The 57158-nt window shown below is 41.0% G+C and carries 58 protein-coding genes and 4 pseudogenes (2 of these 62 only partly in view); 25 read left to right on the forward strand and 37 right to left on the reverse strand.

Annotation, left to right across the window (positions count from 1 at the left end; all coding sequences use genetic code 11):
• From tlpB to ACSLGF_RS04820, 7 genes and pseudogenes are all read right to left on the reverse strand, one after another.
• Window positions 1-1489, reverse strand: partial view of a methyl-accepting chemotaxis protein TlpB gene (gene tlpB, locus ACSLGF_RS04790; protein WP_456003009.1) — the 5' portion only. The gene continues 500 nt to the left of window position 1, outside the view; only the first 1489 of its 1989 coding nucleotides appear in the window; its start codon is at window positions 1487-1489; its stop codon lies beyond the left edge, outside the window.
• Window positions 1490-1654: 165 nt separating this feature from the next.
• Window positions 1655-2602 carry a methyl-accepting chemotaxis protein gene (locus ACSLGF_RS04795; protein WP_456003263.1) on the reverse strand — a complete coding sequence of 316 codons (948 nt, stop codon included), beginning with the start codon at window positions 2600-2602 and terminating at the stop codon, window positions 1655-1657.
• Window positions 2594-3631, reverse strand: a pseudogene (locus tag ACSLGF_RS04800) (HAMP domain-containing protein); the annotation flags it as partial. The gene ACSLGF_RS04795 and the pseudogene ACSLGF_RS04800, both read right to left, overlap by 9 nt.
• A 169-nt stretch (window positions 3632-3800) precedes the next feature.
• The gene (locus ACSLGF_RS04805; RefSeq protein WP_456003265.1) at window positions 3801-4751 is read right to left on the reverse strand and encodes a methyl-accepting chemotaxis protein; all 951 of its coding nucleotides are present in this window, start codon (window positions 4749-4751) and stop codon (window positions 3801-3803) included.
• Window positions 4746-5792, reverse strand: a pseudogene (locus tag ACSLGF_RS04810) (HAMP domain-containing protein); the annotation flags it as partial. The gene ACSLGF_RS04805 and the pseudogene ACSLGF_RS04810, both read right to left, overlap by 6 nt.
• Before the next feature lie 125 nt (window positions 5793-5917).
• Window positions 5918-6868: a methyl-accepting chemotaxis protein gene (locus ACSLGF_RS04815; RefSeq protein ID WP_456003267.1), complete on the reverse strand. Its 951-nt coding sequence runs from the start codon at window positions 6866-6868 to the stop codon at window positions 5918-5920.
• Window positions 6860-7909: pseudogene (locus ACSLGF_RS04820) on the reverse strand (cache domain-containing protein); the annotation flags it as partial. The gene ACSLGF_RS04815 and the pseudogene ACSLGF_RS04820, both read right to left, overlap by 9 nt.
• A 156-nt stretch (window positions 7910-8065) precedes the next feature.
• Here ACSLGF_RS04820 and ACSLGF_RS04825 point away from each other — a divergent pair.
• Window positions 8066-8806 (forward strand): protein-glutamine gamma-glutamyltransferase, encoded by a 741-nt coding sequence (locus tag ACSLGF_RS04825; RefSeq protein WP_456003010.1) that lies wholly within the window; start codon window positions 8066-8068, stop codon window positions 8804-8806.
• Between the two features lie 39 nt (window positions 8807-8845).
• Here ACSLGF_RS04825 and ACSLGF_RS04830 read toward each other — a convergent pair.
• From ACSLGF_RS04830 to ACSLGF_RS04855, 6 genes and pseudogenes are all read right to left on the reverse strand, one after another.
• Window positions 8846-9069, reverse strand: a pseudogene (locus ACSLGF_RS04830) (hypothetical protein).
• The gene (locus tag ACSLGF_RS04835; RefSeq protein WP_456003011.1) at window positions 9070-10101 is read right to left on the reverse strand and encodes a nitronate monooxygenase; all 1032 of its coding nucleotides are present in this window, start codon (window positions 10099-10101) and stop codon (window positions 9070-9072) included. It lies immediately after the preceding pseudogene.
• A gap of 14 nt (window positions 10102-10115) precedes the next feature.
• A complete protein-coding gene (locus tag ACSLGF_RS04840; protein ID WP_456003013.1) occupies window positions 10116-10517 on the reverse strand; it encodes a secondary thiamine-phosphate synthase enzyme YjbQ in 402 nt (133 codons plus the stop codon).
• Window positions 10518-10650: 133 nt separating this feature from the next.
• Complete coding sequence (locus ACSLGF_RS04845; RefSeq protein WP_456003015.1) at window positions 10651-11943, reverse strand: hemolysin family protein; 1293 nt, start codon at window positions 11941-11943, stop codon at window positions 10651-10653.
• Window positions 11944-11991: 48 nt separating this feature from the next.
• Window positions 11992-12666: a zinc metallopeptidase gene (locus ACSLGF_RS04850; protein ID WP_456003269.1), complete on the reverse strand. Its 675-nt coding sequence runs from the start codon at window positions 12664-12666 to the stop codon at window positions 11992-11994.
• 81 nt (window positions 12667-12747) lie between these two features.
• The gene (locus tag ACSLGF_RS04855; RefSeq protein WP_099727120.1) at window positions 12748-12972 is read right to left on the reverse strand and encodes a hypothetical protein; all 225 of its coding nucleotides are present in this window, start codon (window positions 12970-12972) and stop codon (window positions 12748-12750) included.
• Window positions 12973-13097: 125 nt separating this feature from the next.
• Here ACSLGF_RS04855 and ACSLGF_RS04860 point away from each other — a divergent pair, with 125 nt between their 5' ends.
• Window positions 13098-14084: a potassium channel family protein gene (locus ACSLGF_RS04860; protein WP_456003017.1), complete on the forward strand. Its 987-nt coding sequence runs from the start codon at window positions 13098-13100 to the stop codon at window positions 14082-14084.
• Here the strand turns inward: ACSLGF_RS04860 and ACSLGF_RS04865 are convergent.
• The 5 genes from ACSLGF_RS04865 to ACSLGF_RS04885 all read right to left on the reverse strand — a co-directional run bounded on the left by ACSLGF_RS04865 (window position 14081) and on the right by ACSLGF_RS04885 (window position 18985).
• A complete protein-coding gene (locus ACSLGF_RS04865) occupies window positions 14081-14482 on the reverse strand; it encodes a YugN-like family protein (RefSeq protein WP_456003019.1) in 402 nt (133 codons plus the stop codon). The two genes, ACSLGF_RS04860 and ACSLGF_RS04865, sit on opposite strands and share 4 nt — an antisense overlap.
• A gap of 29 nt (window positions 14483-14511) precedes the next feature.
• A complete protein-coding gene (locus ACSLGF_RS04870) occupies window positions 14512-14730 on the reverse strand; it encodes a spore germination protein (RefSeq protein WP_456003021.1) in 219 nt (72 codons plus the stop codon).
• A 116-nt stretch (window positions 14731-14846) separates the two neighbouring features.
• Window positions 14847-16202, reverse strand: a complete 1356-nt coding sequence (locus tag ACSLGF_RS04875) for a glucose-6-phosphate isomerase (RefSeq protein ID WP_456003023.1) — start codon at window positions 16200-16202, stop codon at window positions 14847-14849.
• Between the two features lie 126 nt (window positions 16203-16328).
• Window positions 16329-17501: an iron-containing alcohol dehydrogenase gene (locus tag ACSLGF_RS04880; protein ID WP_456003025.1), complete on the reverse strand. Its 1173-nt coding sequence runs from the start codon at window positions 17499-17501 to the stop codon at window positions 16329-16331.
• A 320-nt stretch (window positions 17502-17821) separates the two neighbouring features.
• Complete coding sequence (locus ACSLGF_RS04885) at window positions 17822-18985, reverse strand: iron-containing alcohol dehydrogenase (RefSeq protein WP_456003027.1); 1164 nt, start codon at window positions 18983-18985, stop codon at window positions 17822-17824.
• Between the two features lie 144 nt (window positions 18986-19129).
• Between ACSLGF_RS04885 and ACSLGF_RS04890 the strand changes: the two genes are divergently transcribed.
• Entirely contained in the window at window positions 19130-19363 is a 234-nt protein-coding gene (locus ACSLGF_RS04890) for a DUF378 domain-containing protein (RefSeq protein ID WP_456003029.1), read from the forward strand.
• Between the two features lie 65 nt (window positions 19364-19428).
• Here ACSLGF_RS04890 and yugI read toward each other — a convergent pair whose 3' ends face one another.
• The 3 genes from yugI to ACSLGF_RS04905 all read right to left on the reverse strand — a co-directional run bounded on the left by yugI (window position 19429) and on the right by ACSLGF_RS04905 (window position 21713).
• Entirely contained in the window at window positions 19429-19821 is a 393-nt protein-coding gene (gene yugI / locus ACSLGF_RS04895) for a S1 domain-containing post-transcriptional regulator GSP13 (RefSeq protein WP_003213420.1), read from the reverse strand.
• A 197-nt stretch (window positions 19822-20018) separates the two neighbouring features.
• On the reverse strand, window positions 20019-21212 hold the full coding sequence (locus tag ACSLGF_RS04900) for an aminotransferase (protein ID WP_456003031.1): 1194 nt from the start codon (window positions 21210-21212) through the stop codon (window positions 20019-20021).
• Complete coding sequence (locus tag ACSLGF_RS04905; protein WP_456003033.1) at window positions 21213-21713, reverse strand: Lrp/AsnC family transcriptional regulator; 501 nt, start codon at window positions 21711-21713, stop codon at window positions 21213-21215. It abuts the gene before it with no gap.
• Between the two features lie 177 nt (window positions 21714-21890).
• Between ACSLGF_RS04905 and ACSLGF_RS04910 the strand changes: the two genes are divergently transcribed.
• Window positions 21891-22715, forward strand: a complete 825-nt coding sequence (locus tag ACSLGF_RS04910) for an alpha/beta fold hydrolase (protein WP_456003035.1) — start codon at window positions 21891-21893, stop codon at window positions 22713-22715.
• On the opposite strand, the gene ACSLGF_RS04915 is transcribed toward ACSLGF_RS04910, so the two are convergent.
• Window positions 22712-22972 (reverse strand): DUF1871 family protein, encoded by a 261-nt coding sequence (locus tag ACSLGF_RS04915; protein ID WP_456003037.1) that lies wholly within the window; start codon window positions 22970-22972, stop codon window positions 22712-22714. The two genes, ACSLGF_RS04910 and ACSLGF_RS04915, sit on opposite strands and share 4 nt — an antisense overlap.
• A gap of 83 nt (window positions 22973-23055) precedes the next feature.
• Here ACSLGF_RS04915 and ACSLGF_RS04920 point away from each other — a divergent pair, with 83 nt between their 5' ends.
• Complete coding sequence (locus ACSLGF_RS04920) at window positions 23056-24231, forward strand: MalY/PatB family protein (RefSeq protein WP_456003038.1); 1176 nt, start codon at window positions 23056-23058, stop codon at window positions 24229-24231.
• A gap of 132 nt (window positions 24232-24363) precedes the next feature.
• Window positions 24364-25656, forward strand: a complete 1293-nt coding sequence (locus tag ACSLGF_RS04925; protein ID WP_456003040.1) for an ATP-binding protein — start codon at window positions 24364-24366, stop codon at window positions 25654-25656.
• On the opposite strand, the gene ACSLGF_RS04930 is transcribed toward ACSLGF_RS04925, so the two are convergent.
• Entirely contained in the window at window positions 25657-25836 is a 180-nt protein-coding gene (locus tag ACSLGF_RS04930) for a hypothetical protein (RefSeq protein ID WP_034317217.1), read from the reverse strand.
• A gap of 91 nt (window positions 25837-25927) precedes the next feature.
• Between ACSLGF_RS04930 and ACSLGF_RS04935 the strand changes: the two genes are divergently transcribed.
• A complete protein-coding gene (locus ACSLGF_RS04935) occupies window positions 25928-26320 on the forward strand; it encodes a kinase-associated lipoprotein B (RefSeq protein WP_456003042.1) in 393 nt (130 codons plus the stop codon).
• On the opposite strand, the gene kapD is transcribed toward ACSLGF_RS04935, so the two are convergent.
• A complete protein-coding gene (gene kapD / locus ACSLGF_RS04940; RefSeq protein ID WP_456003044.1) occupies window positions 26317-26934 on the reverse strand; it encodes a 3'-5' exonuclease KapD in 618 nt (205 codons plus the stop codon). The genes ACSLGF_RS04935 and kapD overlap by 4 nt on opposite strands.
• A gap of 218 nt (window positions 26935-27152) precedes the next feature.
• Between kapD and ACSLGF_RS04945 the strand changes: the two genes are divergently transcribed.
• From ACSLGF_RS04945 to ACSLGF_RS04955, 3 genes are all read left to right on the forward strand, one after another.
• Window positions 27153-28331: an MFS transporter gene (locus ACSLGF_RS04945; RefSeq protein WP_456003271.1), complete on the forward strand. Its 1179-nt coding sequence runs from the start codon at window positions 27153-27155 to the stop codon at window positions 28329-28331.
• A 108-nt stretch (window positions 28332-28439) separates the two neighbouring features.
• The gene (locus ACSLGF_RS04950) at window positions 28440-30341 is read left to right on the forward strand and encodes a transglycosylase domain-containing protein (RefSeq protein ID WP_456003046.1); all 1902 of its coding nucleotides are present in this window, start codon (window positions 28440-28442) and stop codon (window positions 30339-30341) included.
• A gap of 18 nt (window positions 30342-30359) precedes the next feature.
• Entirely contained in the window at window positions 30360-30770 is a 411-nt protein-coding gene (locus tag ACSLGF_RS04955; protein WP_456003048.1) for a thiol-disulfide oxidoreductase DCC family protein, read from the forward strand.
• Between the two features lie 239 nt (window positions 30771-31009).
• On the opposite strand, the gene ACSLGF_RS04960 is transcribed toward ACSLGF_RS04955, so the two are convergent.
• The gene (locus ACSLGF_RS04960) at window positions 31010-31567 is read right to left on the reverse strand and encodes a YufK family protein (protein ID WP_099727102.1); all 558 of its coding nucleotides are present in this window, start codon (window positions 31565-31567) and stop codon (window positions 31010-31012) included.
• A gap of 185 nt (window positions 31568-31752) precedes the next feature.
• Here ACSLGF_RS04960 and malK point away from each other — a divergent pair, with 185 nt between their 5' ends.
• From malK to ACSLGF_RS04995, 7 genes are all read left to right on the forward strand, one after another.
• Window positions 31753-33351, forward strand: coding sequence for a malate sensor histidine kinase MalK (malK, locus tag ACSLGF_RS04965; protein WP_456003050.1), 1599 nt, complete (start codon window positions 31753-31755; stop codon window positions 33349-33351).
• Complete coding sequence (locus ACSLGF_RS04970) at window positions 33344-34051, forward strand: response regulator (RefSeq protein ID WP_456003052.1); 708 nt, start codon at window positions 33344-33346, stop codon at window positions 34049-34051. The genes malK and ACSLGF_RS04970 overlap by 8 nt, the downstream gene beginning before the upstream one ends.
• A gap of 393 nt (window positions 34052-34444) precedes the next feature.
• On the forward strand, window positions 34445-35527 hold the full coding sequence (locus ACSLGF_RS04975; RefSeq protein ID WP_456003054.1) for a BMP family lipoprotein: 1083 nt from the start codon (window positions 34445-34447) through the stop codon (window positions 35525-35527).
• A gap of 159 nt (window positions 35528-35686) precedes the next feature.
• Window positions 35687-37222, forward strand: coding sequence for an ABC transporter ATP-binding protein (locus ACSLGF_RS04980; RefSeq protein ID WP_456003056.1), 1536 nt, complete (start codon window positions 35687-35689; stop codon window positions 37220-37222).
• Entirely contained in the window at window positions 37215-38261 is a 1047-nt protein-coding gene (locus ACSLGF_RS04985) for an ABC transporter permease (RefSeq protein WP_456003058.1), read from the forward strand. The genes ACSLGF_RS04980 and ACSLGF_RS04985 overlap by 8 nt, the downstream gene beginning before the upstream one ends.
• Complete coding sequence (locus ACSLGF_RS04990; protein WP_456003060.1) at window positions 38262-39221, forward strand: ABC transporter permease; 960 nt, start codon at window positions 38262-38264, stop codon at window positions 39219-39221.
• A gap of 175 nt (window positions 39222-39396) precedes the next feature.
• Entirely contained in the window at window positions 39397-40734 is a 1338-nt protein-coding gene (locus ACSLGF_RS04995) for a 2-hydroxycarboxylate transporter family protein (RefSeq protein WP_456003062.1), read from the forward strand.
• Window positions 40735-40806: 72 nt separating this feature from the next.
• On the opposite strand, the gene ACSLGF_RS05000 is transcribed toward ACSLGF_RS04995, so the two are convergent.
• Complete coding sequence (locus ACSLGF_RS05000; RefSeq protein WP_456003064.1) at window positions 40807-41016, reverse strand: hypothetical protein; 210 nt, start codon at window positions 41014-41016, stop codon at window positions 40807-40809.
• A gap of 221 nt (window positions 41017-41237) precedes the next feature.
• On the opposite strand from ACSLGF_RS05000, the gene ACSLGF_RS05005 reads away from it, so the two are divergent.
• From ACSLGF_RS05005 to mnhG, 7 genes are read left to right on the forward strand one after another with little or no spacing between them, the layout of a single operon-like run.
• Complete coding sequence (locus ACSLGF_RS05005; protein WP_456003066.1) at window positions 41238-43643, forward strand: Na+/H+ antiporter subunit A; 2406 nt, start codon at window positions 41238-41240, stop codon at window positions 43641-43643.
• Window positions 43640-44071 (forward strand): Na(+)/H(+) antiporter subunit B, encoded by a 432-nt coding sequence (locus tag ACSLGF_RS05010; RefSeq protein ID WP_099727092.1) that lies wholly within the window; start codon window positions 43640-43642, stop codon window positions 44069-44071. The genes ACSLGF_RS05005 and ACSLGF_RS05010 overlap by 4 nt, the downstream gene beginning before the upstream one ends.
• Entirely contained in the window at window positions 44071-44412 is a 342-nt protein-coding gene (locus ACSLGF_RS05015; protein ID WP_099727091.1) for a Na(+)/H(+) antiporter subunit C, read from the forward strand. Before ACSLGF_RS05010 ends, ACSLGF_RS05015 begins: the two co-directional genes overlap by 1 nt.
• The gene (locus ACSLGF_RS05020; RefSeq protein ID WP_456003068.1) at window positions 44405-45883 is read left to right on the forward strand and encodes a Na+/H+ antiporter subunit D; all 1479 of its coding nucleotides are present in this window, start codon (window positions 44405-44407) and stop codon (window positions 45881-45883) included. The genes ACSLGF_RS05015 and ACSLGF_RS05020 overlap by 8 nt, the downstream gene beginning before the upstream one ends.
• A gap of 6 nt (window positions 45884-45889) precedes the next feature.
• Complete coding sequence (locus ACSLGF_RS05025) at window positions 45890-46369, forward strand: Na+/H+ antiporter subunit E (protein WP_456003070.1); 480 nt, start codon at window positions 45890-45892, stop codon at window positions 46367-46369.
• Window positions 46366-46650: a Na(+)/H(+) antiporter subunit F1 gene (locus tag ACSLGF_RS05030; RefSeq protein ID WP_099727088.1), complete on the forward strand. Its 285-nt coding sequence runs from the start codon at window positions 46366-46368 to the stop codon at window positions 46648-46650. Before ACSLGF_RS05025 ends, ACSLGF_RS05030 begins: the two co-directional genes overlap by 4 nt.
• Window positions 46634-47008, forward strand: a complete 375-nt coding sequence (gene mnhG / locus ACSLGF_RS05035) for a monovalent cation/H(+) antiporter subunit G (protein WP_099727087.1) — start codon at window positions 46634-46636, stop codon at window positions 47006-47008. Before ACSLGF_RS05030 ends, mnhG begins: the two co-directional genes overlap by 17 nt.
• Window positions 47009-47252: 244 nt before the next feature.
• On the opposite strand, the gene ACSLGF_RS05040 is transcribed toward mnhG, so the two are convergent.
• From ACSLGF_RS05040 to degQ, 6 genes are all read right to left on the reverse strand, one after another.
• Window positions 47253-47642 carry a hotdog fold thioesterase gene (locus tag ACSLGF_RS05040; protein WP_230030808.1) on the reverse strand — a complete coding sequence of 130 codons (390 nt, stop codon included), beginning with the start codon at window positions 47640-47642 and terminating at the stop codon, window positions 47253-47255.
• Window positions 47643-47665: 23 nt separating this feature from the next.
• Window positions 47666-48307: a response regulator transcription factor gene (locus ACSLGF_RS05045; protein ID WP_095409464.1), complete on the reverse strand. Its 642-nt coding sequence runs from the start codon at window positions 48305-48307 to the stop codon at window positions 47666-47668.
• Between the two features lie 80 nt (window positions 48308-48387).
• Window positions 48388-50694, reverse strand: coding sequence for an ATP-binding protein (locus ACSLGF_RS05050; RefSeq protein WP_456003072.1), 2307 nt, complete (start codon window positions 50692-50694; stop codon window positions 48388-48390).
• Window positions 50695-50707: 13 nt separating this feature from the next.
• Window positions 50708-50881 (reverse strand): competence pheromone ComX, encoded by a 174-nt coding sequence (comX, locus tag ACSLGF_RS05055; RefSeq protein WP_456003074.1) that lies wholly within the window; start codon window positions 50879-50881, stop codon window positions 50708-50710.
• Window positions 50859-51782 carry a polyprenyl synthetase family protein gene (locus tag ACSLGF_RS05060; protein ID WP_456003076.1) on the reverse strand — a complete coding sequence of 308 codons (924 nt, stop codon included), beginning with the start codon at window positions 51780-51782 and terminating at the stop codon, window positions 50859-50861. The genes comX and ACSLGF_RS05060 overlap by 23 nt, the downstream gene beginning before the upstream one ends.
• Before the next feature lie 151 nt (window positions 51783-51933).
• Window positions 51934-52074: a degradation enzyme regulation protein DegQ gene (gene degQ, locus ACSLGF_RS05065; RefSeq protein WP_003213123.1), complete on the reverse strand. Its 141-nt coding sequence runs from the start codon at window positions 52072-52074 to the stop codon at window positions 51934-51936.
• Window positions 52075-52621: 547 nt separating this feature from the next.
• On the opposite strand from degQ, the gene ACSLGF_RS05070 reads away from it, so the two are divergent.
• On the forward strand, window positions 52622-52933 hold the full coding sequence (locus tag ACSLGF_RS05070) for an inner spore coat protein (RefSeq protein WP_456003078.1): 312 nt from the start codon (window positions 52622-52624) through the stop codon (window positions 52931-52933).
• Window positions 52934-53061: 128 nt separating this feature from the next.
• On the opposite strand, the gene ACSLGF_RS05075 is transcribed toward ACSLGF_RS05070, so the two are convergent.
• The 5 genes from ACSLGF_RS05075 to ACSLGF_RS05095 form a co-directional block, all read right to left on the reverse strand.
• Entirely contained in the window at window positions 53062-54288 is a 1227-nt protein-coding gene (locus tag ACSLGF_RS05075) for an EAL and HDOD domain-containing protein (protein WP_456003273.1), read from the reverse strand.
• 139 nt (window positions 54289-54427) lie between these two features.
• On the reverse strand, window positions 54428-55897 hold the full coding sequence (locus tag ACSLGF_RS05080) for a nicotinate phosphoribosyltransferase (protein ID WP_456003080.1): 1470 nt from the start codon (window positions 55895-55897) through the stop codon (window positions 54428-54430).
• A 17-nt stretch (window positions 55898-55914) separates the two neighbouring features.
• On the reverse strand, window positions 55915-56466 hold the full coding sequence (locus ACSLGF_RS05085; RefSeq protein ID WP_034317140.1) for a cysteine hydrolase family protein: 552 nt from the start codon (window positions 56464-56466) through the stop codon (window positions 55915-55917).
• A gap of 60 nt (window positions 56467-56526) precedes the next feature.
• Window positions 56527-56934, reverse strand: coding sequence for a YueI family protein (locus ACSLGF_RS05090; protein WP_456003082.1), 408 nt, complete (start codon window positions 56932-56934; stop codon window positions 56527-56529).
• Between the two features lie 27 nt (window positions 56935-56961).
• Window positions 56962-57158 carry the 3' portion of a YueH family protein gene (locus ACSLGF_RS05095; RefSeq protein ID WP_456003084.1) on the reverse strand. 52 nt of this gene lie beyond the right edge of the window, so the window shows 197 of its 249 coding nt (coding positions 53-249); its start codon lies off the right edge, out of view; its stop codon occupies window positions 56962-56964.

A 57158-nucleotide genomic window follows, 5' to 3' on the forward strand; every position in this document is an offset into this window, starting at 1 on the left:
CATTCAGTGCGAGTAAATTCGTTTGATCTGCAATACCGTTAATCACACCTAGAATGTTTGTGATATCTTTTGATTTATGCTCTAGTCCGTTGATCACTCCTTCAGCCTCTTTCACTGAATGGTCGATTGTTTTCATTTGACCAACTGTTTGCTTCACAAGCTGTCCACCTGTTTCCGCTACTGTTTTTGATTGAACAGATGACGCTGTGATGACATCAGAGGTTTGTGCGACTTCGTTCAGTCCTTCATTCATTTGTTTCAAATGCGCCGCACTTTGTTCAACCATTTCGCTTTGATTTTCGTTGCCGTTTGAGAATGTTTCAATAGATGATGTAATATGTTCTGTTGCCTTTGTTGTTTGACCTGCGCTTGCCGTCAGTTCTTCAGATGATGAAGCCACGTTTTCAACAGATGTTTGTACGGCTTGAATGACATCTCTTAGTGACTCACTCATTTCATTAAAGCTTGTGCCAAGCTGTCCAATTTCATCTTGTGACCTGACGTCAATTTTTTCTGTCAAATCTCCCTCGCTGATCTTCTTTGAAGATGAGACAAGCATGGAAAGTGGTTTTGTAATTGAACGGATGATAAAGAAGATGAGAATACCGCCAATGATGAGGGCGCCGGCTAAAATAATGGTGGCCATGTTAAAGACTGGCTGCGCAGCTTCTTTTACTTCACTTACAAACATTGTACCGACAATCTTCCAGCCAGTTGCCTTGTTTGTGGTGAACTCCATCTGCTTTTCTTTTCCTTCAAACATATAACTCATAGACCCTTTATCTTGTGAATAGAGTTTTTCTAACCACTCACCAGATAATTTTGACCCAGCTTTTTCCGTTGGATGGGCAACAAAGGTACGATCAGGGCTTCCGATAAAGGCATAGCCTTGTTTACCAATGTTAATACTATTTGACTCTTTTACTAGATTCGCAATGTCTAAGTTCATCGCGATGACACCTGATCCGTCCTCTAGTTTTTTAGAGATGGTCACAACAAGAGTACCTGTGGATGCGGTTGGATACGGAGCTGAAACAGACAGCTCACCGTTTTTGGCCCAGCCATCTTTATACCAATCTCGCTCAGTTGCGACATAGTCAGCAGGCATTTTTTTATGAGGATATCTTGAAAACACTTTGCCATCACTTGAAGCGACAAAAATGCCTTCTGTGTCATCATTCATACTCATAAACTGCTCAAAGCGTCCTTGAATATCAGTTGTTCCTTTTTGCTTGAGCTTTTTCTCCGTGATCCATTTGCTAAAGAAATCGGCTGCGTCTGTCTTCACTTTCACAACCTTCGTAATATTTTTATCTAGCTGCTCTACGTTTTCCTTTGCACTTTGCATGATTTGATCATTTAAGGAGGTGCTCGCAGTATGATATGAACAGTATGCCAATACAATGATTGGGCATAAGAGAATAAATAAGAAAGAGAATACGAGCTTTTTTGAAATAGATGGCTTTCGGAAATACTGTATGAATTTCATAAAAAAGAAAACTCCTTTTAGTAAGATAGTATATATATCGGAAGTACTACTAGGTTGTTTACTTTTTTAACTTATTAAAGTCTAAATAAGTCCAAAATACCCAATTTATATGCAGTGAAAGGAAAAACACCTGACGCCAAAACGTCAGGTGTTTCACTACATCTCTTACATTTTAAATTGTTTAATGAGCTCTCTTAATTCTTCTGCCATCTGTGATAAAGTGGCAGAGGATGAGCTGATTTCTTCCATTGATGCCAGCTGTTCTTCTGCAGAAGCCGCAATATCTTGGAAGCCTGCAGAGCTTTCTCGTGAAAGCTCTTTGATCTGATTGACCGCATGTGAAATATCGTTCGAGCCATGTGAAAGCTCTTTGGCTGATCCGTTCATTTGTTTCATTTGTTCTGTCAATTCAGATGTTTTATGGTTGATTTTCTCAAAACTCACTTTTGTTTCATCTGTCATGTTTAATCCAGACTGAACTTCACCCGCTACTTGTTTAAACATTTTCTGTGATTTTTCAATTTCCTCTACAATCTCGTTCGTCAGGCTTTCAATTTCTTTTGAAGAGCTTCCTGATTGCTCTGCCAGCTTGCGAACTTCTTCTGCGACAACAGAGAAGCCTCTGCCTGCCTCACCTGCTCGTGCGGCTTCTATCGCTGCATTTAAGGCAAGAAGGTTCGTTTGGTCTGCGATGCCGTTGATGACACCTAGAATGTTTGTAATGTCCTTTGATTTCTGCTCTAAACCTGCAATGACAAGCTCTGCTTCTTTCACTGCCTGCTCAATCGTCTGCATTTGACCTGCTGTTTTTTGAACGAGTTCTCCACCAGCCTGAGCGGTTTTGCTAGATTCGATCGACGATTCCCTCATATGAGAGGTGGTGTCGACCATGTGCGATAAGCTGCGATCCATTTCGTTGAGCTGGACTGAGCTTTTTTCAATCATATCATTTTGATGTTCAGTGCTGTTTGAGAACTGTTCAATAGATGATGTAATATGCTCGGTCGCTTGGGCTGTCTGTCCCGCACTTGCCGTTAATTCTTCAGATGAGGCCGCCACATTTTCAATTGAATTCTGGACGGCTTGGATGACTTGTTTCAGCTTTGCGGACATATCATTAAAGCTCTGCGCAAGCTTGCCGATTTCATCGTGAGTACGTACCTCAATATGCTGGGTAAGGTCTCCCTGACTGATTTTCTCAGCCGATTCAGAGAGCTCTATCAGTGGTTTTCGAATGGATTTAATAATAAAATAAATCGCCATTCCGCCTACGACAATTGCAGCTGCAAGTATGATCATTGTTAAGTCGAGCACTGGCTGTGCGGCTTCCTTTACTTCGTTGACATACATCGTCCCGGCAATCTTCCAGCCTGTCGCTTCATTTGTATCAAAAAACATTTGCTTCGGCTGTCCGTTGTATTCATATTCAAAGCTTCCTTCCTTTTTGCTAAACATCTGCGTGATAAAGTCACCGGTCAATTTCGTCCCGGTCTTTTCCATTTTATGGGCAACATAACGCTTATCTGACGTGGCGACAAAGGCATAGCCTTCTTGGCCAATTTTGATGCTGTTTGTATCTTTTACGACAGTGTTCAATCGCATATTGACCCCAATCACACCAGAACCATCTGCTAATTGTTCTGATATTGTAATGAGCAGGTCATCAGATGACTTATCTATAAAAGGATCTGAAATGATGGGTTTCTCATCTCCCATCGATTGTTGAAACCATGGTTCATTTTTGATGCTCTTTGCACTGCCTTTATGTATCTTGGAATATTCTGTTAGTTTACCATTTTGATCTGCAACAAATACTTCCACCACATCTTCATCAGTTTCCGATAGTTGCTCTAATTTCACCTTGAGTAAATCTTTGTTTTTAGAGGCCAATTCATTCTTTTTCACCGATTTGGATAAGTATGACACAATGTCAATTTTAGGCTGTACATCTTTATTAATGAGTTCGTTTAATTGCTTAACACTATTTGCAGCACTAGACATAATCTCATCATTGAGAGACTTGGATGCCACCTCATAAGAAAATGCTGCCAATACGAGAATTGGCACTAGGAGAATCGCTAAGAATGCAGTAATTAATTTCTTCGACATCGTCAAGTGCTTAAAAAAGTTGATTTTTTTCATTACCCTACTCCTTTTGATTTATAATTTGTGATCTTCCTCCTCTATTCTTAGGTAATACGAATTGATTTTCAAGGTCTAATGTTCCAAAAAACATCATAATAAGCATAATCACCTATTTCTTTTGATTTATTTAATTAAGCCTCCTAGCTGGAGGCTCTTTTCATCATGTCTATTCGACTTTAAATTTGCTAATCAAATTACGCAATTCTTCTGCCATAGAAGAGAGTGTGGCAGAGGACGAGCTGATTTCTTCCATTGACGCCAGTTGCTCTTCTGCTGAGGCGGCAATGTCTTGAATATTTGCGGAGCTTTCACGTGATACGTCTGCGATCTCACGGACAGCCTCTGAAACATGTGCAGAGCCTTTTGAAAGCTGGACAACTGTTTGATTCATCGTTTGGAGCTGATCTGAAATTTCTTTTGTCATTTCGAAAATATTGTGGAAGCTTCCTCTCGTTTGTTCAGTGAAGCTTAAGCCTGATTGAACTTCTCGATTCACCGCAGTGAATACTTCCTGTGATACATCGATGTCTTGAACGATTTCTTTGATCAAATTCTCTATTTCTTTCGCTGAATTGGCAGATTGAACAGCAAGTTTCCTTACTTCCTCTGCTACAACGGAGAAGCCTCGACCGGATTCCCCAGCTCTTGCTGCCTCGATCGCTGCATTTAGTGCAAGTAAATTCGTTTGATCGGCGATTCCATTGATGACACCGAGAATTTGTGTAATGTCTTTTGATTTACTTTCCAGAGCGCTAATGACATTCTCTGCTTTTTTCACTGACTGATCAATGACATTCATTTGAGAAGCGGTTTTTTCAACAAGCTGTCCGCCTTCCCCTGCGATATCTGTTGATTTGATCGATGAAGCGGTAATCGATTCAGCAGATTCATTCATGTGCTGAAGGCCTCGGTTCATTTCCTCTAACTCGTCTGAGCTCAATTCCACTTTATCATTTTGGCTTTCATTTCCGCTGGAGAATTGTTCAATGGCTAATGTGATGTGCTCTGTTGCTTTACTTGTTTGTCCTGCGCTGGCGGTCAGTTCTTCTGATGAAGAAGCGACATTTTCAACTGAGGTTTGAACGGCACCAATGAGAGATCTTAATGAGTCAATCATCGTATTAAAGCCTTTACCAACTTGTCCAATTTCGTCATCTGATTGGATCTGAAGCTTATCACGCAAATCACCATTGCTGACTTTTTTCGAGAAGCGGGCAAGGTTGGATAATCTCTTTGATATAGAGCGGACGATAAAGAAGATGAGGGTTCCTGCTACGATAAGTGTCACACTGAACACGATAATGGCTGTATGGAAAACTGGCTTTGCCGCATCTTCCACTTCTGATACGAGCATCGTTCCACCGATTTTCCAGCCAGTTAATTCATTGGTCACATACGCAACCTTTTTATCTGTTCCTTTGAGTGTGTAGCTGCCGCTTCCTTCTTTGTTTTTAAAAATAATATTCGCTAGATTTTCGTTGACTTGACTTCCTGGCTTTTGGGTTGGATCTGCTAGGACGGTTTTATCCTTTTCCATGATGAAGGCATAGCCTTTTTGTCCAATTTTGATTTCTTTTAATTTTTGAAGCAGGCTGTCAATTTCCATATCAAGCCCGATGACCCCTGAACCATCTTTCATTTTTTGAGCAATGGTGATGACCATTTTACCTGTGGATGCTGCTACGTATGGTTTTGTGATGACTTGTTTGCCACTTTCTGCATTGAGTGCCTCTTGATACCATGGTCGCTCTCTTGGATCGTAGCCATCAGGCATCTTTTGAACTGGGTATTGCATGAACAATCCCTTTTCAGAGCCTGCATAGATAGCAGAAACATCTTTTTCATTAATTTTTCCATATTGCTGCAATTCTTTAATGGTCGCCTTTCTATTTTTTTCTTGAAGATTAGAAGCTTTGAGCGAGTCTGTAAACAGTGTCACAGCATCTGCTTTGTTTCCAATATTCTCATTGATTAAGGTATCAAATGCATTGACCTGACTCATGGCACTGCCCATAATCTGTTTGTCTAGCTCTGTCTTTGATGTGAAAAACGCACTAATTGTCAGTGCGACGGTTGGTAGGATAAGGACTACCAAAAAGGCAATGATTAATTTTTTTGAAATGGATGGTTTTTTGAACCATTGGATCATTTTTCCCATTTTATCTTTCCCCCTTTACTTCTCTAAAATTATTATCGGATAAAAGGTATATTTTTAGAGACTGGAAATGACGTTTAAAAATAAAAAAAATACCCAGACAATTCTGGATATTTTTTCATCGTTTTTTAATTGATTTTAAATTGACTTGTTAACTCTTTTAGTTCCTCTGCCATATTTGCAAGTGTCACAGAAGAGGACGTAATTTCTTCCATAGATGCCAGCTGCTGTTCAGCAGAAGCAGCAATGTCTTGAATGTTCGCTCCGCTTTCCCTTGAGACTTGACGAATCTCCTGCATGGCTTGTGACACAAGCTTTGAACCGCTCGATAGGTCAATCGCCGTATCGTTTAATTGGGTAAGTTTTTTCGACATTCCTTCAGCCGCCTCATAAATGTTCTGGAAGCTTTCTTTTGCCTCTTCTGTCATGCCGAGTCCTGCATTTACTTCTCGATTGACTGTTTTGAACATATCTTGAGATTTAGCAATTTCTAACACAATTTCTTGGATCAGCTTTTCAATTTCTTTCGCTGAATCTGCGGATTGGACAGCTAGTTTTCTCACTTCCTCTGCAACGACGGAGAAGCCGCGCCCCGATTCACCTGCTCTTGCTGCTTCGATTGCTGCATTAAGCGCAAGTAAATTCGTTTGATCCGCAATGCCGTTAATCACATTTAAAATACTCGTAATATCTTTAGATTTGTATTCTAATTCTTTCATGACTTGTTCTGCTTCTTCTACAGATGTATCGATATGTTTCATTTGGTTGGCTGTGCTTTCAACAATGCGGCCGCCTTGACCAGCAGCCTCTGTCGATTGAAGTGAGACAGCAGCCACTTCTGATGAGGTATGTGACATGCCTTGTAATCCTTCATTCATCGCCACAAGCTGATTCGTACTAGATTCGAATTTCTCGTTTTGCGCTTCATTTCCATTTGAAAATTGTTCAATCGACATCGTGATATGCTCTGTTGCTTGACTCGTTTGGCTGGCACTTGCGGTCAGCTCCTCTGAAGCAGAAGCCACATTGTCGACAGATTGTTGTACAGATCGGATGACTTCGCGAAGGGATTCACTCATCTTGCTAAAGCTTCTTGTCAGATCCCCTATTTCATCCTTCGATTTGGTTTCAAGGGTTTCGGTTAAATCGCCTTCACTCACTTTGTTTGAGAAATCAACCAGCTTTCTAAGCCCAATTGTGATGGAGCGAACGATGAAGAAGATTGCGATGCCGCCAAGGATAAATGAAGAAATTAAAAGAATAATGGCAGAATTCCAAACTGGCAGTGCTGCTTCTTCTGTTTCTGATACAAACATCGTTCCAGCAATTTTCCAACCTGTTAAATCATTCGTGACAAAAACGAGACGCTTTTGCTCTCCTTTATTCTCATAAGTTGCATTTCCTTCTTTGCCGCTGTAAAGGATAGATGAAATATTTCCTGTGACCTTAGAGCCTGATTTTTCTTCTGGATGAGCCACAATTTGTTTATTTCTATTTGCAATAATTGGATAGCCTTCTCGTCCAATTTTAATTTTCTTTATTTTATCAACAATGTCCTGAACATCGATATCGATCCCGATGGCTCCCGACCCGTCCTTCAGGCGCTGGGCGACCGTGACAACCATGCCATTTGTTGTAGCAGAGATGTATGGATTGGTGACAACAGGTTCACCTTTTTCATCCTGCATTGCTTGTTGATACCAATCGCGTGTTGTTGGATCATAGTCTTTTGGCATGTCTACTTTAGGATACTGAACGAAATCACGCTTTTTACTTGCTGCATAAAAACCAACTACGTCATCTTCATTGATTTTGCTGTATATCTCAAAATGCTCATAAAGTTCATGCTGGTTTTTCTTCTTAAAGTCGTCTGCAGTGGACGTTTCGGTAAAGAGTTTCACCGCATATTCTTTGTTCAAAAGCTTTTGCTCGATCATGTCATTCAGCTCATTGACTCTTGCATTCGCTCCGTACATGATTTCATGATCTAATTCTTGTTTGGCAATCTGATATGAAATCGCACTTAGTGTAATGATTGGTAAGACGAGAACAAGTGTGAATGAAATAATCAGTCTCTTTGAAATCGATGGTTTTTTCAACCATTTTATTGCACTTTTCATGTTTTTCCTCCTTTTAAACGTTATGTTTTATATCGGACATTTTCATATTATTTTCATGTTTTTCAAATAAAAAGGAAGCATTTTTGTTTATTTTCACAAATTGATTCCTTGCCCAAGCATCGCGCATACGCTAATACAAAAGGGGGCGCTTTTCATATGATTATCCTTTCAGGACAGCCAGTGACAAATGAGCAGCTGGCATCATTCCAGCTAGAGGGACAAAAGCGAATCATTTTGATGCAGTTACAAGCATCAAATGATACGTTCCGCTATAGGCAAGCATCTGATTTGTTATTTGAGGTGACCTTAAGATCGAACATTATGAATGCCGCAAGAGATTTGAATAAAAGTGGTGCCTCATTTGCCATCTTTCAAAGGTCTCGTGCAAATGACGCATTTTGGCGTGTATCAGAGGCAGGGGCACTAGAACTGCGCTATCAAGTTGAACCATCTAGAGGGATCAAAGACATTTTTGAAAATGGCTCAAAATATGCATTTGAATGTGCAACGGCGATTGTCATTGTGTTTTATATGGGGGTCCTGCAAACGGTAGGAGACGAGAAGTTCAATCGAAGGCTTCGAAGTTTAACGCTGTATGACTGGCATTATGATACATTGTCGATTTATACAGAGCGCGGAAATGATTTTATTTACGGAGATTGTTTATATTTCGAGAATCCAGAGTTTAGCTATCAGCAGTCACAATGGCGCGGGGAAAATGTCATTTACTTAGGAGAAGATCAATATTACGGGCATGGGCTTGGGATTTTAACAGCAGCAGAAATGATCGACAAATTAAATAACAGAAGGCGGCCAGGTGCTGTTCAATCCGCTTATTTATTGCCGCAGACCACCCGGATGGATGTCATTTATCTCAGGCAAATGTTCGGCAGCTAAAAAAGGCCTCTTGTCTATTGGTTATGACAAGGGGCCTTTTTATGCCTTGCGTTTGCGATAATCTTGGAGCGTGCCAAGCATCGTGTTCGCAAGGATCTCCATTTCTTCTAGATCGTTTCTTGTGACCGGAGGGTCGTGGCGGCTCCATTTCAGTAATGACGAATGGGGGTAAGGACGGCAGGAGAGTGCGGAAAATCATCAAATACAAATTCGATTTGTCCTTTTTTCCGGTACGAATGTCTGTCACACCCCCCCTCATGAATTTATGTCTGCGTGAGTTCGTGTATGATGTCTTCAACGGTTAAAATGGAATGAATGCGGCCAACGCCCTGTCCTGCCCAAAGAGCCATTTGCTCAGGGTTTCCCGCAGCGGCTGCCGCTTTCCGCATAGGCGTTGTCCATCCATGCTGTACTGGATAGGGAAGAACCTTATCTTCATGCGGCCTTTCTTCCTCCATCCACTGATTCACAATGCCTCTTGCTCTTTTCCCAGAAAAAAGCCTTGTGACCTTTGTTTCACTGCCTTCTGCCTGTAAAATGGCCTTTTTGTACACTTCCGCTGCAGCGCTTTCCTGACTGGCTAAAAATCGTGTACCGATTTGAACGGCATCCGCTCCAAGCTCCAGGGCTGCTTTCACACCTGCTCGATCCGTGATGCCCCCTGCGGCGATCAAAGGCACATGACATATCTGTTTAACGTCAGAAATCAGACTGATCAATCCCTGCAAGGCATCTCCTTTTGAAGGTAAAAAGGTGCCGCGGTGTCCCCCTGCTTCACTTCCTTGCAGGACAATGGCATCCATTCCTTTTTCCTCTAAAAGCAGTGCTTCCTCTTTTGTTGTGGCCGTTCCGATTAAAAAGATCCCCTTTTGTTTTAAGCGATGAATCGTTTGTTCATCTGGACAGGCGAATGTAAATGAAAGGATTGGCACATCTTCTTCTTGAAGAATGTTGATTTTCTGTTCAAAATCATCCCATAATTCCTCTTCGCTAGGCATCATATGCGTTTTTGGTAATACAGGCAACCGCTTTTTCCAAAATGCCACATCCTCTTTTTTTACATCTGGAATTGGCTCTGGCACAAAGACATTGACCTGAAATGGACTGGATGTGAGCTGTTTGACCTGTCTGATCTGCTGTCTCATGTTTTCAGGCTGCACATAACCACTTGCTAAGCTGCCAAGCCCCCCATACTGCGAAACAGCTGCTGCAAGCTGCGGCGTCACGGCACCTCCTGCCATTGGCGCTTGGATGATCCCATGTTTGATTTGAAGTAACGCTGTGAATTCCCCCATCTATTTCCCCCATCTCACTTGTTTGATGACACCTGAACATAAAAATGCCGATGCCTTGGCCCGTCAAACTCACAGAAATATATTCCCTGCCATGTTCCAAGCACAAGATCACCGTGATTGATGAGAACATGCTGAGATGCGCCCATATAACTAGCTTTCATGTGTGCTGCTGTATTTCCTTCCATGTGCCGATCCTTTGGATGTTCCCACGGAAAGACTTCGTCAAGCCGGCGCAGCATATCTCGTTTGACATCTGGGTCCGCATTTTCATTAATAGTGATCCCTGCTGTCGTATGTGGACAATAGACAATGACGGTTCCGTTTTGGATGCCTGTTTCCCGGACATATTGATGGACTTCGTGCGTGACGTCTATCATGTCATCGCGTCTGTCTGTTTGTAAATCGATTTTTTTCATATGAGCTGCTCCTTTTTATCATTTCTATACAACCATACCCTTTTTATGTGAAACAAATCACTGACAATAGGCAGACAATCCCCTCACCTAAAGTTTACCAACCAAAAAAACCTCGTCAAGAGCTCCGAGGTTTTTAGAAAAAGTGGATCTTTTTTATTTCAATGGTACGAATATGATGGTCTTCTGCCTCTAAGATTTTAAATTCACAGCCTTCTGCTTCAATCGTATCTCCAATCTCAATATCGAATTTATGCGTCATCATCCAGCCAGCAATCGTATCGACATCATCATTCTCAATGGCTAAATCCAATAAATCGTTTACTTCATCAATCAAGGCTTTCCCATCCATCACATAGTGGAAGTCCCCTTTTTTGACAATATGCGGAGTCTCATCCTGGTCATATTCGTCCCGAATCTCTCCCACAATTTCCTCTAATATGTCTTCTACTGTGACGAGTCCCGCTGTTCCGCCGTATTCGTCTACAAGCATCGACATATGGATCCGTTTCTTTTGCATCAAAATAAGCAATTCTTGAACAGGGGTACTTTCAATCACCCGAATCACCGGACGCATTAAGTCTTCAATGGAAACCTCTTGATTCAGGAAGCTTGCTTTAAATACATCTTTGCTGTTGATGACACCAATCACGTGATCTTTGTCTTCTTTGATGACAGGATAGCGTGTGTACCTTTCATTCAGCATATAATGCGTGATATCCTCAAGCGTCTGCTCAATGTCGATGGCTGAGATTTCTGTGCGAGGAATCATGATCTCTCTCGCCACTCGGTTATCAAATTCAAATATTTTATTCACATATTTGTATTCAGATTGATTGATCTCGCCCTTCTCGTAGCTTTCAGATAAAATGAGACGCAATTCTTCCTCACTAATCGCCACTTCATGTTCTTTGACAGAATGAAAACCAAATAATTTCACAATGCCTCGCGCAGCCCCATTTAATGCTTTAATAAACGGGTACATGACTTTATAGAAAAAAATCAGTGGTTTTGCTGTCACAAGACTGACGGCCTCTGCCTTTTGAATGGCAATCGTTTTAGGCGCCAGTTCTCCAACGACGACATGTAAAAACGTAATGATCACAAATGCGATGATAAACGATAAGATGTCTGTCAATGCGGAATGAAGCTCTAATTTTTCAAAAAGCGGATGCAGGAAATGCTCCACCGTCGGCTCTCCTAACCACCCTAAGCCTAATGCTGTGATGGTAATCCCAAGCTGACAAGCGGATAAATATTCGTCGAGATTTGAAATGAGCTTTTGAACATGGATGGCTCTCTTATCACCGCTTTCGATCAGCTGATTGATTTTGGAGCCTCTAATTTTCACAATCGCAAATTCAGTGACAACAAAAAATGCTGTCGCAGCAATGAGTAATATGACTAAAAATACGTTTAAAATGTACAAAAAAACCCTTACCTGACATTGGTAAGGGCTCACCTCCTCTGGCGTCAATTAATCATTACGGCCATTTAGGAAGATCATTACAAAACGAAGCAATTCAAACAGGGAGACAAGAGCCGCTGCTACGTACGTTAGAGCTGCAGCATTTAATACCTTGTTCACGCCTCTTTCTTCACTGCTTCTAATGATTCCTTCTGAAACAATGATATCTTTTGCACGAGAACTTGCATTAAACTCGACAGGCAATGTGACTAGCTGAAAGAACACAGCCGCTGAGAACAAAATGATCCCAAGCCCGATTAAGTTAAGGCTGCTGAGCAATAATCCACCAAGAAATAAAAGCGGGGCAACACCAGATGCAAAGTTCACGACAGGGAAGATCTTATGTCTCAAGACAAGCGCACCATAAGATTCCTGATGCTGCAAGGCATGTCCAACCTCGTGTGATGCGACTGAAATGGCCGAAATCGAATGGCCGTAGTACACTGGTTCAGATAAACGAACCACACGCTGCGTCGGGTCGTAATGATCAGTCAAAGTTCCTCTTACCGGTTCAACAGGCACGTCGTATAACCCGTTGCGATCTAAAATATATCGAGCGGTTTCAGCGCCTGTTTTCATACTGGCTGCCTCGACCTTTGAATACTTTTCAAAATTATTCTTCACTTTAAATTGTGCCCAAAATGACAATCCCAATGCGGCAAATGTTAAAAAATAAAAAAACAGCATGCTCATCAGCTTCCTTTTTATTTTATATATTTATTTACAATTTTAATGACTTTTATGTAACGTGTACAGCAAAAAGCACTAGGTCTTTTTAAGGGGGAGGACCGCGCCAATGAAAAAGAAGAACACACCTAAGCATGCTGTATAAAAGGTCACCGTTCCGTATAGGTCTTGAAAAAAACGCAGCCACGAGAAATCATTCATGAAATGATTCACAGCATTTAAGTCAAACACAAGCAAGATCACAGCAGATGACAAAAAGTGTGCGCCGATAAAAAGAAGTACGGTCTTTTGAACGAACGACATTCGAATTCCCTCCTTCTCCTCTCTTATTTTAAGATATGGGATCTATTTCAATACATGACGAAGATGAAAAAATGTTCCTCAATCGGGCATACTGACATTAGCAGTCTCCTGAAAGGAAGAGTCCGATGAAATCAAACCGTATCTTTATCGCTTGGCTAAGGTGGCCTCTTTATCTTCGCATTGCCATCATCATTTGTTTCATACTTCTCTTTTTTGGTCAATTAATCGTCTTACTTGAACCAAAGCAGTACCATACGATCTTTGATGGGATCTGGTGGGCGCTCATTACAATCTCTACTGTTGGATACGGTGATTTTGTGCCGCAAACCATGCCTGGACAAGTGGCTGGTATGGCTCTGATTTTTATCGGTGCAAGCTTTGTCACAGCTTACTTCGCCACGCTTGCTGCCGCTGTGTTCAGCAAGCAGCACCATTATGTAGAGGGGAAAGTTACTTTTAAGGGGAAAGGGCACCTGATTATCGTCGGCTGGAATGAGAAAACCAACAAACTGCTTCAATCGTTTCAAACGATTGATCCAGCCATGCCGATTGTACTGATTGATGACTCCTTGAAGGAAGGGCCTCTTTTAGAAAATGTTCATTTTATTAAAGGACATGGTACGGAAGATGTCACACTTCGCAAAGCCAATATTACAGGCGCAGATACACTCATGATTACCGCAGATCAGCATGAAAATGAAGTGACAGCCGATATGCAGAGTGTCTTAACATTGCTCGCAGCAAAAGGATTAAATCCTTCGTTATACTGCCTAATTGAGATCTTAACAGATCGTTACGTGAAAAATGCCGAGCGTGCCGGAGCCAATCAAGTCATCCATACATCTGATGCTGTGAATCATTTAATGGTCGAACATTTTCTTTTAAAGGAACAGCTCATGACGTTAAAGAAAAAACGAAATATGACACTGCATAAACATGTCACCATCATTCCTGTACCAGCTTCATTAGCGGGAGAAACGTTCCTAACAGTGCTCCATCACTTTCTAGAGCATCATGTGATCATCGTAGGCGTACAAAAAAAAGAAGGACCCATGATGAATCCTCCCTTTGGATATGAGCTTCATCCAGAGGATGAGCTGATCAGCCTTTAAAGCAGTCCATCTTCTAATTCCTTGACGAGTGAAAAGCCAACTTCGGTATAAGCTTTAGACACATCTCCATCTTTCTCTTTTGGTTCTTGGAATTGGTTAAAAGATGCTCCCACATTTCCAACCATCGCATGGTCATCTAATTTGTCTTGATATACATGCTTTAAGAGAAATGGATGTCCCACTTTCACCACAACACCTGGCTGATCCAGCTGTCCTTTCTCGGCTGTAAAAGGAACTCTGAGAAAGGTATAGCCATCACGGTTATCAATTTTATAATCAAAATACCCGTGATCATAATCCCAATTGCCATTAATGACGTAGCCGAGCGGCTTCATGGTTTCTTCCAAATGGTATAGTGAAAAGCTTTCACCAGTCAGCCTGGATGGTACATGAATCATACGAAACCCTCCTTTTTGCTTAGGGTTCGTTAAAGAGAGGAATTCATGCATCTTCCTTTCGTCATTTGCACATTGCTTGTAAAAGCGGCATCGAATAAGCTTTGATTGAAAGATTGATTGGTCTCATTCGCACTGCCAGCACCTTCTGTATCCTTCACAGCACTCATCGGACAAATGCGTCCAACATTGCCAAAGTTGACGATCGCCTGACCAGAAATATCGTGAATATAAATATGATTCGTTCTCATCGATTCTTCACTCTCCTCCACTCATTATTCTATGTACAAAACATGGGGAAGCTTGCACATGAACCATAAGAAAACAAAAAAGGCACACCTTTATCAAAAGGTGTCCCTTGTCGTTCTTATGATTGTTTTAGACGGCTTTCAAGCTCTGCCTTTTTCTCTTCGAAGCCCGGTTTTCCTAATAAAGCAAACATATTCACTTTATAAGCTTCTACACCAGGCTGATCGAATGGGTTGACGCCTAGTAAATAACCAGACATCGCACATGCTTTCTCGAAGAAGTACACGAGATATCCGAATGTATAAGCATCCATCTCAGGAATGGTGACAATCAGGTTCGGTACTTTCCCATCAGTATGGGCAAGCATTGTCCCTTCAAATGCTTTTTTATTGACGAAATCGACCGTTTTTCCTGCTAGATAGTTTAAGCCATCAAGGTCTTGTTGTTCTGCTTCAATCACAAGCTCATGTCGAGGCTTGTCTACATTCACGATTGTTTCAAACAAGTCTCTTCTTCCCTCTTGCACATATTGACCAAGTGAATGAAGATCGGTTGAGAAGTTGGCAGATGAAGGATAGATCCCTTTTTCATCTTTCCCTTCACTTTCGCCGAATAATTGCTTCCACCATTCTGCGAAATATTGTAGGCCTGGCTCATAGTTAATCAGCATTTCAATTGTTCTGCCTTTATTGTAAAGGACATTACGGACTACAGCATATTGATAAGCCGCATTTTCTGACAGCTCAGATGAAGCGAAGTCTTCGCTTGCTTTCGCAGCACCTTCCATCATTTGATCAATGTCTGCTCCACTCACAGCGATTGGCAATAGACCAACTGCCGTTAAAACGGAATAACGCCCACCTACATCATCAGGGATGATAAATGATTCATAGCCTTCTTCGTTTGCTAATGTTTTGAGTGCCCCGCGCGCTTTGTCAGTTGTCGCATAAATACGTTTTTTCGCTTCTTCAGCACCATATTTCTCAATGAGGAGCTTTTTAAAGATGCGGAACGCAATGGCTGGCTCTGTTGTTGTTCCAGATTTTGAAATCACGTTAATGGAGAAATCTGCATCTTCCAGCAGATCCATCACATCTGTTAAATAAGAAGAACTGATGTTGTTTCCAATGAAAATGATTTGCGGTGTCTTGCGTTTGCCTTTTGGTAAACTGTTATAGAAAGAATGGTTCAAAAATTCAATCGCCGCACGTGCGCCAAGATAAGAGCCGCCGATTCCGACAACGAGTAAAACATCAGAATCAGACTTAATCTTTTCTGCACTTTTTTTAATACGGGCAAATTCTTCGCGATCATATTGCTTAGGCAAGTCAACCCAGCCTAAATAATCACTGCCTGCACCCGTTTGCTCATGAATATTATGATGGGCCACCTTCACAAAATCTTTTAAATATGTAAGCTCATGTTCTTGAAAGAAAGGTAACGCTTTCGAGTAGTCAAATTGAATATGTGTCATCGCTTGTAAGCCCTCCATTACGTTAGTTCTGTCCCTTTCACTTTAGCGGAACTAGCTATTGAAATCAAGTGATCGTCACTGGTGCAGCAAAAAGCCGCTGCTCGTGAAGAGAAGCGGCAATCCGAATTACAAAGAGGCTTTCAAAATAGATAGAATGTCATCACGGTTTAATTTCATAAAGTTACCAAAACCACCGTATTCCATTTCTTTCGCCGCAATGTCGGCAATTGTGTCTAGTTGATCTTCACCAATGTCATAATCTGCTAAACGGCTTGGTGCACCCAGGCTTGTCCAGAAGGCTGACAGCTTATCGATTCCTTCTAATGCGATGTCACGATCTGATTTTCCTTCTGTCTCGATGTCAAACATGCTCAGCATGAGATGTTTAAAACGCTCCACATTATGATCGAGTGTATGGCGCATCCAATTTGGGAAGAGGATCGCAAGTCCACCTGCATGCGGAATGTCATAAACAGCCGATACAGCATGCTCAATCGTATGAGACGCCCAGTCGCCAAAGTAGCCCATTTGCAGCGTACCATTTAAAGCAATGGTTCCTGCATAAAGAATGGTTTCGCGATGCTCATAGTTTTGTAAGTCTTCAAGCAGTTTTGGTGCTGTCTCGATCACCGTTTGAAGAACAGCAAAACACATCCGATCCTGTAAAGGCGTGTTTTTTACATTATGGAAGTATTGCTCGAAGACATGGCTCATCATATCGACCATTCCATAAACAGTCTGGTTTTCTGGCACAGAATACGTATGCTCAGGGTCTAGAATAGAAAAGGCAGGGTGAGTGACTGAACTGCCCCACACATATTTTTCATTCGTTTCCCAGTTTGTGATCACAGAGTCTGGGTTCATTTCTGAACCTGTCGCCGCAAGCGTCAGCACTGTGCCAAACGGCAATGCTTTTTGAGCGGTTGTTTTCTTTGAGATAATATCCCAAACATCACCTTCATACTCTGCTCCAGCTGCAATCGCTTTTGTACAGTCGATGACACTTCCGCCGCCAACTGCTAATAAGAAATCCATTTTTTCCTTTTGGCAGATGTCGATTCCCTTTTTCACTGTTGTGAGGCGAGGGTTCGGTTCAACGCCAGACAGCTCAAATACTTCAGCTTCTGCTTCATTTAACGCGCTGATGACATTGTCATAAAGACCATTTTTCTTAATGCTGCCTCCGCCATATACAAGTAACACTCGTTTCCCATAACGAGCGAGTTCGCTTTTGAGTCCTTCTAGTTGTCCTTTTCCAAACATTAATTTCGTTGGATTATAGTAAATAAAGTTCTCCATCTATTACAACATCTCCTTACGACGAATATATCCAAAAACATGAAAGACTACTGTAACATATGTACACGTTGAACTCAAAAAAGATAACTGCTCGAAAGCAGCTATCTTAGATTGTTGACAAAGGGCTAAAATGAAGTTTATTTTAGTCCTTTGTCTTCTTTTCAGCGTGATAGAAAACCTTTGCAGTCTAGGAAGAACGAGCACTGGCGCGGAGCGAATTTGACATTCGTGAGCACCAGCGCGCAGGACTGACAACGAATGCGAGGGTTTGTCTACACGCTGAGATAACTGCTCGTAAGCAGCTATCTTTTGTTGTTCAATTATAAAGAAGCGTTCAAAATGGCTAGGACATCTTCTTTGTTTAGCTTTTTAAATTGACCAAATTCACCGCGTGCCATTGCACGGTCAGCAATTAAATCAATTTTCTCATCGTTGATATCATAATCAGCTAAACGGCTTGGTGCACCTAGGCTCGTCCAGAAAGCAGACAGTTTTTCGATACCGTCTAAGCCTACTTCTTCGTCTGTTTTGCCATTAGGGTCCACATCGAATACGCGCACCGCTAATTGCTTAAAGCGGGCTGGGTTTTCTTGAATGACATGCTTCATCCAGTTCGGGAACAAGATCGCAAGTCCGCCTGCATGAGGAATATCATAGACAGCAGATACTGCATGCTCAATATTGTGAGATGCCCAGTCACCACGTGCACCCATTGAAAGCATTCCATTTAGCGCAATTGTACCAGTGAATAAGATGGTTTCACGCAGCTCATAGTTCTCTAGATCGTTGATCAACTTCGGTGCCGTTTCAATGACGGTACGTAGAAGTCCTTCACACATACGATCTTGATAAGGTGTATTTTCAGTGTGATGGAAATATTGTTCAAACACGTGTGACATCATGTCGACCATTCCATAAATCGTATGATTTTTCGGAACAGAGAATGTGTTTACCGGATCAAGAATAGAGAATTTAGGGAAGACTGCTGGACTGCTCCAGCCATATTTCTCATTTGTTTCCCAGTTTGTGATGACGGATCCAGAGTTCATTTCAGAGCCTGTTGCGGCAAGTGTTAAAACAGTACCGAATGGGATGGCTTCCATTGGGACATGCTTTCGAGTGACGATATCCCAAGCATCTCCATCGTACTTCGCACCAGCTGCGATCGCTTTCGTTGCATCAATGACACTTCCGCCGCCGACTGCCAAAATAAAATCAACTTGGTTCTCTTTGCAAAGCTCAACCCCTTTTCTTACCGTTGTTAAGCGCGGGTTCGGCTCAACCCCAGCAAGTTCAGTGATTGCAGCTCCTGATTCTTTTAAAATGCTGACAACTTGATCATAAAGGCCGTTTCGTTTAATACTGCCTCCACCATATACGAGCAATACGTTTTTTCCGTAGTGTTTGAGTTCATCTGAAAGGGCTGAAACTTCTCCCTTTCCAAACATTAATTTCGTTGGGTTCCAATAAGTAAATCGATCCATGTGATCTCCTCCTCGCGCTACATTATGCGCCTCATTCATTCCAAAAGTAAAGTAATTTGCTTTAATCCATTTTCTTACGCATAGTTTGGCTGAAAATCTGCAAAATATAAATGTATTGATGCTGTAGCGAAAGGAGGAATCACGATGAGTGCTATTCAGCGTATTGCCCTCGTGCTCACGATTATTGGTGCTATTAACTGGGGACTAATCGGCTTTTTTCAATTTGACTTAGTAGCAGCGATCTTTGGCGGTCAAGGTTCTGCATTATCACGTATTATTTATGGTCTTGTTGGAATTGCAGGTCTTGTCAATCTTGGTCTATTGTTCAAGCCAAGTGAAGGAGCTGTCCGTGACGAGCCGAATCCAGAGGTTCGCTAAACAAAAAGACATAAAAAGGCTGCCCACATAAGGCAGCCTGAGGCACCGTTTGAAGCGGTGCTTTTTTATTTCTTGATTAAGTCTTTACGGTTAGATTGCTCAATCCACTCTTCAAGTTTATCTTTAAGTGTATTGAAACCTTGTGGCGTAGCAGCTTCTTCTTTCACTTGCTGTGGTCTTTGTTTCTTTGGTTTGCTTTCTTTTCTTTCAGGTGCTTCTTGTGTAGCACGGATAGAAAGGCTGATTTTACCAGCTTTTTCATCAACAGAAAGAACTTTCACTTGAACTTCGTCACCAATTGAAAGATGCTCGTTGATGTCTTTTACGAAGCCATGCGTTACTTCAGAAATATGCACAAGTCCTTGAGTTTCTTCATCTAATGCAACAAACGCACCATACGCTTGTAATCCTGTTACTTTACCAGTGTAAACACTGCCTACTTCAAACTTTGTCGCCATGATAACAACTCCTAAATAAATGTTTTAATATTCGTTTATACGCAATTAAAAACTATATCATAGAACGGTCAGTTACGCAAAATATTTTTTAAAAGGGTTTAGATGATATCAAAAGGGGGAATACCTGAAAACAAGAATGCTTTCTAGTATTCCCCCTAATTTGAGAGGCATGAGTCCATATGGATTGATGCCTTTTTTTATTTTAAAATGACCGGTGCTTCTTTTTTCACTTGTCTATCCTGCAAGAAGCGCTGGATTCTTGACAGTGATTCCTGAAGATGGTCGAGTGACGAAGCATATGAACAGCGAATATGACCTTCACCGCTCGGACCGAATACATTTCCAGGGACAACTGCTACTTTTTCGCTTAGCAGCAGTTCCTCAGCAAATTGTTCTGAAGTCATGCCCGTGCTTTTAATGGATGGGAAAGCGTAAAACGCTCCGTTTGGCTGATGACATGTCAGTCCTAGTTCATTGAGGGAGCCAACAAACAAATTACGGCGCCTTCTGTAGCTTTTCTTCATTTTCTCTACATCTTCAAGTCCATTTTTCAGTGCTTCTTCTGCCGCATATTGTGCCATAGCCGGAGCACACATCATAGAATATTGATGTATTTTCAGCATGGCATCGCGCAGGACAGGTGGTGCTGCCACATATCCTAAGCGCCAGCCTGTCATGGCAAACCCTTTTGAAAAGCCTGAAATCAAGATCGTTCTTTCCTTCATCTCTTGAATCGCCGCAACGCTTGTAAAAGCTTCATCGTACGTCAGCTCTGCATAAATTTCATCAGTGATGATTAAAAGGTCATGCTCTTTTGCAAATTGGGCAATATCCTCGAGCTCTTCCTTTGAGTAAACAGATCCTGTTGGATTTGATGGAGAGCACAGTAAAATGGCTTTTGTCTTCGGCGTCAGCTTCTTGCGAAGATCAGCAGAATCTGCTTTGAAATCTTTTTCAGCCGATGTACTTAAATAGACAGGTACTCCGCCTGCAAGTGTCGTAAGTGCCCCGTATGCTACAAAACAAGGCTCTGGAATGATCACTTCATCGCCGCCGTTTAAAATTGCGCGAAAGGCCAAATCGAGAGCCTGGCTTCCGCCTACTGTAATAATGAGTTCTTCTTCAGGACTATAATCGATGTGAAACCGCTTATATAAATAGTGGCTCAGTTCTTTTCGCAAAGATAACAGACCTGCATTCGCCGTATAAGAGGTAAGCCCTTGTTCTAATGACATAATGCTTGCTTCTCTGACATTCCAAGCTGTCACGAAATCTGGTTCGCCGACACCGAGGGAGATAACCCCTTCCATTGTGGCTGCGAGATCAAAAAATTTCCGAATACCTGACGGCTGAATGCTTTGTACCGTTTCAGATAAATAAGACTTTTTCATTTAAGGAGACACCACGATTCTTTTGTCATCGTCTCCTGTTTCAAACACTTTCCCATCATGTTTATATCTTTTCAAAATGAAGTGGGTAGTTGTTGAAACAACGGAATCAAGTGTCGATAATTTTTCAGATACGAAGCGGGCAATGTCAGACATGGATCTCCCGCGGATCACAACAGAAAGATCATATACACCTGACATTAAATATACGGACTCCACTTCCTGAAACCTGTAAATGCGTTCAGCAATTTCATCAAATCCGACACCTCTTTTCGGTGTCACTTTCACATCAATCATGGCTGTGACGCCTTCGTGACCATCCACTTTACGCCAGTCAATCATGGTCGAATAATCAATAATGATTTTTTGATCTTCAAGTTTTTGAATAATGGCTTCGGCTTCTTCTGTTGTCACACCTGCCATTTTCGCAATTGTGTTTAAATCGGCGCGGCTGTTTTCATCTAAAATCTCTAATATTTCAGTTTCTTTTTCTGTTAGTTTCATTTGATTTCACACCTCTGATTGTAAAAGCTAGTTTTAAAAAAGCTTCTGAACATTATAGCACGTTTTTCCCATTATGCTAAGCAGGGAAAAGATTCTAATCGTAGCTTAAAATCCACTTTTTAGGGTACAATACAGTCACCTAACAGAGAGTGAGTATCAAGTAACGGAGTGATGAATGTGGACATTGTTCAGCCCGCTTATATGAAAAGTAAATTCGGTTTAAATATCTATTACGAGCACTATCCAAATGTGGGAAAGAAGACATTGATCTTAATTCACGGCCTCTTCTCTTCTACTTTCAGCTATCGAAAGCTCATCCCGCTTCTGAAACAAGATTTCAATTTAATTGCGATCGATCTGCCTCCATTTGGGCAGTCCGAGAAGTCGAATACCTTTATCTACAGCTATCGCAACATGGGCAAAATCATTATTGAACTAGCCGGTTACTTGCAGATTCAGCATGCGATTCTAGTCGGGCATTCAATGGGCGGACAAATTGCCTTATACGCTGCCTCTGAACGCCCAGACCTATTTGAAAAGGCGGTACTTTTATGCAGCTCAGGGTATTTGAATAAGTCCAAAAGATCGCATGTTTACAGCACGTATATTCCTTATTTTTATCTATTTCTAAAAAGACAGCTTTTAAAGCAAGGCATTATGAAAAATTTAACCGCTGTTGTGCATGATCATTCGATTATTGATCAAGAGATGGTGGACGGATATTTAAAGCCTTTTTCTGATGATAAAATCTTTAGAGGTCTTTTACGTTTGGTGCGGCACCGAGAAGGTGATTTGACGTCAGATGTCCTAAAGAAAATGGAGACACCCGTGCTGCTCATTTGGGGCAAGGAAGATCGGATCGTTCCCATTCAAGTAGGCGAAAGACTGCACAAAGATTTGCCGCACTCGACCTTACTTGCATTAAAAAAAACCGGGCACCTCATTCCTGAGGAAAATCCGATCTTTGTGTCTGATCAAATCGGCAATTTCAGCCTGTCTTAGCGTGAGCAGGAGCTGCTGTCTCTTATGACAAAAAGCTGATTCGCTATATCTTGACAGCTCTCTATCGGAAGAAGCTGCTCAAATGAGTGGTGGTAAATGGCTTGAATCTCTTTTGCTAAAGATAACGGGTTCTCTGCGTCGTATAATGCACTGATGACGTCAGCAGGCTCCGTTTCATAAAAGTCCTCTCCATAATGAAAAGGGTCCCATGCCTTAATGAATTGAATCATCTCTTCTACAGCTTGACTATCTTTCATGGGTATCACCGCTTATAATAAATTTTGTGATGTTTATTTTAGCACAACCAACAATGGTTGAAAAACGGCTAGAGGTGGTTTTCATGAATTTCGACGAACAGATCATACGTAAAGGTTCAAAATCAGTGAAATGGGATCAAGCAGAGTCTTTGTTCCTTACAACAGATGCACTGCCGATGTGGGTGGCAGATATGGATTTTAAAGCGCCCCAGGTCGTCCTTGATGCATTAAAAGAACGATTAGATCACGGCGTATTTGGCTATGCATTTCAGGATCAGGATACGCAGCAGGCAGTGGCTGACTGGCTCAAAAGAAGACATGGATGGACGATTCAGACAGATGCTGTCACCTTCACACCAGGTATCGTGACGGCACTTAGTTTTGCTGTCCAAGCCTTTACAGCACCGAATGATGAAGTGGTCATTCAGTCTCCAGTGTATACGCCTTTTTATCAAATGATTGAAAGAAATGGACGTACTGTCTCAACCAATCCTTTAAAAATAGAAAACAGCCGCTACATGATGGATTTTGATGATTTAGAGAAAAAACTGAGCAGACCACAAGCGAAGCTGATGTTCCTTTGTCATCCGCATAATCCTTCTGGGAGAGCGTGGTCAAAAGACGAATTAAAACGAGTGGGAGACTTATGTGTGCAGCATGGTGTCACAGTCGTTTCAGATGAGATTCATTCTGATCTGATGCTTTCCGGGAAGCCGCATGTGCCTTTCGCTAGTCTTTCTGACAACATAGCAAATATCACAGTGACCTGTATTGCGCCGAGTAAAACATTTAATTTAGCTGGGCTTCAGGCATCTGCCATTATCATTTCTGATGAAGAAAAAAGAACCCTTTTTACCAATGAATTGCAAAGAAACGGGCTGGCCAAACTGAATGCATTTGCCATTCCTGCGATGGAAGCGGCATATCGCCTGGGAGATGAATGGCTTGATTCACTTGTTCTTTATCTCGAAAACAATATGAAGATTGCGATGGACTATATTGACGAACATCTTCCGAATATGCGTTATATGAAACCAGATGCTTCTTATTTATTGTGGCTGGACATTCGTGATTATCAATTGACTCAAGCGGAATTGAAACGGAATTTGCTGAAAAAGGGGAAAGTCATACTAGAGCTTGGACATGTTTATGGGCATGAAGGAGACGGCTTTATTCGGATGAATCTCGGCTGTCCTGCACTAACGGTGAAAGAAGGTTTAAAACGCCTTCATCAAGCGTTCACTCTATCAGCCACATAAGACCAGTTATACAAAAGAACATCCTAGCGGGTGTTCTTTTTAAAGAAAAAAACCCTTCTTTTATCATATCTACTTTGTACATGAAATGATATAATGAGAGGAATGACAATTATTTACGAGGAGAGCATTTAAATGGAAATGTTCAAGGATTTTCTGCTCCATGTATCTTTTATTCTATTTCCAATCTTTTTATATCATGCGCTATGGCTAAGCCGGACCCCTGCTCATTTCCCAAAAAGGAATAAACTGCTCATCACAATATTTGCATCCATCTCTTCAGCACTATGTATTATGTATCCAGTTGGTTCGATTTTAGATTTGCAGACTGGGCTTCAATCGATTCCCCTTGTACTTGCCATTTTATACGGAGGGTATACTGCTGGAATCGTCGCTATCTTGTTTAGCTCCATTGTCAAATTCGTGATGTATGGCTCTTTCTTATGGGTTGGACTCATCGTTGTACCGATTTACTTTTTCATCCCTTTCCTGTTCTACAAGAAATGGCGTCAATATTCGAAGATGAAAAAGCTGTTATACGGAGTACTCATTGGTCTATCCAAAGGAATCTTCATTTACATTGGACTGTTTGTGGTCAGCTTAATGGAATATAGCCCAGCTTTTATTATGCAGCAAAAGTTCCTTGAGTTATTTTTCTCAACTCTTTACTACATATTCTTTCTTGTGCTAAGTATCTATTCCATTGAATTCGTCAAAGAAAATGCGCAAATGAGAACACAGCTCGTCCAGTCAGAAAAACTGACCATTGTGAGTGAACTCGCTGCAAGTGTCGCCCATGAAGTACGCAATCCGCTTACAGTTGTGAGAGGGTTTATTCAATTGCTTTTTTCTAGTGACAATGCAAAAGAACCGTCGACCAATAAAGATTATAAAAACCTCGTTCTGTCCGAGTTAGATCGCGCGCAGGACATTATTACAAGTTATCTTGATATTGCAAAACAAAACTATTATCAAATTGAATCTCTCAATCTGTCTAAATTACTTGAGGAATGTGCATCACTGATGACATCCTATGCGAATTTTAAATCGGTCACGATTCATCAATCCATTGAACCAGACTTATACATTCAAGGTGATGAAACGAAGATCAAACAAGTCATGATTAATTTAATCAAAAATGCGATTGAAGCAGCCCCCGATCACGAAGGGAAAATTGAACTTTTTGCTTCAAAAGAAAATCATAAAATATGCCTTTATTTCGTTGATAACGGTGTAGGCATGACAGAAAGCCAAATGAAAAAGCTTGGCGAACCATATTACACCTTGAAAAATAAAGGGACTGGACTTGGGCTGACAGTGACTTTTTCTATCATAGAAAATCACCATGGAACCATTCGTTTCAAAAGCTCGCTGCAGTCTGGTACAACAGTCACCGTGAAGTTTCCTGAAGACACAAGGAGAAAATGATCAATCCATTTTTTTTGTCCTTTTTTCGTCTATCTGCTCCTGCTTCTTAGACGCACGAACGATCAGACGAAAGCAAATAAATGCAGCAATAAAGAAAAGCACCGTGGTGATTGCCGCTGGGATGTACTCCCTTTTATCTTCAGGAAAATACAGTAGAAAGAGTGCGATGAACGACATCATTCGCCATTCCCCCCTTTTGCTCGTTTACTTCACTATATTGGCTAAAAGAAAGGAAATACCTTCCCGCGAGAAGGAAATGGAGGAATTTCACATGACAGACATTCAAATTGGACAAGTTGTGAAAGGTTTTTACAAAACAGGTGTTTACGTTGGGGAAGTGACCGCAGTTAAACCATCGACCTATCTCGTTCAAGTAAAAGCGGTTCTGACACATCCCACTCAAGGCGACTTGCATCATCCTAAAGAAGCAGACGTGCCTTTTTTTCAGGAGAGGCGAGCTTTGGCCCATAGAGAACAGACGAATATCCCTCATCATATGGTGAAGCCTTACGATGACAACATACCCGATTATCAATTGTCACTGAAAGAAGCCGTAGACAAATTGAAAAAAGCGCTTAGTGCGGATGATTCCAAATGGGCTGAAAAATCAAGAGCGTGCCTATCTTCTCTTGAAAAAGATTATTTTCCAGAAGACGCCCGCTAATCAGTCGAATCAAAAAAGTGAGAGAAATCGATGAGTTCACCAATTTTGGTTGTTTGCGGATTTTCCACATAGGCTCTGTCTTTTTCAAAAAGGGTTAACAGCTGATAAGTGGTCATGGCATCATCGAGTGCTTTATGATGCTTACCAGCCCCTTCACTGCCGTACTCCTTTGCTGCTTTTCGCAGCCCTGTAAGTGTTCTATCACCAAAAAAGGTTTTATATTCAAAAGCGAGGTCCCGCAGCTTTCCTTTAAAAGGAAAGGCAATGTGATTGAGCATACAGTTTTGCTTCAATACCTTCATGTCCATATTTCCCCACGTGATAATTTCACAGTCTTCACCCCCATCAAGTGACACGAGCTTCTCGATCAACGCCTCAAATGAAATCCCGCTCTCTACATCCTGCTGCGTAATTCCGAGAAAAGTTTTACAACGCTTTGTCAGCTTTGGGAACTTTTTCGGTTTGACGTAGCTTGAGAAGGTGTCTATGATCGTTTCACTTGTTGCTTTCACTACCCCAGCCTCAATAATTTCAGGGAAAAAATTTTGCGGATGATATTTTCCATCAGGCATCGTAAATTCAAAATCGACCACAAGCAGCGTCTTCTGTTCCACCAGTCTCACCCCACTTTCTCGTCTGTTTTTCATCCTGATATCATTATATTAAGACGGATCTTGAAATCACTTCATTTTCTTGAAAATAATGCAGATTCACTATGCCCAACCTATTCATCAGATGAAAGATCGTTTATTTTCCTTTATAATTATTAAGGAACACGAAATAAATAAAGAAGGTGGTCTCTATCACAAACAGGAAAAAAAACTTGTACATCATGTGGTTTGTGAACTTTTTTGTATCTGCCAGCATTACAATGATCGTCCCTTTTTTATCACTTTACATAGAATCTCTTGATAGCAGCTATTCGAATGAATTTGTCCAAAGATGGAGCGGCTATGTCTTTGGGGTCACGTTTTTAACGGCCTTTCTGATTTCTCCAATTTGGGGACGGATTGGTGACAGGCACGGCTATAAAAAGATTTTGCTGATTAACGGCATTGGGATTGCCACAAGTATTCTATTAATGGGGCTTGTTCAAACCGTTTATCAGCTATTCGCACTGCGGCTCTTCATGGGGCTTGTAACAGGCTTTATCTCTACTTCAATGGCGCTGATTTCTGCTCAGACTGAAAAGGCAACTGCCGGTAAAACATTAGGAACCATGCAGATGAGTAATGTCGCCGGAGGATTGTTCGGTCCATTAATGGGCGGACTCATGGCAGACAGCGTTGGCTTCATTTATACGTTTTTCTTAACAGCCGCTGTCATTTATGTGTCTGCTATTGTCATTATCTTCGGTGTGAAGGAACAGCCGATTCGGTCAAAAGAAGCAAAGCGCGTTTCTTACTCACGAAAAGATGTCATCGTTCATATTTTCAAACAGCCTTTGCTTGTGGTCACGATGCTTTTAACGTTTATTACGCAAGTGGGGAACTTTAGTATTCAGCCACTTTTAGCTTTATACATTCATGATTTGCATGGCCCAGTCAATCTCGCCTTTTATGCAGGACTGGCGTTTTCTGCAACAGGACTTGGAAATTTGCTGTTTACGCGAAAATGGGGAGATCTTGGAGATCGAATCGGACACGATAAGGTGCTGCTTGCCCTTCTCATCCTCTCCTCTATTTTATTCATCCCGCAAGCAATGGCGGATTCCTACGTGATGTTAGTCATTTTCCGTTTTCTGTACGGGATGGCACTAGGCGGGATTATTCCGTGTACGACGGCGTATATTCGAATCAAAGCACCTGCCTCCATGCAAGGGGAAGTGCTCGGATACAATGTCAGCTTCCGATTTCTCGGGAATGTCGTCGGTCCAGTCATTGGCGGCATTGTAGCGAGCCATTACGGGATTCCAGCTGTCTTTTATGTGACCGCCGTCATTTTTCTTTTTGGCGCGTTATTTTTATGGGTGGTTCGCTCACACTCAAAGGCAAAAGAAAGGAGTGTCTGATCCATCATCAAATACTCTTTTTTCATGTCTAGATGCCTTCTCTACTAGACTTCACGCCCGTTCTTTTCTAAAAATAACCTTCTCGTATTCGCAAAAGAATGGTACGATATGGCTAGAAATCTGAAGAAAGTGAGTGACCTCATGTTTCGTGCAATCATTGGTTGGTTATTACTTGCTGCCCTCATCCCACTATTTGTTCTGACTTTTTATCTATCAAAGGAAGAAGCTGCAAGTGTAAAGCCTGTTAACGAAGTGCTTGATCAAAAAATCAAGCTGGAAAAGATAGATTTTTCCCAAAACAGTTATATGTATGATCGGGATGGTTCTCTTATCTCCGAGATCGTATCGAACGATGAGAACCGAGTTTTCGTGAAATACGATAAAATCCCTGATCCTGTGAAGGAGCTGTTCCTCCGCTCAGAGGACCGCAACTTTTATGACCATAAAGGCATTGACTTTATGGGAGTTGTTCGCGCCCTTGCCGCAAATGTCAAAAACCATGGCATTAGCCAAGGAGCCAGTACCATCACACAGCAGTTATCCCGCAACTTATATTTAAGCCATGAACGTTCGTTCAGCCGAAAGTTTACAGAGCTGCTCTATTCCTATGAACTAGAGCGTAAATTCACTAAAGATGAAATTCTCGAAAGCTATTTAAATACGATTTATTTCAGTAATGGTGTTTACGGTGTGGGTTCTGCGGCTAATTACTATTTTGATAAGCCGCTTAGTTCTTTGTCGCTGGCACAGATGGCATTTATCTCTGCTATTCCAAACAACCCAACGCTGTATGACCCATTGAAACAATTCAAACACACAAAGAAACGCCAAGAACGGCTGCTCGGTATTTTGAAAAAAGATGGCGTCATCACCAAGAAGCAATACAAAAAAGCCGTCAAAGAAAAAATCAGCCTGTCCTTAAGTGAAAAGAAAAATCTTTACCCTGACTATGTGACATATGCCAATGAGGAATTTACCGATCTTGTGTCTGATCAGGAAGGCTTTACAAAACGATTGAAGAAGGCCAAAACAGCAGGAGCGAAAAAAGCCATTCAAAAAGAATTATCTGAAAAGGTCAGTGCCCTGCTCCAGGATGGCGTGAAGATTTATACAGCACTTGATCCTTCCTTACAGCAAAGAGCGGTCTATCAGCTCAATGCTCAATTGCCTTATCAAGGTGTGGAAGGCGGATCAGCAGTCATTAACCATGAAACCCATCAAATTGTTGCACTTGCTGGCGGGAAAAACTACAAAAAGTTTGATTTCAACTACGCCTATCAAGCGCAAAGACAGCCCGGTTCTGCGATTAAGCCGCTTTTAGACTATGGTCCTTATATTGATCAAACCGGGGCAACGGCTTCAAGCACCATCAGTGCCGGCAAATTTTGCAGCAGCGGATACTGTCCGCAGAACTATAATCATAAAACGTATGGAACGGTCACACTTGAAACAGCTTTTAAGAATTCTTACAATACCCCTGCAATCCGAATGCTGGATACAGTCGGTGTCAAAAAAGGCTTCAGCTATTTAGAGAAGTTCTCATTCGAACATATTGTAGCGGATGATTATCGCCTTCCTTCTGCACTTGGAGGATTTACGAAAGGCTTCTCACCGCTAGAAATAACAGATGCGTATACCGTCTTTGGCAATCAAGGTGCCTACACGCAAAGTCATTCAATCACAAAGGTGACAGACTTAAACGGCAAAACCCTTTACAAATGGAAGGAATCGCCGAAGCAAGTGTATTCTCAGCGTACAAATGAAACGATGCGCAAACTGCTTACCTCCGTTGTGAAAAGTGGAACAGGGAAAAAAGCGAATTTCAATTCCCCTTACATCGGTGGTAAAACGGGGACATCCAATGACTACAAAGACATTTGGTTTGTTGGGCTGACGGATCAATACACAATGGGTGTATGGGTCGGAAGAGATAGAGGAACGGTTGAATCCATTTATAGCTCAAGCCCGCACTTACGTATTTGGAAAAATACGATGCAATACGCCAGATAAACAGGAGGTTTGATTGCGATGCATTCAACACATCCACCCCATTTAATTTTATTTGACGGTGTCTGCAACGTATGCAGCGGCGCTGTTCAGTTTGTGATTAAGCGCGATCCGAATGAGCGGATGATGTTTGCTTCTTTACAATCAGATACAGGACAGCGAATTTTACAAGAACATGGTTTGCCTTTAGATGAGTTCAATTCATTTATTTATATTGAGGAAGGCACTCTTTATACAAAGTCGACAGGCATTTTAAAAGCCACGCGGCATTTAAAAGGGATATACAGATGGAGCTCTATCCTTCTTGCCATTCCGCGCCCAATCCGTGATTGGTTTTATCAGCTGATTGCGAAAAACCGCTACAAATGGTTTGGGCAAAAAACATCCTGTATGATGCCTACACCCGATATTCAAAAACGGTTTCTTTCATAAAAAAGCATCCTCCATCATTGGAGGATGCTCAGATTGTTGACAAAGGGCTAAAATGATCTTTATTTTAGCCCTTTGTCTTCTTTTCAGCGTGACCTGAAAACCTTTGCAGTCTAGGAAGGACGAGTACTGGAGCGAATTTGACATTCGTGAGCACCGGCACGCAGGACTGACACCGAATGCGAGGGTTTGTCTACACGCTGAGCATCCTCCATCATCGGAGGATGCTTTCTTTCGTCTGTTTAAGCAGGCAGACTCGCCATCACACTGTTATAAAGCTTAATAAATAAGTACAAAATGCCGATCAAAAACGTGGCCCAAAATAGCAAAATAAACATCATAAATCCAATTAAATTCAGCATAGAGAGCGATTGATAAATGCGTACAATAACCCAGATAAAATAGACAAGACTTGCTAAAACAAAAAGTCCCACAAGCAGAATAAGCTGCTGCGTCAAGAGAAATGCAAGTAAGCTGGCAAACAAATAAACAACGGATGCAATCCTAATTTTCTTTAAGTTCTCCCCTTCAGGATCCTTTGCGAAAAAGAGTAAAGCCAACTCTAAAACCGTATCTGCAATCAGTTTTAAAGCAGATAAGATCATAAAATAAATAAGTGCACATGCGGCAAAGAGAGCAAGACGAATGCCCTGTTCTGAAAAGAACTCCAGCATTCCTTTTAAAATACCTGCCTGAGTCAAGAAATCAGTGATGATGCCTACTGTGAAAATCGAAAAAGCAGAGCTGAATAGTAAAATAGAAATCAGCGGAAAATATCCAGTCAAATATGTATTTTTCATAAATAGTTCCTTTCTCATAAGCTCACATTTATTATGGCTCACTTAAAACGGATTGACAAGATACTTTCAACGTAAAATGGGAACAACATCAAATTTGTGATTTTGCACGTACATTCCTTCACAAACTTACATTTTCCCGTTAAAGTATTACTATTACGAAAAAATCGTGCGTTAGGGGTATACTCGTGAAAAAAACTTTAAGACTGCAAACACGGCTGACGATCTTTGTCTGTATCGTTGTCCTGATCTCCCTTTGTATCACATTCTTTACGATATGGTCGGAAACAGCCAAGAACATTCATCAGAAGGAACGTGACATTGCCCTCTCCACTGCCAAAATGGTCGCAGAGGCACCGATCACAGCGAAATCATTAGAAAATCATTCATACTCAGCACTGCGTGAATATACAACAAGTGTTCAGCAAATCACCAAAACCGAATTTGTTGTCGTCATGGACATGAATGGCATCCGCAAAACACATCCGAATCCGCAAAAGATCGGGAAGCGGTTTGCTGGCGGTGATGAAAAACCGGCATTACGGGGTAAAGAACATATTAGCACGGCTTCTGGCACACTTGGCAGATCCATGCGTGCTTTTGTTCCTGTTTATGATCAAAACGGAAAGCAGCTCGGGGCTGTGGCAGTAGGGATTACGTTAAAGGAAATTGACTTGATTATTCATCAAAGCTTACTCCCGCTCTACTTCGTCACATCACTTAGCCTTCTATCTGGTATTATCGGTGCACTCATTGTTGCACGAAAAGTGAAGAAGATTATGTTTGGACTGGAGCCAGATGAAATCGCCACATTATTAAAAGAACGAAGCGCCATGCTAGAATCAACAAAAGAAGGAATTCTTGCCGTTGATCAGCACGGTAAGATCAAGCTGGCCAATCTAGAAGCCAAACGCCTCTTTCATAATATGGGCATTCAAGTTGACCCTAGAGAACAAGATGTTCAGACTCTCCTCCCTTCAAGCGGCTTAAAGCAAGTGATTGAAACACGCAAGCCGCTGCTTGATCGTGACGTGAGAATGAATGGACTGGAACTTGTCTTTAACGAAGTGCCGATTACGGTAAAAGGTGAGATTGTTGGGGCGATTGCTACCTTCCGTGACAAAACAGAAGTCAAACACCTCGCTGAGCAGCTAAGCGGCGTCAAGATGTATGCCAATGCCCTTCGTGCCCAGTCACACGAATTTATGAACAAGCTTCATGTGATTTTAGGATTGGTCCAGCTCAAAAATTACGATGACCTTGGCACCTATATCAAAGAGATTGCGATTTATCAGCAAACAGAAACAAATGAAATCATCAACCATGTGAAAAACTCTGTCTTAGCAGGATTTTTACTAGGAAAACAAAGCTACATCAGGGAACAAGGCGCTACCTTAGAAGTCATTTGCAGCACACAAGTCCCAAACACAGAGGACCCAGCAGTGACGCATGATCTCATTACCGTTATCGGCAACTTGTTAAATAACGCACTCGATGCTGTTTCTCATACAGAAATCAGAAACATCTCGATCTCATTCCGATACGTCCAGGAGCAGCTTCATATTGAAATCACAGACACAGGTGCCGGTCTGACAAAAGAAGAACAGAACATCATGTTTGATCAAGGCTTTTCAACAAAAGGAGAAGACAGAGGCTTCGGGCTCTACTTCGTTGACCAAAGCATCAAAAAATTGAACGGACATATGATTGTCACGAGTGAAAAAGGAGAAGGAACGACCTTTAGTCTCCGCATTCCGTATAAACAAAAGGAGGATTCACATGATTAATGTGTTAATAGTAGAAGATGATCCAATGGTTGGGGAGCTAAACAAACGCTACTTGAGTCAAATAGATGGCTTTGAGTTAAAGGGGATCGCCACCTCCTTTCAGAAGGCACTAGAATTATTAAAAACAGAAGTCATTCATCTTGTACTGCTCGATATTTATATGCCTGGACAAAATGGGCTGGCGCTATTATCAGAAATTCGTCAGCAAAATCATTCCGTTGATGTCATCGTCATTTCTGCTGCGAATGAAGTCAACGTTGTGCAGCAAACGATGCGAAACGGAGCCGTTGATTATTTAATCAAGCCCTTTGAGTTCGAACGATTCCAATCAGCTTTGGCAGAGTATAAAAGAAAACACGCCTTGTACCAATCGATGAACAGCATCTCGCAAAATGATTTAGATGCGAAGCTCTTTCATAAAAAAGCAGAGGCAGAAAAAGTCCTTCTGCCAAAAGGCCTGACCAAAAGCACCCTCAAACTTATCTGGACAAGCATTCAATCATTTAGTCAGCAGGCTTTCACGACCGAAGACCTAGCCAATCATACAGAAATCTCTCAAGTCTCAATTAGAAAATACTTGAAATTCCTTGAGGACATCGAAGTAGTTGATGTGGAAATGGCGTACGGGACAATTGGACGTCCTGTTTTCCAATATAAACTCAATACAAGCAATATGAATTTGATCCAGCAATATCTATAATTTGACGCATCTGACCTTTCACAAAGGCCAGATGTTTTTTATGGCATGCGATGTAACAAACCCCTTGATATCAGTAGTTCCACTGTAATAGACCACATTGCAAAAGCGGCATTATATCATATTTCAGTCTATAAAAAGACATCGAATGAAGCCTTTTAACATTTTTTTAAAAATAAAACAAATTTCTATTTATTTATTCGATCGGAAATGATAAATTATGATTGATTAGTTCAACGAGATATAAGTCTGATGTCTTACATCTTCTCTCCTTCGCTCCATAAGTTTCATGAGAAATCAGGATAAAATACCCTTTTCACAAGGAAGAGAAGATAGAGGTCGGCCATTTTTCGCGAGACTTTTCTGAAACTTTTAAATTTTATAGGGGGTTATGTTTTGAAGAAGCGCAAAATTGGACTAGCATTGTCCTTCGTCGTAGCAGCAGGAACCATCCTTGGAGCATGCGGCAACTCTGGCTCAAACAGCGGTGAAAGCAAAAAAGATAAAGATCAATTCACTGTTGCAATGGTAACTGACGTCGGTGGTGTCGATGACAAATCATTTAACCAATCAGCTTGGGAAGGTCTCCAAGCATTTGGGAAAGACAACAATTTAACAAAAGGTAAAAACGGTTTTGATTACTTACAATCTAAATCAGATGCTGACTATACAACAAACTTAAACACACTTGCTCGTGAGAAATTCGACCTCATTTATGGAATTGGTTTCTTAATGCAAGATTCTATTAGTGAAATCGCAGAACAACGTAAAAATAATCACTTTGGCATCGTTGATGCAGTAGTAAAAAAAGACAACGTAGCAAGCATTATGTTTAACGAAAACGAAGGATCATTCCTTGTTGGTGTTGCAGCTGCTCTTTCTACAAAGTCGAACAAAATCGGTTTTGTTGGCGGCGTTGACTCTGAATTAATCAGAAAATTCGAAGTTGGATTCCGTGCAGGCGTTGAAGCAGCTAACCCGAAAGCAAAAGTTGAAGTGAAATATGCTGGTGCATTCGACAAAGCAGACATCGGTAAAGCAACAGCTGAAAGTATGTACAAATCTGGCGTCGACATCATTTATCATGCAGCTGGCGGCACTGGAACTGGTGTCTTCACAGAAGCGAAAAACCTGAAAAAAGCTGATCCTAACCGTAAAGTTTGGGTCATCGGTGTAGATAAAGACCAGTATGACGAAGGAAAAGTACCTGGAACAAAGCAAAGTGTCACCCTTACTTCTATGATTAAGAAAGTAGACACAGCGGTACAAGACTTAACGACGAAAGCAAAAGAAGGTAAATTCCCTGGCGGCGAAGTGATCACATACGGTCTGAAAGAAGGCGGCGTTGACATCTCTCCATCTCAGGACAACCTTGACAAAGATGTATTGAAGAAAGTAGAAGAATGGAAACAAAAGATCATCAAGGGCGAAGTCAAAATCCCTGCAACACGTGATGAACTAAAAGATTTTAAAGCTTAATTTGAGCATCGGGATAAGCGCGCCTTATCCCCTTACCTCTCCTTTACCTCCTCTTTATTCGTAAAAGGTGGTAAAAGAAAAGCTGCAGCCTTGTTTTGCAGCTTTTCTTTTGCTAGTTTTTATCTTCATCAGCACCCTAAAAAAGGAGCGGTTAAACCTGTGGATTATGTCATTGAAATGTTGAATATACGCAAAGAATTCCCTGGCATTGTAGCAAACGACAATATTACGCTGCAGCTAAAAAAGGGCGAAATTCATGCGCTGCTTGGTGAAAACGGCGCTGGAAAATCAACGCTTATGAACGTGCTTTTCGGACTATATCAGCCTGAAAAAGGTGAAATCAAGGTACACGGAAAACCTGTTACCATCTCTAGTCCAAATGATGCAAGTGATTTAGGCATCGGAATGGTGCATCAGCACTTTATGCTTATCGATACATTCACTGTTGCTGAAAACATCATTTTAGGGAAAGAGCCAAAGAAGTTTGGAAAGATTGATAAAGAACAAGCCATACAGCAAGTGCAAGAGCTTTCTGACCGCTATGGTTTGAAAATAGACCCTGCCGCAAAAGTATCTGACATCTCTGTTGGAATGCAGCAGCGTACAGAAATCTTAAAGACACTTTACCGCGGCGCTGACATTTTGATCTTCGACGAACCAACAGCCGTCTTAACACCTCAAGAAATAAAAGAACTCATACAAATTATGAAAAATTTAATCAATGAAGGCAAATCCATTATTTTAATTACCCACAAGCTGAAAGAAATTATGGATGCCTGTCATCGCGTCACCATTATTCGAAAAGGCCAGGGCATTCGTACACTTGATGTGGAAAGCACCAATAAAGACGAGCTTGCAAGCTTAATGGTCGGCAGGGAAGTTTCATTTAAAACAGACAAAAAAGCAGCCTCTCCTGCTGAGGAAGTGCTTCAAATTCAAGATCTGACTGTAAAAGACGCACGAGGCATCGAAGCAGTCAAACATCTGAGCCTCTCAGTGAAGGCTGGCGAAATTGTTGGAATTGCTGGGGTAGACGGCAATGGTCAAACTGAATTAATTGAAGCCATCACAGGTCTGAAAAAATCAGAATCTGGCACGATCATGCTAAACGGGAAAGCCATTCAAAACCTCCCGCCTCGTAAGGTCACCGAATCTGGTATTGGACATATTCCTCAAGACCGTCATAAGCACGGACTTGTTCTCGATTTTTCAATTGGAGAAAATATTTCCTTGCAGACATATTATCAGCGTCCTTACTCGAAGTTTGGCTTAATGAATATGAAAAACATTTATCAAAAAGCAAAACGAATCATGACTGAATATGACGTACGGACACCGAGTGAATATACAGAAGCACGAGCCCTGTCAGGCGGTAACCAGCAAAAAGCCATTATCGGCCGTGAAGTTGACCGAAATCCTGATTTGTTAATTGCCGCTCAGCCGACACGAGGACTTGATGTTGGTGCGATTGAATTTGTTCATAAGCGTCTCATTGAACAAAGAGACACAGGCAAAGCCGTTTTGCTCATCTCCTTTGAGCTTGATGAAATTATCAATGTCAGTGATAAGATTGCTGTGATTTTCGAAGGCAGCATAATTGCCATTGTTGATCCAAAAGAAACAACCGAGCAGGAGCTTGGTCTATTAATGGCTGGAAGTACGCAACAGGAAGTGGGGAAAGAAGCAAATGTCTAATCGCTTAACAAATCTGCTGATTCCGCTTATAGCCATTGTACTTGGTCTTTTCGTTGGGGCCATTATTATGCTTGCAAGCGGCTATAGTGTCATCGAAGGCTATGGCGCCCTTTGGAATGGCGTCTTCGGTGAAACATATTATATGGGAGAAACCATCAGACAAGTTACACCTTATATTTTATCAGGACTTGCTGTTGCCTTTGCATTTCGGACAGGCCTCTTTAATATCGGGGTAGAAGGGCAAATGCTCATTGGCTGGGTAGCTGCTGTATGGATCGGAACAACCGTCCATGCACCTGCCTATATCCACCTGCCTCTCGCACTCATCACGGCTGCTGCCGCAGGTGCATTATGGGGCTTTATTCCCGGGTTTTTAAAGGCTCGTTTTTATGTTCATGAAGTCATTGTCACTATCATGATGAACTATATCGCTCTTCATGTGACGAACTATTTGATCTCTAATGTCTTAACAAGCAATAAAGATAAAACAGAAAAAATTGATGCCACTGCATCGCTTCGCTCTGGATTTTTTGAGCAAATGACCGATTTCTCACGAATGCATAACGGTATTTTTGTTGCCATTATTGCTGCGGTCGTGATGTGGGTCATTATTCAAAAAACCTCTAAAGGATTTGAATTACGTGCTGTTGGGATGAATCAGCAGGCATCACATTATGCCGGCATGAACGTTCGCCGCAATATCATTTATGCCATGCTCATTTCAGGTGCATTTGCAGGGCTTGCAGGCGCTATGGAAGGGCTTGGCACGTTTGAATATGCCTCCATTAAAGGCTCGTTTACTGGCGTAGGTTTTGATGGAATCGCCGTCGCTTTATTAGGCGGAAATACAGCCATTGGTGTCGTTCTTGCTGCACTATTACTTGGTGGATTGAAGGTCGGTGCTTTAAATATGCCGCTTGAATCTGGCGTACCGACTGAGGTCGTTGATATTGTCATTGCGATCATTATTCTTTTCGTCGCCTCAAGCTATATTATCCGTCTTGTCATTCAACAAATGAAGAAAAAGGGGGGAAAATAAGTGGGATTTCTACAAATTCTTGAAATCATCGTCCCAGCTACACTTGTTTATGCTGCACCACTTATTTTAACCGCTCTTGGAGGCGTCTTTTCAGAAAGATCAGGTGTTGTGAATATCGGTCTTGAAGGTTTGATGGTCGTCGGAGCATTTTCCAGTATTATCTTTAACTTATTTTTTGCTGATACGTTTGGGGCCTTGACCCCGTGGTTTGGGCTTCTCGTCGGAATGGTCATTGGCGGATTGTTCTCACTTATTCACGCTGTTGCGACCATTACGTTTAGAGCAGATCAAACGGTTAGTGGTGTTGCCATTAACATGCTTGCGCTTGGCGCTACACTGTTTGTCGTGAAACTCATTTACGGAAAAGCACAAACTGATAAAATTACAGAGCCTTTCTATAAAGGAGATATTCCCCTTTTAAGTGATATTCCGATTATTGGTGATATCTTCTTTAAAGATGTCTATTATACATCCATACTTGCATTAGTTCTTGCGGTTGTTGCTTGGTTCGTTTTATTTAAAATGCCGTTTGGTCTTCGTCTCCGTGCAGTTGGTGAGCATCCAATGGCTGCTGATACAATGGGGATCAAAGTGTACCGGATGCGCTATATTGGCGTCTTCATTAGTGGTCTGTTTGGCGGTCTTGGCGGGGCTGTTTATGCTTCAACCATCGCGCTTGATTTCTCACATGCGACCATTACTGGTCAAGGATTCATCGCTTTAGCTGCGCTTGTATTCGGTAAATGGCATCCATTCGGCGCAATGGGCGCTGCTTTATTCTTTGGATTTGCACAAAGTTTAAGCATCATCGGCTCTCTCTTACCGCTGTTTCAAGATATACCGAACGTGTACATGCTCATTGCCCCATATGTGCTTACGATCCTAGCACTTACTGGCTTCATCGGACGTGCAGATGCACCGAAAGCACTTGGCACACCTTATTTAAAAGGAAAACGATAAATACGATGTATGATCAATCCCCTGAAGGACAAACTATCTTCAGGGATTTTTGTATGATAAAAACGATAAAACCTCCTGTTTATTTTACTTTTATTACACTTAATTTAGTTTAATAAATAGAAGAGTGTCATTGAATCTTCTACAATTGAGACAAATAGCATTTGGGGGTGTTTATGTGGCTAATGCACAACAATTGAAATCGATTACAAATGATTCTGACAATAATAAAAGCGTTTTCCGAAAGATCATGTCTTGGAAAATTGGTGTTATTGATCTTCCTGTGTATTTAGTACTTGCAGCGATTATTTTAACTGCCGCTTATTTTAATAAAATTCCAGCAAATATGCTCGGTGGTTTCGCTGTTATTATGATTTTAGGGATTTTCCTTGGAGATGTAGGACAACGTATTCCAATCTTAAAAGATATTGGTGGACCAGCGATTCTTTCTTTATTCGTACCATCGTTCCTGGTCTTTTTTCATGTTCTGAATCCGAACTCGTTGGAAGCGGTTACGTCTCTTATGAAAACGTCTAACTTCCTTTACTTCTATATTTCTGCTCTTGTAGTAGGTAGTATTCTTGGGATGCAGCGAACTGTTTTAGTACAAGGCCTTATTCGTATGTTTGTTCCTCTTGTTGCAGGTACAATTGCAGCTGTGAGTGCCGGAATTCTTGTTGGTCTTTTAGTTGGTTACACACCGCATCATTCGTTCTTCTTTATCATTGTACCGATTATTGCCGGTGGTGTTGGAGAAGGGATTTTGCCATTATCTATTGCTTATTCACAAATTCTTGGTGTATCAGCAGAGTCATTAATTTCTCAATTAATTCCTGCTGCTGTTATTGGGAATGTCATTGCCATTATCTGTGCTGGCGCAATGAAGAAGCTTGGTGAAAAACGTCCTGAACTTAACGGGAATGGCCGTCTTGTAAAATCGAAAGAAGCAAACGAAATTTTTGAGCAGCCAGATATGGACGCAAAAGTTGATTTCGGTTTAATGGGTGCAGGTGTACTCGTTGCTTGTACAACCTTCATCTTTGGTGGTTTGTTAGAAAGCTTTGTTCATATTCCAGGTCCAATCTTAATGATTGTTCTTGCAGCATTAATCAAATACTTAAATGTGATGCCTCAGCATCTTCAAAATGGCTCACAGCAGTTCTACAAGTTTGTTTCAAGAAGCTTCACATGGCCTCTTATGGTTGGTCTTGGCATTCTGTACATTCCGCTTGATGATGTAGCAACTGTGATCTCTATTCCATTTGTATGCGTATGTATCGCTGTTGTACTTGCAATGGTTGGTTCTGGTTACTTCGTTGGGAAATTAATGAACATGTATCCAGTAGAATCTGCGATTGTGACTGGCTGCCACAGTGGACTAGGCGGTACTGGTGACGTTGCGATCCTTTCAGCTTCTGGAAGAATGGGTCTTATGCCTTTCGCACAAGTATCTACACGTCTTGGCGGAGCAGCAACTGTTATTTGCGCAACGATCTTACTTAGAATGTTTACTTAAGAAATACAACTTAAAAAGCATGGGCTCTCAATGGGCACATGCTTTTTTTATATTTCTTTTCTTCTATAAGACTTATTCATCAGCTAATACAATTCGTAAATATTCTCGAGGCTGAAAAGGATACTGTTTGGCCTCTTGGTAGGTCATATAGAGAAGGTGCTCAGAAAATAGCGGCCATTCACTCCCAGCCTGCCACCTTTTTTGATCATTTCGGTCAATCAAGAATGCTCCTCCTAAAATCGTGCAGAATATGCTTAAGCTGATGCCCGCTTTTAGTTTCATGTAATCAGCTCCTTTAAGAAAAGCATGTACGAAAAACAAAACAATATACAACAAGTTTCATTTTTGATAAAATATTTTTTGTGGTCAAAAGAACTCAAAATATGAATGCAGTTTGCTGTAAATCAGTTCAAACCAATGCACTATCTCTGTATTTACGCTATAATTTTATTTACCAGTTCTTTAGAACGTGAATTTATATTGATCGAAGGAGGTTTATTTTCTTGCAGCTTATTCATTTCGCCATCCTATCACCTTTTTTGCTTGCGTTTGTTGTGCCCTTTCTTTTTAAATACGTCAGGCGTATACATACAGGATGGTTTGTTCTTATCCTGCCTATTCTTTTATTTATCTATTTTGTCCAAATGATCAATATCACATCAAATGGACGAACGTTGTTCTCACAGGCCGAATGGATTCCTTCGCTCGGAATGAATTTCACTGTATATATAGACGGTCTTAGTTTGTTATTTGCGTTATTAATTACAGGTATTGGCGCACTTGTCGTCTTGTACAGTATTTTCTACTTGTCAAAAGAAAAAGAACAAATCGGCTCTTTCTATACGTATTTGTTAATGTTTATGACCGCTATGCTTGGTGTCGTTCTCTCTGACAACATGGTGGTTCTTTACTTGTTTTGGGAGCTAACGAGTATCTCTTCCTTCCTTTTGATTGGGTATTGGTATAAGCGGGAACGCTCTCGTTACGGAGCGACAAAATCACTGATTATTACTGTTTTTGGTGGATTGGCGATGCTTGGCGGCTTCATCCTTATTTATCTAATCACTGATTCATTCAGTATCCGTGAAGCAATTAATCAGCTTCAGCTCATTATGGCATCGCCTTATTTTATCCCTGCTATGATCCTGATCTTGCTAGGTGCCTTTACGAAATCAGCGCAGTTCCCATTCTATATTTGGCTGCCTGATGCCATGGAAGCACCAACTCCAGTGAGCAGTTATTTGCATTCTGCCACAATGGTAAAAGCCGGCATTTATCTTGTTGCCCGCTTCAGTCCCATCTTTGCTGTGTCAGAGGTGTGGTTTTGGACCATATCAATTGTTGGACTTGTCACATTATTCTGGGGATCATTTCACGCCGTCCGGCAAAACGATTTAAAAGCCATTCTGGCCTTTTCTACCGTTAGTCAGCTTGGCATGATTATGCTCATGCTTGGAGTAGGCGCAGCTGCGATTCATGAAAACAATCCTGCCTTTTTTGGTGCAGCCGTTCTTGCTGCTATTTTTCATCTCATTAACCATGCTACCTTTAAAGGCAGTCTCTTTATGGCAGCTGGTATTATTGATCATGAAACAGGCACACGTGACATTCGTAAATTAGGCGGATTAATGACCATCATGCCTATTACATTTACAATTACATTGATTGGTACATTCTCAATGGCTGGACTTCCGCCATTTAATGGATTCTTGAGTAAAGAGCTATTTTTCACAAGCATGATACGGATCTCTGACATCAGCTTTAGCGATGTTTCCACATGGGGTGCTATCTTCCCAGCAATCGCTTGGCTCGCTAGTGTGTTTACGTTCATTTACAGTATGATGCTCCTTTTTAAAACATTTAGAGGCCGCCTACAACTGGATAAATTAGAAAAAAAACCGCATGAGGCACCGATTGGTATGCTCATCCCGCCAATTATTCTTGCTGCCCTTGTGGTCACCTTCTTCTTTTTCCCTAATATTCTTGCCTATTCTGTCATCGAACCCGCTATTGCTGCGATTATTCCTGAAGCAATTGAACCAGGAAAACGTTTTGTCGTGAAAATTGGAGCGTGGCATGGATTTCAGCCAGAGCTTTATATGACAATAGGTGTTATTGCTCTAGGGATTATCGGATATTTGACGTTGTCAAAATGGCGTCCAATGTACAACATATTTAAAGAAAAATGGTCATTTAACTCTTTATATGATCGTTCGCTGACAGGCTTAGAAAAAGGCTCATATCGCCTGACAAACAGCTATATGACAGGTTTCCTTCGTGACTACCTTGTCTATGTGTTTGGTTTCATGATAATCGTGCTTGGCAGCGTGATGTTCTATCAACAAGCCTTCTCATTTCAAACGGAGCAAGCAGCCCCAATCGGCACGTACGAGGCCATCCTTTCACTTGTGATGGTGGCGGCAACCCTCACGACTGTGTTTGCCCGGTCTCGCTTAACGGCCATTATTGGGCTAGGTGTCATGGGATACACGCTGTCATTATTCTTCGTGATTTTCAGAGCACCTGACCTTGCGCTCACACAGCTGATTATTGAAACGATTTCTGTCGCGCTGTTTTTACTTTGCTTCTATCATCTGCCACAGCTGAGCTTGAAGCAAAAAACGAGAAGGTTCAAATTGACCAATTTGATCATTTCATTAGGCGTTGGAGTTGTTGTCACCTGTCTTGCTTTCGCTTCAACAAGTCAGCAGTCACTTGACACCATTTCATCCTACTTTATTGAAAATAGCTACAAGCTTGCTGGCGGCGACAACATTGTTAATGTCATTCTTGTAGATTTCAGGGGCTTTGATACACTCTTTGAAATTACCGTGCTCGCCATTGCGGCACTCGGTATTTATGGGTTATTAAAAGCTCAAGGAAAACGGAAGAGAGGCGTGCGGCGATGAGAAAGATTGATACGAATGATATGCTCTTACAAGTCACAACAAAAATCACAGCATTCATCATCTTGCTTTTCTCACTTCACCTATTTCTTGCGGGGCATAACAATCCTGGCGGGGGATTCATTGGCGGCCTGATGAGTGCTGGGGCTGTCGTCCTTCTGCTTTTAGCCTATGACCTGAAAACAGTGAGACGCATTCTGCCGTTTAACTTTATTTATGTTGCAGCGACTGGGCTGCTCGTTGCGATCCTGACAGGAATGGGATCATTTCTATTCGGTGCACCTTTTCTATCCCATACTTTTGGTTATTTCCAATTACCGTTTCTTGGGAAAACAGAACTGGCAACGGCCGTACTGTTTGATATCGGTGTATATTTAGTTGTTGTTGGTGTCACCATGACCATTATTCAAACGATTGGAGAGAAGGAATAATGGAATTTCTAATGTCTATTATCGTCGGAATTATTTTTATGGCGGCGACCTATTTATTGCTTTCAAAAAGCCTTCTGCGGGTCATCGTCGGTACGGCCGTTTTGAGTCACGGCGTCCATTTGCTTCTATTAACAATGGGCGGCTTGAAAAAAGGAGCACCTCCTATTTTAAAAGAGGGGCTCACATCCTATGTAGATCCATTGCCACAAGCATTAATTTTAACAGCCATTGTCATTGCTTTTGGTGTGACATCCTTTTTGCTCGTCATGGCCTTCCGTGCCTTCCAAGAGCTGCGAACAGATGACATGGATCAAATGAGAGGAAATGATCAGCATGAATAATCTCGTGATCCTGCCTATTTTGATTCCATTACTATCCGCGACACTATTGATTTTTATGAATAAGAACATCATGCTGTCGAGAGGCTTTAGTGTCTTTGCCTCTCTTTCAGCCATTATCTGTAATCTCTATTTGGTTCAAACGATTTTCACAAGCGGCATCCAAACACTTTATTTGGGCGGCTGGAAAGCCCCATTTGGGATTGCCCTTGTTGCCGACCAGTTTGCTGCACTCCTTGTGCTGACCGCTTCCGTTGTTGGACTTGTCACAGTTCTCTTCTCCTTTCAAACAATTGGGAAAGAAAGAGAGCGGCTGTTCTATTACTCTGGCGTGCAGTTCTTATTAGCTGGCGTCAGTGGTGCCTTTTTAACGGGAGATATTTTCAACCTGTTTGTATTCTTTGAATTACTGCTGATGGCATCTTACATGCTCATTGTGTTAGGCGGATCAAAGCCTCAGCTTCGTGAATCATTGAAATATATTGTATTTAATATCATCTCGTCGGCATTATTTATTGTCGGTGTGGCTTGTTTATATGCAGTCACTGGTACACTGAATATGGCTGATTTAAGTGTGAAAATAGCTGAATCGGGGCAAACAGGGTTAATTACCGTCATTTCCATTCTGTTCCTGATTGTATTTGGCTTAAAAGCTGGGGTCTTCCCGCTTTATTTCTGGCTGCCAGGATCGTATCATGCACCGCCAGCAGCGATTTCGGCTTTGTTTGGCGCACTGCTGACAAAGGTCGGCTTATATGCGATTGCCAGAGTCTTTACGTTAATTTTTATACATGATACAGGGTTTACACATACACTCATGGCTTGGCTTGCCGCACTAACGGTCATATTCGGTGTCATTGGGTCTATCGCCTATTCTGATGTGCAAAAGATCGTGATTTATAACATTGTCACAGCTGTTGGGGTCATTTTGTTTGGGATTGCAGCCAATACACCTGCATCACTCCAAGGCGCCATTTATTATCTCATTCACGATATGGTGATCAAAGGCGCATTATTTATGCTGGCAGGTGCACTGTTTGTGTATGCTGGTTCCAATAATCTGAAAAAAATGGGCGGGCTGATTCAATCCCAGCCTCTCCTCGGCTGGATGTTCTTCATATCGGCTTTATCCCTTGCAGGTATTCCGCCGCTTAGTGGATTTGTTGGCAAGCTAAAAATTGTTGAAGGTGGATTTTCTGCTGGACACATGACATTTTCTATCCTTGTCTTACTGTCCAGTCTTCTTGTCCTCTATTCTATTATGAGGATTTTCACGCTCGCATTTTGGGGCGAGGAACAGGATTTACCAAGAAGAAAACCGTCGATTAAAGGAATGGTGTACCCTGGAGTACTGCTTGTTGTCTTATCGCTTGCGATTGGGTTAGGGACAGAGTTCATTGCCCCTTATATCAATCAAGCTGCGGAAATGCTTTCAACACCAGAAAAATATATTCAAGCTGTGCTGAAGGAGTAGATAAACATGGCCTTTCAAATATTATTAAACGCTCTCCTCGCCTTTACCTGGATGTTTATGAATGATACATACACAGCCTCAGGCTTTGTATCAGGCTTTGTACTAGGGATGGTCGCCATTTTTATACTGCGGCGATTCTTCCCGCAACGTTTTTATGGCTATGCACTCTATGCCATTTTCAAGCTCGTTGTCATTTTCATTCGAGAGCTGCTTCTTGCCAATTTAAGCGTACTCAAGACGATATTATCACCGAAGCTTCAAATCAAGCCGGGAATTTTCGCCTTTCGTACAGACTTAAAACGTGATTGGGAAATTACTGTGCTTGCCAATTTAATCACATTGACACCAGGCACACTGGTCGTAGATATATCGGATGATCGATCGATTTTATACATTCATGCGATGGATATTGAAGATGCTGAAAAAGCCATTCATGACATCCGTGTATCATTTGAAAAAGCCATTCAGGAGGTGAGCAGTAAATAATGGAACTCATATTACAAATTTCACTTGGCATTCTCGCGCTATCTACCCTGCTTTTTGTCATCAGGGTCATCAAAGGGCCTTCCATTCCTGACCGTGTGAGTGCACTTGATGCGGTGGGAATCAATTTAATTGGGATGACAGCCATTGTTTCAATATTACTGAAGACGACAACGTTCTTTGAAATTATTTTACTGCTCGGTATTCTTGCTTTTATTGGCACTGTCGCTTTTTCTAAATTCCTTGAGAAAGGGGAAGTGATTGAAAATGATCGTCATCGCTAAAGCCATTGTGATCTTTTTTATCCTGCTTGGCGCGATCCTGTGTCTCATCTCAGCTATTGGTTTACTTCGCTTACCAGATGTTTACACACGTATGCATGCTGCATCAAAAGCATCGACACTTGGTGTTGTCCTCATTTTAGTTGGTGTGTTCTTTCACGAATGGTTTCTTGCAGGCATTATCTCTGCGAAAATCCTGCTTGGGATTGTTTTTATCTTCCTGACAGCACCAGTCGGCGCTCATTTGATCGGAAGAGCCGCCTACAATACTGGAGTCAAGATGGACAAACGCAGTGTACAAGATGATTATGGCGGTTTTCGTAACTTTGTGATTAAGCGGAAAGAAGATTCTTATTTATAATAGACGCTGTGATTCCTTTTATGGATGACCGAATAAATGAAGGACCTAACATGTTAGGTCCTTTCATTTTTCAGCAATATCATTCATATCTCCTTAAAATGTCTAGATAACAGCATTCCAAGATAGTCGTCGTTTTGCATTGATTGACATTCAAGTGATAAAAAAAGTAGGTTGCATCCAGTTCCACGTTTAAATATCAATCTTATCGAGATTAAAAAAAAGCTTCCGCTGCACCGGGAGCTTTTTATATGCGATCAATGACAGCAAGTGTGCATCTTGACGTACAGACGTGCCGGTTTCGATCATCTTTTATATCGATTTGGAATACCATTGTACGCCGTCCTACATGTACAGGAACAGCTGTCGCTGTCACCACTCCATCACGTACAGATTTTAAATGATTGGCATTGATTTCAATACCTGAGCAAACCTGCTGAGTTAAGTCTAAATGAGCAGCAGCCCCCAAGCTCGCCACCGTTTCTGCTAGAGCAGCAGATGCTCCTCCGTGCAGTAAGCCAAATGGCTGTTTTGTTCGGTGATCAACCGGCATTGTTGCAATGCATCGTGACTCATTGCACTCGACAATCTCAATCCCCAGTGCCTCAAGCAGTGTATTTGATCCACTCACATCCATCAAGGCCCTCTCCCTTCACTCGTTTACAGCACACTTTCAGATTTTGCAATTAACACCGCTTCTGTTCGAGATCCAACATTCAGCTTATTAAAGATGGAGGTCAAGCTGTATTCAATCGAGCGTTTGCTCAAATGAAGCACATCGGCAATCTCTTGGTTCGTGTACCCTTTTTCCACTTCTCTGAGGATTAGACACTCTCGCTCTGTTAACAGATCGTGATCGGTCTGCTGCGCTTGTTCTGGCTTTTCTTGCTGCTGTGAAATTAATTTCTTTAAATAGGATAGCTGAATGACAACTTCTCCTTGCAATGTGCGGTGTATGTATTCAATAATTTTGTCTTTTGTCTCTGTTTTACTAATTGCACCATGCAATCCAGCCCGAATGGCCTCTTCAAAATAATCATCTACTTCATACCCTGTATAAATGATAATTTTCACTTGTTGATTCGTTTCTAAAATTTGTTTCGCAATGTCCATTCCATTGATATCCCCGAGATTTAAGTCCATCAAGATCACATCATAGATGGAAAAGTCATGCGTCTTTAAAAAGGCGGCTTCTGCATCAGGACTTAAACAATCGACTGATAGCTGCTGATCTGATTCTAATATGCTTTTTGTCCCTTCCATGACAGCCGGATGATCATCAATGACCAATATCTTCTTCATGTCTTCCTCCCTTTAAATCACTCACTTCCATTTTATATAAAAGACTTGGCAGATGCCAAGTCTTAATCCTTAATAAATCGTTACAATTCCATTTCAATTTTTATCTTGAGCCCTTTTTCTGGGGCTGTATGAATTTGAAGCTTTCCATTTAACGCCTTGACTCGTTCCCTTATTCCAGATAGCCCCATGCTCATTGTGTGCTGATCAAGCTGGCTTGCGTCAAAACCTACTCCGTCGTCCTCGTAGTGGAGAACAACCTGATCTTTAATACAAATCAGCATCACTAAGATTTGGTTGGCCTTAGAGTGTTTCAACGCATTGGATAACAACTCCTGAACAATCCGATAAATATTGAGCTGGGAGTCAATATCAATGTCCAGCTCTTTATCAAAGCGTGTTGTATTCAGCCTGATATGAAACGGTGCTTCCTCCTGAATTTGAGAAGTCAGCTTCGATATCGCCTTCACTAAACCTAAATCATAAAGCAGCTGCGGCCGAAGTTCATGACATGTTTCTCTCGTGGTTTGAATCACCTTAGACATTTGTTCATTCCATGAGATGAGTGAATTTTCAATAGATGTTGGGCATTGGTCGTTTTGGAAATTCGTTAAAAACATCTCTGACTGCCTTTTCAGCGAAATTAAATCCTGCAGCACGGAATCATGAAGATCCCTCGCTAAATCTGAGCGCTGCTTTTCTTCCATCGCAAACATGATCTTCTTCAGCCACGCAGGATTGGCTTCACGCTGTTTCAAATCGTCAAGATGCTCCATCAATTCTTCGATCTTGATAACATTTTCTAAACTGACACTTGTGTAAAATGCCAATGTTTTCAGCCAAGAAATCTCATCACGCGTCAGCTTCGGTGTCTTTAAATTTGATAAACAGCAAATCACAAACGAGTGACCGCCCCGCTCACCAATTTTCATCATAAACCCTTTATCAAGCCCGATGATTTTCCCTATTTCACCTAAAATATCTTGAAATTGATCCACATACTCTTTCCATAGCTTGCTGTCATCTGTCGATTCATCAATCTCTTCAATTTGCCCATCTGCCTTCACCTCAAGCACAAAGGCTTTATTCACAACAAGCACTTCTAAAATGGTGTATTTTAAATGATATAACACTTGATGAAGTGAGGACGCCTCACGAATGAGCTGCGTGAATTTAAATATGCTGTCCTGATAATTATGCTTCTCTGAAAAACGCTTCAAACGAAAGCGGAAATCAATGATTTCTTTAAAATAGAAGACGGTGAGCATAAGAATGTACGTGATTATCGTAAATTTCACTGTATAAAAATTTGCACTTGGCTTTTGAATGAAATCAAATATAATAACCACTAGTATCGTTGGTGTAATCGCTAAAAAACCGTAGTATTTAATCCTCCCCATAAAGAAATCAACGTTATACAGCTTATTTGACATAAATTGATAGACTAAGAAAAAAGGAATTAAAAGAACAAACGATGCAACAACATAAGGTGAAATAAAATATTTACCCAAAAAATAAGGAATGATAAAAAATAGCATAAATGGACTGAATGATGAGATTAAAATGAGTGCAAATGCTCGAAGTACATTGCTGACTTCATTGTCTTTCAATTTCTTAGCAGCCCTTATTGTGATAATAATCGAAATGAAAGCCAGAACAAAAAATGAAAGTAAATTGACATATGCTAATAGATTAATTGGTCCTGCTTTATTTTTATAGAATATATCTAATAAGATGCTAGTAACTGGAACTAGATACAAACAAAAAAGAACTCGACGATGAATAATCTCTGTTCCTAATTCTTTTAAATATTGATACATAAAGTGCATATATAGTGGAGGTACACTATTCATTGTAGCGATTACGAGAACGCGACTAATCGCCTCCCCTTTTCCAGAACCACCAGAACTTACATATCCTACAGAAACAGCCAAGAGAAATAAGGCTAGAATATATGCAGACTCTTTTTTATTTGCTTTATTAATTTTTAAGATCATAAATATACAAAATAGACAGATTGAATAAAGAATGACTGGTATTAGATAAATAAACAGATTTTCTTGGCTTAATAACCTTACATTCTCTAATGCAATTTCATCACCATGTCTATCAACGACTAAACTTTTAACATTCGCTAAAAAACCTCTTCTAACTTCTTCAACTGGTTTTTTATTCCCGTTCACTTCAAGTATGATATCGCCTTTTCTAACGCCAGCAAGATAGCTGTCTGTAAAATTATCGACATCCACTACCTCAAGTTGGCCGTGACTATTTACCTTAACAGCTGCTCCAACAAAAATATTAAATACGTTGATATAAGAGATATAAATCACATAGATGAAGCTAAGAATAACTAATATAACTGTTAACTTAGAGTAAAACTTTCTCATAATATTTATCTACTCAGCCAGCAGTTTTCCATATGATTGATCTAATGGCGTCTTCTTTTTGGAATCCATCAACGATAATACTAGCAGTTACTTGATCAACGTGAAGCAATGATGCGTTCCCATTAACGATTTGATTAAATGCCGAAGGATTTTCCACTAGATAACTAACCAATTTTTGAATGTTCATCTTCTCCATCTCCAATTAAAAAGAGTATAAGCTTTTTCTTTTTAGAAGCCTCTAAATGTAGTTTCTTGAATGATTCTTTAAACTTATTTCTGAGAAGGTTTCTCATAATAAATACATATTGTTGAACACCAGATTTTTTTAATTTATCCTTTAATTCTTCAGAACCGAAGCTTTTATCCATTGATTGAAAATAACTGAGCAAGTCTGAACTGGATGGATTAAATTCATTTTTTAAATATACTAGCGGTAATGTTTGCATTCTTTTAAAATCAGTATTATCTTTATTAAAAAGACCTAAATAGTCATTTTCAAGCTGTTCTGCCATTCCTAGATAATAAGCATACTCTTCTACTTTCTTCTCAAAAGAACCTGTCGCCAAAATAACCCCCAGTACACAGGGTAATACAAACAGTGATCCTGCCTTTAACTTCATGATATTTAAACAATCCTGCTCATTCTCCGGCTCCAGTGTCATATCCATATGCTGCCCTTGCATTGACTGAATGGAATAGGAATATACACTGTTTAACAGCTCTGTTGCATGGTCAAGCTTTGAAAAGACTTCAAAACTTAATGTAAAAAGAACATTCGCCGCATTAATCGCAATCCCGCTCTGACGCTTCATCCAAGGATACGAATCATTGTCCTGATCTTCAATATCATCTAATATATCGGCTGATAATATGAGAAGTTCAATCCCTGCTGCCAGTTTTGTAATCGCTTGCTTGTCTTTTCCGCCAAATGCCTCATAATGCTGATAAGCCAATTGCCCAAAAGGAAATTCATTCTTTATATCTGTAAATTCATGAAGCAGCTTTTGTAAATCATTCTGCCTGACTGCATGTTGAATAAAATCAGACATATTCTGCTTGATTTTTGTATTCTCTAGATAGTTTAGCATACTCGGTCTTGTACCTCACCCTCTCGCCTCTTATTTTACTAAAAAGAAAGAAGCAAATGTCCACTGACATCACTATTTAACAATTATATAATAATATATCCTTTTTTTGTATGTATTTGGATAAAAAAAAGACTTGATGATTATCAAGTCTTTAAGAAATTTTCACATATTCATATTTGTCGTATTGATCAATGCTTTTGTTAATGTTATGAAGAGAAGCCGTTGTTTCTCTAATTTCGTTTTCAAGTTTCCACAATAATTGTTTAAGTTCTTCGATTTCATACTTTTCCATCGATTCCACTCTCCTTTTTTGGAAGATCAATGTATTTGTGTATGGTGATTGGGTCATAAGTATTTGATCTGTTATTAACAGTGTAAATGCTATTGAGTATTTTTTCACCGAAAAGTATGCACAAAACGTGTGCGTGATACCGCAAAATTCAATAGGTCTTTTTTCATCATTTTCTGACTTTTCAAATCATACTTTTATCTCAATTTCAAAGGAATTGCGTCATTTTTGCGACAAGAATAGGCATCATTCGTCACACTTCTCTCACAACAGAACATACGATCCCTTTCATATCCTCGGTTTTACGTGTCATAGGTCAGACGACAGACTCTACTGTGGACACCGCAATTTTTTGGCGACATTCACCGAAATTGACCGCAAAAGTACCTATTTTTATGATGAATTTCCAAAGATAGAAAGATCATTTTGATTCTTTATTCTGATTTTCTACATACATTTAGAACAGATATCCGTCCAATTTCACTTCAATGAGAGAAGAGGTGACCATGTGTTTTACTATGTTCCTTATCCTACTTTGCAGGTTCCCGCAATGAGCAGCGCATACCCGCGCACGCCTATGACCTTTCCTCCAGTGGATGCCCACCCGTTTCAAAGATCCGCAAAGGAATCAGCCCGGCTTGTGGCTGACGCTTCACTTATTACACAGCAGATTTCCAGCTCGCTTTCATTTGCCAAGCGAATGATGGAGGCTGCTGAACGCGCTGATACGACAAGTGTCATCCGAATGCTGAAGCAAATCGGTGTGAAAAGCAATATTGATATCCGCTTTAGTCCAGAAGGCATTCGCATCTACTTGTCTATGACTTCGAGCAGGCTTTTTCTGCTTTTACAGTGGGGATAACAAAGAAAAGCCGCTCTGACGTGAAGTGAGCGGCTTCTTTTTAGCGTGATTTGAAAACCCTTGAAGTCTAGGAAGGATGAGCACCGGAGCGCAGACCTGCAGGCGAATGCGAGGGTTTGTCTATACGCTTAAGATTCAAACATTTTATGACACCATTCAATGGCTTCTATATAACAGCCGTAGGCTTCTTGCTTAGGGAGATTCCCATCCAACATCTCATCATCCCATTCATTTCGTTCAATACGTTTGGCAACGTCTAACACAAAAGAATAATCATTTTCATAGCCAAGTAGTGCCTCGCCAACTTCATCAGAAAGCGGCAGCTCTTTCACAAGTTCTGTAATGTCTGCCCTGACAAGCGTATCAATGAGTGAAAACATGCCTGTCAGCATATAAGAGGCTGGATGCTCTCGTTCAGTATGATTGGCAATGAGTTCACACGTTTTCGCACGAATGAATGACATTTTGATAATTTCTTTTTGGCTTGAGTTGGCTTGGACATTCAGTTCTTTAAAAGAAAGAATAAAGATCCAGCGCCGAATTTCATTAAAACCAAGCAGGATAATCGCCTGCCGGATACTCTTAATTTGATAAAGACGTCTCATGCCGCCAGAATTCAGCATTTTTAATAATTGGTATGATAGCGAAAGGTCACTCTCAATAAAATGTGTCACTGTCTGGATATTCGGTTGTTCTTTGCTTAGCTCATTTAAAAGCTGGTGATACGCATGGAAGCTGGTCGATAATGCTCGTCCTGATATTACGTGCGGCTCACTAAAGAAATACCCTTGAAACAGATGAAAACCAGCTTCTAGCGCTTCTTCATATTCTTTTCGCGTTTCCACCTTTTCTGCAAGGAATCGAAGTCGATACTTTTTATATGTATTCAGAATATCTCTTCGCTCTTCCGATGTTGTCTTCAGAAAATCAATTTTTAAAATATCAATGCAATAGAGGAGTTCGTCAAGCAACCTATCACTAAAATGTCTTCCGTTAAGAAAGAAATCATCGAGTGCAATCGTATATCCCCATTTTTTTAATTGCTTACATCTCATAATAAGTGCTTGGGTAATCGGTACATTTTCTAATATCTCGATCACAAGCTGATGCGGATCAAAATAGGTGAGCAGATCAGACGAAAGCAAGCTTTCGGTGAAATTAATGTAGCACCGTTTTCCTTCTGTGAGTGTTTCGATGCCAATGTTTAAAAAACTGTTAATAATGAGGTCCGTTGTCGCTTGATCACCATCTTCAGCGCTATATGTATTGGTTTCACTATCTCTATAAAGCAGCTCATATGATACGACTTGTTCTTTTCTGTTAAAAATAGGCTGTCTCGCAACAAACACCCTCAACTGCTCCATTCCTCCTTTATGCAATGACAAACAAGATGTGCTTTCAGTATACCAAATGATTGCCCAAATGGTTCATTTTGAGCCGGTCAAAATAAAAAAAAGAGACCATCCGGCTTGATGATCTCCTTTTCTTCCACACTTAGCTTTCATAAAGCTCTTTTTTGATTTTATTTTTTACATCATGGATAAATTGCATCTTATTATCCCAGCATTTTTGACTCAAATCGACTGGATATTCTTCTGGTTTGCTGATTCGTTTGTACTCCTCCCAGAAGAGTCCGAGACTGTCCTGCACATAGGCTTGAATCGTTTGAATATCCGGATTATCATACACAAGTTTTCCTTGTTCGAAGATTGGGACGTGAAGATCCTTTGCCACAAAGTTTGTCACAAATTTGCTGATAAATGTATGCACAGGATGGAACATTTTCAGCTTATCTTCACTTTGAACATCTTCCTCTTCAAGAGCAATGTAGTCGCCCTCCGAGTGATGATTCAATTGATTGATAATGCGGTACACACGTTTACGGCCTGGTGTTGTCACTTTCTCTGGGTTGGATGAAATTTTGATGGTGTCATTCATCTTGCCGTTCTCTTCAATCGACACAAGTTTATACACAGCACCGAGGGCTGGCTGATCAAATGCTGTGATCAGTTTTGTCCCAACACCCCATACATCAATTTTTGCGCCCTGTGCTTTTAAATTCATAATGGTGTGTTCATCAAGATCGCTTGATGCAATGATTTTTGCGTCATGAAATCCTGCTTCATCCAGCATCGTTCTAGCTTTTTTAGACAAGTATGCAAGGTCTCCGCTATCAAGTCTGACACCAATGAAGTTGATTTTGTCTCCGAATTCTTTCGCAACCTTAATCGCATTCGGAATGCCAGATCTGACGGTATCATACGTATCGACTAAAAAGACACAGTCTGTATGGGTTTCAGCGTATTTTTTAAATGCCGTATACTCGTCGCGATAGGCTTGTACAAGCGCGTGAGCATGTGTTCCTGATACTGGGATATTGAAGCGTTTCCCTGCACGAACATTACTTGTAGCCTGGAATCCGCCGATCAGTGCCGCTCTTGCTCCCCACATGGCTGCATCCATTTCATGCGCACGTCTTGTTCCGAATTCTAATGCTGTCTCATCTTCAATGATTCCCTTAATCCGAGCCGCCTTTGTTGCGATCAGCGTCTGGAAATTCACAATATTGAGCAGTGCCGTTTCGATGAGCTGCGCTTCAACTAGCGCTGCTTCGATGCGCATAATTGGTTCATTCGCAAAGACAATTTCGCCTTCTCGCATTGAATGAAGTGTACCTGTAAAGGACAACCCGCTTAAGTATTCAATGAAATCGCTTTTATAACCGAGTTCATCTTTTAAATACGCAAGATCGCTTTCGGTGAAGGAGAAGTCCGATAAATATTCAACCGCTTTCTCTAAACCAGCAAATACAGCGAAGCCATTGTCAAATGGAAGCTTTCTAAAGAAGAGTTCAAAGACTGCCTTCTTTTCATGAATGCCGTCTCTCCAATACGTTTCTGCCATGTTAATTTGATAAAGATCTGTATGTAGTGATAAACTGTCGTCAATAAACCGATGCTCCAACTTCCATTCTCCTTCCCTTACTTAACCACTTTCGCCCCAAGCGTCTGCTCAAAGTGAGAAAGTGCCCACTCGTGCCCCGCTTCATTAAAACTCGCCACGGCATTCTGATGAATCACAAGCTCAAAGCCTTTATTGTACGCATCCACAGCTGTATGAAGTACACAAATATCGGTACACACTCCGGCTAAATGAAGCTCAGTGATGCCACGCTCGCGCAGTTTCATTTCTAATTGAGTGCCTGCAAAAGCAGAGTATCTTGTTTTTTCCATATAGTAGACATGCTTTAAATGTTTTGACGTGTGAAATAGTGAACTTAGTTTTCCATAAAGTTCAATTCCCTCTGTCCCGCGAATATTATGGGGTGGAAATAACTTTGTCTCTGGATGATAAGGGTCCTCTTCTTCATGATGATCGACCGCAAAGACAACAAAGTGTCCTTCATCAATAAACGAAGAAGTGATCTCTGTGATCTTAGGTTCAATCGCCTGTCCAGGCTTTCCACATGTCAGTTTTCCATCGTCTGCAACAAAATCAACTGTATAATCAATACAAATCAATGCTTTGCCCATCCGCATCTCTCCCATATGCTCTTTTGAATCATTATAGCCTATTCATTTCACTAGGGAAACCTATTCAACAGATTCACGAGAAAAAGCGTTTTGAAACAGCTCATCTTCTATATAGATGTGCTCTTGATTGATCGCACTTGGCACCTCTATGACAAGGCCAAAAGGCGAGTGTGCTTCGTGATGATTCACCACTTTAAAAGAGCATCCATTGGCATTTGCCATTTTGACATATTGAGAATAAGAAGCATAAGACAATTCACCATTTAAAAGAACAATGGCTTGTCGATTGGCCTTTAATACTTGTTCTACCTCTTGATACGGTTTATTTCTTAATACCTGTCCCTTTGTCAAGGCGAGAAGCGCTCGTTCCCTTAATGAACCGAGAAACATTCTTCGTTCATCGGGTTTTGTTTCAGCATGTCCAAATATCCCTTGCTGCAAATAAAAGTCTACGGATTCTTCTTTCATCGCTGTTTTCACTCCTGGTTTCTGAATTTACATTTCTGTGACCCAGTGCACAATCTTTAGTGCGAGCTCACGGGCTTCGTCTGTTTCTACTCTTTCCATTAAGGATTGTTCAAGTGATTGTTCAAGCTGCGCTTTTTCGTCCTCATACGCAATGGAAATACTCCATTCAATATCAGGTACGGCGACAAGTGTTTTATATTCTTTTTTATTTTCATGTAAATATA

This window comes from Bacillus sp. A015 (genome assembly GCF_053851875.1).

What these genes read in the sequence shown, in the direction of transcription:
- ACSLGF_RS04795 (WP_456003263.1), bottom strand. Translation starts at nt 2,602, where the DNA reads ATGTCCGCAAAGCTGAAACAAGTCATCCAAGCCGTCCAGAATTCAATT.
- ACSLGF_RS04805 (WP_456003265.1), bottom strand. Translation starts at nt 4,751, where the DNA reads ATGATTGACTCATTAAGATCTCTCATTGGTGCCGTTCAAACCTCAGTT.
- ACSLGF_RS04815 (WP_456003267.1), bottom strand. Translation starts at nt 6,868, where the DNA reads ATGAGTGAATCCCTTCGCGAAGTCATCCGATCTGTACAACAATCTGTC.
- ACSLGF_RS04825 (WP_456003010.1), top strand. Translation starts at nt 8,066, where the DNA reads ATGATTATCCTTTCAGGACAGCCAGTGACAAATGAGCAGCTGGCATCA.
- ACSLGF_RS04835 (WP_456003011.1), bottom strand. Translation starts at nt 10,101, where the DNA reads ATGGGGGAATTCACAGCGTTACTTCAAATCAAACATGGGATCATCCAA.
- ACSLGF_RS04840 (WP_456003013.1), bottom strand. Translation starts at nt 10,517, where the DNA reads ATGAAAAAAATCGATTTACAAACAGACAGACGCGATGACATGATAGAC.
- ACSLGF_RS04855 (WP_099727120.1), bottom strand. Translation starts at nt 12,972, where the DNA reads ATGTCGTTCGTTCAAAAGACCGTACTTCTTTTTATCGGCGCACACTTT.
- ACSLGF_RS04860 (WP_456003017.1), top strand. Translation starts at nt 13,098, where the DNA reads ATGAAATCAAACCGTATCTTTATCGCTTGGCTAAGGTGGCCTCTTTAT.
- ACSLGF_RS04865 (WP_456003019.1), bottom strand. Translation starts at nt 14,482, where the DNA reads ATGATTCATGTACCATCCAGGCTGACTGGTGAAAGCTTTTCACTATAC.
- ACSLGF_RS04870 (WP_456003021.1), bottom strand. Translation starts at nt 14,730, where the DNA reads ATGAGAACGAATCATATTTATATTCACGATATTTCTGGTCAGGCGATC.
- ACSLGF_RS04875 (WP_456003023.1), bottom strand. Translation starts at nt 16,202, where the DNA reads ATGACACATATTCAATTTGACTACTCGAAAGCGTTACCTTTCTTTCAA.
- ACSLGF_RS04880 (WP_456003025.1), bottom strand. Translation starts at nt 17,501, where the DNA reads ATGGAGAACTTTATTTACTATAATCCAACGAAATTAATGTTTGGAAAA.
- ACSLGF_RS04885 (WP_456003027.1), bottom strand. Translation starts at nt 18,985, where the DNA reads ATGGATCGATTTACTTATTGGAACCCAACGAAATTAATGTTTGGAAAG.
- ACSLGF_RS04890 (WP_456003029.1), top strand. Translation starts at nt 19,130, where the DNA reads ATGAGTGCTATTCAGCGTATTGCCCTCGTGCTCACGATTATTGGTGCT.
- yugI (WP_003213420.1), bottom strand. Translation starts at nt 19,821, where the DNA reads ATGGCGACAAAGTTTGAAGTAGGCAGTGTTTACACTGGTAAAGTAACA.
- ACSLGF_RS04900 (WP_456003031.1), bottom strand. Translation starts at nt 21,212, where the DNA reads ATGAAAAAGTCTTATTTATCTGAAACGGTACAAAGCATTCAGCCGTCA.
- ACSLGF_RS04905 (WP_456003033.1), bottom strand. Translation starts at nt 21,713, where the DNA reads ATGAAACTAACAGAAAAAGAAACTGAAATATTAGAGATTTTAGATGAA.
- ACSLGF_RS04915 (WP_456003037.1), bottom strand. Translation starts at nt 22,972, where the DNA reads ATGAAAGATAGTCAAGCTGTAGAAGAGATGATTCAATTCATTAAGGCA.
- ACSLGF_RS04920 (WP_456003038.1), top strand. Translation starts at nt 23,056, where the DNA reads ATGAATTTCGACGAACAGATCATACGTAAAGGTTCAAAATCAGTGAAA.
- ACSLGF_RS04925 (WP_456003040.1), top strand. Translation starts at nt 24,364, where the DNA reads ATGGAAATGTTCAAGGATTTTCTGCTCCATGTATCTTTTATTCTATTT.
- ACSLGF_RS04930 (WP_034317217.1), bottom strand. Translation starts at nt 25,836, where the DNA reads ATGATGTCGTTCATCGCACTCTTTCTACTGTATTTTCCTGAAGATAAA.
- ACSLGF_RS04935 (WP_456003042.1), top strand. Translation starts at nt 25,928, where the DNA reads ATGACAGACATTCAAATTGGACAAGTTGTGAAAGGTTTTTACAAAACA.
- ACSLGF_RS04945 (WP_456003271.1), top strand. Translation starts at nt 27,153, where the DNA reads ATGTGGTTTGTGAACTTTTTTGTATCTGCCAGCATTACAATGATCGTC.
- ACSLGF_RS04950 (WP_456003046.1), top strand. Translation starts at nt 28,440, where the DNA reads ATGGCTAGAAATCTGAAGAAAGTGAGTGACCTCATGTTTCGTGCAATC.
- ACSLGF_RS04955 (WP_456003048.1), top strand. Translation starts at nt 30,360, where the DNA reads ATGCATTCAACACATCCACCCCATTTAATTTTATTTGACGGTGTCTGC.
- ACSLGF_RS04960 (WP_099727102.1), bottom strand. Translation starts at nt 31,567, where the DNA reads ATGAAAAATACATATTTGACTGGATATTTTCCGCTGATTTCTATTTTA.
- ACSLGF_RS04970 (WP_456003052.1), top strand. Translation starts at nt 33,344, where the DNA reads ATGATTAATGTGTTAATAGTAGAAGATGATCCAATGGTTGGGGAGCTA.
- ACSLGF_RS04985 (WP_456003058.1), top strand. Translation starts at nt 37,215, where the DNA reads ATGTCTAATCGCTTAACAAATCTGCTGATTCCGCTTATAGCCATTGTA.
- ACSLGF_RS05000 (WP_456003064.1), bottom strand. Translation starts at nt 41,016, where the DNA reads ATGAAACTAAAAGCGGGCATCAGCTTAAGCATATTCTGCACGATTTTA.
- ACSLGF_RS05010 (WP_099727092.1), top strand. Translation starts at nt 43,640, where the DNA reads ATGAGAAAGATTGATACGAATGATATGCTCTTACAAGTCACAACAAAA.
- ACSLGF_RS05015 (WP_099727091.1), top strand. Translation starts at nt 44,071, where the DNA reads ATGGAATTTCTAATGTCTATTATCGTCGGAATTATTTTTATGGCGGCG.
- ACSLGF_RS05020 (WP_456003068.1), top strand. Translation starts at nt 44,405, where the DNA reads ATGAATAATCTCGTGATCCTGCCTATTTTGATTCCATTACTATCCGCG.
- ACSLGF_RS05025 (WP_456003070.1), top strand. Translation starts at nt 45,890, where the DNA reads ATGGCCTTTCAAATATTATTAAACGCTCTCCTCGCCTTTACCTGGATG.
- mnhG (WP_099727087.1), top strand. Translation starts at nt 46,634, where the DNA reads ATGATCGTCATCGCTAAAGCCATTGTGATCTTTTTTATCCTGCTTGGC.
- ACSLGF_RS05040 (WP_230030808.1), bottom strand. Translation starts at nt 47,642, where the DNA reads ATGGATGTGAGTGGATCAAATACACTGCTTGAGGCACTGGGGATTGAG.
- ACSLGF_RS05045 (WP_095409464.1), bottom strand. Translation starts at nt 48,307, where the DNA reads ATGAAGAAGATATTGGTCATTGATGATCATCCGGCTGTCATGGAAGGG.
- ACSLGF_RS05050 (WP_456003072.1), bottom strand. Translation starts at nt 50,694, where the DNA reads ATGAGAAAGTTTTACTCTAAGTTAACAGTTATATTAGTTATTCTTAGC.
- comX (WP_456003074.1), bottom strand. Translation starts at nt 50,881, where the DNA reads ATGAACATTCAAAAATTGGTTAGTTATCTAGTGGAAAATCCTTCGGCA.
- ACSLGF_RS05060 (WP_456003076.1), bottom strand. Translation starts at nt 51,782, where the DNA reads ATGCTAAACTATCTAGAGAATACAAAAATCAAGCAGAATATGTCTGAT.
- degQ (WP_003213123.1), bottom strand. Translation starts at nt 52,074, where the DNA reads ATGGAAAAGTATGAAATCGAAGAACTTAAACAATTATTGTGGAAACTT.
- ACSLGF_RS05070 (WP_456003078.1), top strand. Translation starts at nt 52,622, where the DNA reads ATGAGCAGCGCATACCCGCGCACGCCTATGACCTTTCCTCCAGTGGAT.
- ACSLGF_RS05085 (WP_034317140.1), bottom strand. Translation starts at nt 56,466, where the DNA reads ATGGGCAAAGCATTGATTTGTATTGATTATACAGTTGATTTTGTTGCA.
- ACSLGF_RS05090 (WP_456003082.1), bottom strand. Translation starts at nt 56,934, where the DNA reads ATGAAAGAAGAATCCGTAGACTTTTATTTGCAGCAAGGGATATTTGGA.